Here is a 49775-nt window from a genome sequence, read left to right on the forward strand (position 1 = left end):
GCCGCAGGAAAGAAAGACGGGCGGGTGATCAACGAAGGCATGAAGTAGATCCACGCCATGCGTGGATTGAACCTTCCCGTGCACCATCCACGCACGGCGTGGATCTACTGCAGCGCGTCCAGGAACAGTTCTGCCTCCTCCGTGCCACCCAGCAGCGCCGAAACAGGCGCCGCAGGAAAGAAAGATGGGCGGGTATCAGCGAAGGCATGAAGTAGATCCACGCCATGCGTGGATTGAACCTTCCCGTGCACCATCCACGCACGGCGTGGATCTACTGCATCGCGTCCAGGAACAGTTCTGCCTCGTCCGTGCCGCTCAGCAGCGCCGAAGCAGGCGCCGCTGGAAAGAGAGACGGGCGGGTGATCAGCGAAGGCATGAAGTAGATCCACGCCATGCGTGGATTGAACCTTCCCGTGCACCATCCACGCATGGCGTGGATCTACTGCATCGCGTCCAGGAACAGTTCTGCCTCGTCCGTGTCGCCCAGCACCGCAGCGACAGCGCGCAGCGCCGCTTCGCGATGTTCGGGGCGGATCCCACCATCATCGTCATCGCTGTACAGGTCCTCATCGGCCTCGAGGTAAACGCTGCCCGCCGCCGCCAGTGCGGCCATCAAGGTCGGTACGTCGGCGACGAACTCGTCGGCGTCCCAGTGGCCCGCGCCATGACGGGCGAACAGCACGCGGCCATCGTTGATGTCGAGGATGAGGGGATCGGCGCCGCGGTCGGCGATCACCAGCCAGTGCGCCGGCCAGTCGCTGATCGGCTCGCCATCAATGCCATTCCAGCGGTAGCCCGCCTGATACGCCCACAGGCGCTGCAACGGCGGCAGCCACACCTCCAGCCCCGGTACGGTGATGCCGCTGGGGCCTTTGGCAGGATTGAACACCTCACCGAACGGGCCGACGCGTGCATAGAATCCGGCCAGCGCGTCCGGCAACGGGAACGGCCCTTGCCACGCGTCGGCGGATTGCGGTTGCAGGGTGCCGAAGCGGGCAAACGTTGCGCGAAGATCATCCATGACGAGGGCAGGGCGGAAGCAGGACAGCACGCAGCGTAGCAGAGCCGGTCGCACGCATCGCCTTCACCGCCACTGGCTATCATGGCCGCCCAGGACAGAGAGGCAGTGCACGTGTCGGTAGCGTTGGTATGGTTCCGTCGGGACCTGCGGTTGCAGGACAACCCGGCGCTGCAGGCGGCGCTGGAAGCGGGCCACGATGTGGTGCCGGTCTACATCCACGCCCCGCACGAGGAGGGCGATTGGGCGCCGGGTGCCGCGTCGAACGCCTGGCGCCACCGCTCGCTGGCAGCGCTGGATGGCGACCTGCGTGCACGCGGCTGCTCGCTGGTGCTGCGCACCGGCGACAGCCTGCCGACCCTGCAGGCGCTGATTGATCAGACCGGCGCCGAGGCGGTGTACTGGAACCGCAAGTACGAACCGGCGACGCAACCCCGCGATGCCGCCGTCAAACGCACGCTGCGCGAGCAGGGCATCGATGCGCAGAGCTGCAACGGCAGCCTGCTGTTCGAGCCCTGGGACATCGCCACCCAGCAGGGTCAGCCTTACAAGGTATTCACCCCGTACTGGCGCAACGTGCTCAGCCATTGGCGATTGACGGCCCTGCAGGAGGCGCCGCGCAGATTGACCGCGCACACGGTCGAAGGCCTGGCGCTGGACGCGCTGCAGCTGGCGCCGTCGTTGCAGTGGGACGCCGGCTTCTGGGAGCACTGGCAGCCGGGTGAGGCCGGTGCGCTCGAGGCGCTGTCCGTGTTCGAGGAGGGTGCGCTGCGCGGCTATCGCGAGCAGCGCGATCTGCCGGACCGGGTCGGTACATCGCGGCTGTCGCCGCACCTGCATTTCGGCGAAATTGCCCCGTGGCGCATTGCCCACGCGCTGGAAGGCCTGCGCAGCGCCGGGACCGATGCCGACATCGACGGCTACCTGCGCCAGCTCGGCTGGCGTGATTTCGCCTACCACCTGCTGCACCACTTCCCGAAAACGCCCACGGACAATCTCAACCCGCGTTTCGACCGTTTCCCCTGGGCCAACCCCAGTGCCGCCGAGCTGCAGGACTGGCAGCGCGGCAACACCGGCGTGCCCATCGTCGATGCTGGCCTGCGCGAACTCTGGCATACCGGTTACATGCACAACCGGGTGCGGATGATCGTCGCCAGCTACCTGTGCAAGCACCTGCGTGCGCATTGGCTGCACGGCGCGCAGTGGTTCTGGGACACGCTGGTGGATGCGGACCTGGCCAACAATACGATGGGGTGGCAGTGGGTGGCCGGTACCGGTGCCGACGCGGCTCCCTATTTCCGGGTATTCAATCCCGTTACCCAGGCCGAGAAGTTCGATCCACAAGCGAGTTACATCAGTCGTTGGGTGCCGGAGCTGGCGGCGCTGCCGGTGAAGGCGCGGTTCGCTCCCTGGCAGCACCCGCAGCTGTTGGCCGAACGCGCGCCCGGGTATCCGCGCACGCCGCTGGTGGACCTGGCGGCAGGCCGTGATGCGGCGCTGGCCGCCTACCGTCAGTCGGCGGCGGGGTAAAGCGCTGGCTGAGCGGTCCAGACAGCTAGCTGAACACGTCCCTGTCGGCCGCTGCGATCATCATGCCGACATCGCGTCCGGCTGTTTATCCTCGTTGCCGCCCGCAAGCCGCCGGCCCGACCGGAAACCAAGGAGAAAACCATGATCCGCAATACCACCCGCAACGTCGCACTGGCCCTGATGAGTGCGGCCGTCCTGTCGGCCTGCGCCACCGGCGGCTCCTATGTGCAGAGTGATCCGTACGGCAACCCGACCGAGCAGCAGAACCGCACCGGCCGCAATGCCCTGATCGGTACCGCCATCGGCGTGGCCGCGGGCCTGCTGACCGGCGACAGCGCGACCGAGCGTCGCCAGCATGCGCTGATCGGCGCGGGTATCGGTGCACTCAGCGGCGCCGCCGTGGGTCAGTACCAGGATCGCCAGGAGCGCGCGCTGCGCGAGCGCACCGCCAACACCGGCATCGATGTGCAGCGTCAGGGCGACAACATCACGCTGAACCTGCCGGACGGCATCACCTTCGACTTTGGCAAGTCGGCGTTGAAGCCGCAGTTCTACGGCTCGCTCAATGGCGTTGCCGGCACCCTGCGCGACTACAACCAGACCATGATCGAAGTGGTCGGCCACACCGACAGCATCGGCAGCGACGCGGTCAACAACCGCCTGTCCAAGGAGCGTGCTGATTCGGTGGCGCAGTACCTGATCGGTCAGGGCGTGCAGAGCGTGCGCATCGAGACCCTGGGCGCCGGCAAGTCCTACCCGATTGCCGACAACAGCACCGATGCCGGCCGTGCCAAGAACCGCCGCGTCGAGATCCGAGTGATTCCCCTCAAACAATAATGCCTAGCGTTGTTGCTTGAGCCGGTCAGGTCATCGGCCGGAACGAAAATGCCGCCCTTGAAGGCGGCATTTTTGTGGGTGCCGGTCTTGCCCGGCACGCCGATAGCGCATGTGGAGACCCGTGCCGACCAAGGTCGGCGACTACCAGGAGATTGGAGGCGGCATTGTTGTGGATTACGCCGCCGACGCAGCCACCTTCTCCAGGATCCGCTTGCCGCTGCTCGCCAGTGCCGCTTCTTCCTGTTCCTGCTGCTGCCGCGCCAGCTTCGCACCGGGGCACTGCGCCAGCATGTAGTTGGCGTCGAAGTTGAGCTTCTCCACCAGGAAGTCGACGAACGCGCGCACCTTCGGCGAGACCAGGCGGCCGCCGGCGAACACAGCATTGAAATCCACTTCCGGACCGGTCCAGCCGGCCAGCACGCGGCGCACCATGCCCGACTCGACGAACGGCTTGGCCATCACGTCGCCGGTCAGCAGCAGGCCTTCGCCGCACACCAGCGCACCATTCAGCGCCGACATGTCGTTGGCCGTCATCAGCGGCGTCACCGGGAAGTCGCGCAGCTCGCCGCCGTTCTCGCCCAGCTGCCAGGTAAAGCGTGGCGAATTGCCGGTGTGGTACGGCTTGCGCATGGCCAGGATGCGGTGGAACTGCAGCTCTTCCGGATGCAGCGGCTCGCCGTAGCGCTCGATGTAGGCCGGGCTGGCGAACACCTGCGTGCGCAGGCTGCCGAGCTTGCGCGCCACCAGGTTGGAATCGGGCAGGGCACCCACGCGCAGGGCGAGATCGGCCTCGCCGGCGATCAGGTCCAGCTTCTCGTTGCCCATGTGCATGTCCAGGCGGATTTCCGGGTACTGCGCATGGAACTGGCCCAGCAGCGGTGCGATCCAGGTGATGCCGATCGAATAGGGCACGGTGAAGCGCAGCCAGCCGCGCGGGCCGGACTGCAGCTGGCTGACCGCGCTTTCGGCTTCTTCAAGCTCGCGCGCGATGCGCTGGCAATGCTCGTGATAGATCGAGCCGGCCTCGGTGAGGCCGAGGCGGCGCGTGGTCCGGTGCAGCAGGCGCGCACCGAGGCGCGTTTCCAGTTCCTGCACCTTGCGGCTGACCGTGGTCTTGGGCAGGCCGAGCGATTTGGCAGCCGCGATGAAGCTGCCTTGCTCGACCACTTTGACGAAGATCAGCGTCTCGTTGAGATCGTGGGACATGGTCAGGAATCCTGGACGTCGGGGATGGGGCAATCGTGACAGAACGATTGGACCGGGGACGGGATGATTATTCCCCTTAATCAGGACTAATCAAGTAGGGGTTTGAGGTCTATCGTGGCGCCATTCGCTAATTGGAGCCCGTCCGCCATGAGCCTGCGCAACATTCTTGCCCGCTTCCGGATTGCCGGCCAGAACGCTCTGGACCTGGCAATGACCGTCGAATCCCGTCCCAGCTCCTTGGTTAACAAGGATTTTCGGGAGTTTACCGCACCCATGCGTCAGCAGCGTGGCGGTGCCTTGCACCTTGCTTCGCACAAGAGTGACCGACTGCGTCGAATCGGGACTATCCCGGATTTGGGAGGAAATGTCCCGTGAATGGGATTCTGACGCCCGAAGTCCTGGTTCTCGGCGGCACCGGCGCCGTCGGCCAGGGTGTGGTCGGCGCCCTGCTGGAGGCCGGCAGCCCCGTGCTGGTGGTCGGCCGCGATCCGCGCCGCCTGGCTGCGTTGCACGAGCAGTTCGCCGATGAGCCGGGCCTGCAGACGATGCTGGGTTCGCTCAGCGACGACGGCTCGGCACGCGCGCTGGCCGAACGCGTGGCGCAGCGCCCGCGTCCGCTAGCAGCGGTGATCGCGGCAATGGGCGGTCCGTACAACCGCGGTCGTGTGGTCGAGCGTGGTGGCGACGCACTGTCGGCGGCATTGCAGGCTGACCTGATGCCGCATGTGCACGCGGTGCGTCATCTGTTGCCGCTGCTGCAGGACAACGTGCATGCCCGTCGCTACGTGATGATCGGCAGCCCGGCCGGGCTGAAGCCCTGGGCCGGTTATGGCGAGACCTCGATCACCACGGCCGCGCTGCGCATGTATGCGCAGGTGGTGCACCAGGAAGCGCAGGCCGTCGGCGTTCGCGCGCAGATGCTGGAAGTGTGCAGCCCGGTCTGCACGCCGGCCAACGCCGCCAACGCCTGCATCGAATGGCCGAGTTCACTGCTGGTCGGTCGCCGCGTGGTGTCCCTGCTCGATGGTTGCCGCGACAACCGCGCAATCGTCCGTTGCGACAGCAGTGATGCCGAACTGCCACGCGGCCTGCTGCACCTGGAAATACCGCCGCTGTGGCGCGACACCGCGGGCGTTGCTTGACCTCAGCCTTGGTTGAGGTCGCAGGATACGCCGCCAAAAGTTGATAGCAATTCTCAAATAGCTGTACCACCCCTCCGTACGGATGCATGCCATGACTTCCCCCAACACCACTCCACATCGTTTCCGTCATCGCCTGGCGATGGCTGGCGTGTCGATCCTCGCTGCCGCCGTTCTGGCTGCCTGCAGCGGTGGCCATGCCGAAGAAGCTGGCGCACCGCCCCCGCCGCAGGTCAGCGCTGCCCCTGTACTGCTCAAGCAGATCAGCCAGTGGGATGAATTCAGCGGTCGCGTCGAGGCCGTACAGAGCGTCGAACTGCGCCCGCGCGTGTCCGGCTACATCGACAAGGTCAATTATGTGGAAGGCGAAGAGGTGAAGAAGGGCGCCGTCCTGTTCACCATCGATGCCCGCAGCTACCAGGCCGAGTACGATCGCGCCAACGCCGAACTGGCCCGTGCCCGCACCCAGGCGGTGCTTGCCCGCAGCGAGTCCGAGCGTGCCAAGCGCCTGGCCGAGCAGCAGGCGATCTCCACCGAAACGGCCGAACAGCGTCGCGCGGCCGCCGACCAGTCCGGTGCGGCAGTGCAGGCTGCGCAGGCCGCGCTGGATGCAGCGCGCCTCAACCTTGAGTTCACCAAGGTGCGTGCGCCGATCGACGGCCGTGCCGGTCGCGCGATGGTCACCGCCGGCAACCTGGTCACCGCCGGTGACAGTGCCAGCGTGCTGACCACGCTGGTCTCGCTGGATACGGTGTTCGTCTATTTCGATGCCGACGAAAGCACCTTCCTGCGGTACGCGCAGATGGCACGCAAGGGCGAGCGCCCGAGCGAGCGCGACAGCGAGCTGCCGGTGAAGGTCGGCCTGTCCGGTGAAGATGGCTACCCGCACACGGGCAAGGTCGACTTCCTCGACAACCAGGTGACCCGCAGCACCGGCACCATCCGCGTGCGCGCGCTGCTGGACAACGCCGATCGCCAGTTCACTCCGGGCCTGTTCGCCCGCGTGCAGCTGCTCGGCAGCGGCCAGTTCCAGGCCATGCTGATCGACGACAAGGCCGTGCTGACCGACCAGGACCGCAAGTACGTCTACGTGGTCGACAAGGATGGCAAGGCCCAGCGCCGCGACATCCAGCTTGGCCGCACCGCCGAAGGCCTGCGCATTGTCGAGAAGGGTCTGGCCGCCGGTGACAAGGTGATCATCGATGGCGTGCAGAAGGTCTTCATGCCCGGTATGCCGGTGCAGGCGAAGGCGGTGGCGATGCAGCCCACCGCTGCGCCGGCGCCGGGTCGCGATGCAACTGCCGCACTGAACCACTGATCCGCGTCCCCGCTTAGCTGCCGGTGCCAGCGGCAGCCGTCACTGCCTTCGCCAGATTGGCGAGGGGCAGGGCGGCTGTTGCCCGCCGACGGCCTTTTCCAGGAATTCTTCCATGGACTTTTCCCGTTTCTTCATCGACAGGCCGATCTTCGCGGCGGTGCTGTCGATCGTGATCTTCGCCGCCGGCCTGATCTCGATTCCGATGCTGCCCATCGGTGAGTACCCCGAAGTGGTGCCGCCGTCGGTCGTGGTGCGTACCGTGTATCCGGGCGCCAACCCCAAGGTGATCGCCGAAACCGTGGCCACCCCGCTGGAGGAGGCCATCAACGGCGTTGAGGGCATGATCTACCTCAAGTCGGTGGCCGGCTCTGACGGCGTGCTGCAGATGACCATCACCTTCCGCCCGGGCACCGACCCGGACGAAGCGGCGGTGAAGGTGCAGAACCGCGTCGCCCAGGCCCAGGCGCGACTGCCCGAGGACGTGCGCCGGCAAGGCGTGACCACCCAGAAGCAGTCGCCCACCTTCCTGATGGTGGTGCACCTGACCTCGCCCAACGGCAAGTACGACACCCTGTACCTGCGCAACTACGCCCGCCTGCACGTCAAGGACGCGCTGGCACGTATCCAGGGCGTGGGCGATGCGCAGATCTTCGGCGGTGGCGACTACGCCATGCGCGCCTGGCTGGACCCGGACAAGGTTGCCGCGCGCGGCCTGACCGCCAGCGATGTGGTGCGTGCCATGCGCGAGCAGAACGTGCAGGTCTCGGCCGGCCAGCTCGGCGCCGAGCCGATGCCCAACAGCCAGTTCCTGACCCTGATCAACGCCCAGGGCCGCCTGCGCAGCGAGCAGGAGTTCGGCGACATCGTGCTCAAGAGCGGCGTAGACGGTGAAGTGGTGCGGTTGTCGGACGTGGCCCGGGTTGAACTGGGCGCTGGCGACTACACCCTGCGCTCGCAGCTGGACGGCAAGAACGCGGTGGGTATCGGTATCTTCCAGGCCCCCGGCGCCAACGCGCTGGAGATCCGCGATGCGGTGATGGCCAGCATGGACGAGATGCAGAAGACCATGCCGGCCGACGTGAAGTACGAGGCGGTGTATGACACCACCATCTTCGTGCGCGACTCGATCAAGGCGGTGGTCTCGACCCTGCTGGAAGCCATCGCGCTGGTGGTGCTGGTGGTGATCCTGTTCCTGCAGACCTGGCGTGCCTCGATCATCCCGCTCATCGCAGTGCCGGTGTCGATCGTCGGTACGTTCGGCGCGCTGTACCTGCTGGGCTTCTCGATCAACACGCTGAGCCTGTTCGGCCTGGTGCTGGCGATCGGCATCGTGGTCGATGACGCGATCGTGGTGGTGGAAAACGTTGAACGCAACATCGAGGAAGGCCTGACCCCGCTGGCCGCTGCGCATCAGGCGATGCGCGAAGTGTCCGGGCCGATCATCGCCATCGCGCTGGTGTTGTGTGCGGTGTTCGTGCCGATGGCGTTCCTGTCGGGCGTCACCGGTCAGTTCTACAAGCAGTTCGCGGTCACCATCGCCATTTCCACGGTGATCTCGGCGATCAACTCGCTGACCCTGTCGCCGGCCCTGGCCGCCCGCCTGCTGAAGCCGCATGGCGCGCCGAAGGATGCCCCGACCCGCATCATCGACCGTCTGTTCGGCTGGGTGTTCCGTCCGTTCAACCGCTTCTTCAAGTCCAGCTCGGAAAAGTACGAGCGTGGCGTGTCGAAGATCCTCGGCCGTCGTGGTGCGGTGTTCGTGGTGTACGCGGTGCTGCTGGTCGGTACCGGCTTCATCTTCAAGCTGGTGCCGCCGGGCTTCATTCCGACCCAGGACAAGCTGTACCTGATTGCCGGTGTGAAGCTGCCGGAGGGTTCGTCGATCGCGCGCACCGATGAAATGCTGCGCAAGGTCGCCAAGATCGCCCAGGAAACCGACGGTGTGGCCCACACCATCTCGTTCCCGGGCCTGAATGCCCTGCAGTTCACCAACACGCCCAACACCGGTGTCGCGTTCATTCCGCTCAAGCCGTTCAGCGAGCGCCATGGCCGTACCGCCGCGCAGATCAATGCCGAGATCAACCAGAAGATCGCAGGCCTGCAGGAAGGGTTTGCCTTCGCCATGATGCCGCCGCCGATCCTTGGCCTCGGTAACGGCAACGGCTACCAGATGTTCATCCAGGACCGTGGCAACCTCGGCTATGGCGCGTTGCAGAACGCGGTGCAGTCGATGCAGGGTGCGGTTGCGCAGACCCCGGGCATGGCCTTCCCGATCACCAGCTACCAGGCCAACGTGCCGCAGCTGGATGCCGAGGTGGACCGTGTAAAGGCAAAGGCCCAGGGCGTACAGCTGACCGAGTTGTTCGACACGCTGCAGACCTACCTGGGTTCGGCGTACGTCAACGACTTCAACCAGTTCGGGCGTACCTGGCAGGTGATCGCACAGGCCGATGGTCAGTTCCGTGACAGCGTCGAGGACATCGGCAAGCTGCGCACCCGCAATGACCGTGGCGAGATGGTGCCGATCGGCTCGATGGTCACCGTCAAGGAAACCTACGGTCCGGACCCGGTGCTGCGCTTCAACGGCTACCCGGCCGCTGACCTGGCCGGTGAAGCCGACCCGCGTGTGCTGTCCTCGGCCGAAGCGATGAACAACCTCACCGCCATCGCCGCCAAGGTGCTGCCGGTGGGCATGGCGACCGAATGGACCGACCTGAGCTACCAGCAGGCGACCCAGGGCAAGGCGGCCTTCATCGTGTTCCCGGTGGCGATCATGCTGGCGTTCCTGGTGCTGGCCGCGTTGTACGAAAGCTGGTCGCTGCCGCTGGCGGTGATCCTGATCGTGCCGATGACCCTGCTGTCCGCGCTGTTCGGCGTGTGGATGACCGGCGGCGACAACAACGTGTTCGTGCAGGTCGGCCTGGTGGTGCTGATGGGCCTGGCGTGCAAGAACGCGATCCTGATCGTCGAGTTCGCCAGAGAGCTGGAGATGGGCGGCAAGGGCATCGTCGAAGCGGCACTGGAAGCCTGCCGCCTGCGTCTGCGCCCGATCGTGATGACCTCCATCGCCTTCATCGCCGGCACCGTGCCGCTGGTGCTGTCGCATGGTGCTGGCGCCGAAGTGCGCTCGGTGACCGGTATCACCGTGTTCGCCGGCATGCTGGGCGTGACCCTGTTCGGCCTGTTCCTGACCCCGGTGTTCTACGTGGCACTGCGCAAGTTCGTCACCCGCAATGGTGGTGGCCAGCTGGTGCAGCACGGCGAGCCGACCATCCACCACTGACATGGAAAACAGCGGCGCCGGCAACCACCGGCGCCCGCTTCCCCCTACCAAGGCAATGAATCCATGAACACCCATCAGAACAAGATCGCGCTGGTCACCGGCGCAACCCGCGGCATCGGCCTGGAAACCGTGCGCCAGCTGGCGCAGGCCGGCGTGCATACGCTGCTGGCCGGGCGCAAGCGCGAGACCGCCGTCGAACTGGCACTGAAGCTGCAGGCAGAAGGCCTGCCGGTGGAGGCACTGCAGCTGGACGTCAACGATGGCGCCAGCATCGCCGAGGCGGTCGAGCAGGTGCGCCAGCGCCATGGCCGTCTGGACATCCTGGTCAACAACGCCGGCATCATGATCGAGAACCCGGCACAGCTGCCGTCGGAACAGTCGCTGGACACCTGGCGTCGCACCTTCGACACCAACGTGTACGCGCTGGTGGCAGTGACCCAGGCCTTCCTGCCGCTGATCAAGCAGGCCAAGTCCGGCCGCATCGTCAACGTCTCCAGCATGCTCGGCTCGCAGACCCTGCATGCCGACCCGACCTCGGGCATCTACGACTTCAAGATCCCTGCGTACAACGCGTCCAAGGCCGCAGTGAACAGCTGGACCCTGGCCCTGGCCCATGAGCTGCGCAGTACGCCGATCAAGGTCAACACCGTGCACCCCGGCTACGTGAAAACCGATATGAACGGTGGCAACGGCGAGATCGAGATCGCCGAGGGCGCGCGCTCCAGCGTGCAGATGTCGCTGATCGGCGAGTCCGGCGCCAGCGGCAGCTTCACCTACCTGGGCGAGGTGCTGCCATGGTGATCCGCACCCTGGCGATGGCCGTCTCCAGCCTGGTGCTGGCGGGCTGTGTCAGCGTCGGCCCCAACTACAAGGCACCGGTGCAGGAGCCCGTCGTCCTGCAGGGCGCGCAGCAGCCGGTGTTCAGCACCACCTCGCCGGTGGCCAGCTGGTGGGCGCAGTTCGATGATCCGGTGCTTGAAGAACTGGTGCACGGCGCCTTGTCGGACAACCTGGACCTGCGCGTGGCTGTGGCCCGCGTCAGCCAGGCCCGTGCCGTGTTCGTCGAGAGCCGCTTCGACCAGGCACCGCACGTTACCGCCGGCGGCAGCTACGATCGCCGCAAGCAACCGGATCCGCAGCTGGGTGGGCAGCGGGTGTTCAGTGAAAGCTACCAGCTCGGCTTCGATGCGGGCTGGGAGCTGGATCTGTTCGGCCGCAAGCGCCGCGCGGCAGAGGCTGCGCGTGCCGACCTGGACGCCGAGCAGGCCAACCTTGCCGACGCGCAGGTGCTGATCGCTGCCGAAGTGGCACGCAACTACTTCGAGTTGCGTGGCACCCAGAAGCGCATCGCGGTCGCCCAGCGCACCTTGGTCAACCTGCGCGATACGCAGCGGCTGACCGAGGCACGCTGGGAACTGGGTGCCGGCAGCGAGCTGGACGTGCAGAGCAGCCGCGCACGCTTGAAGGCCATCGAAGCCGACATCCCGCTGCTGGAAGTGGCCGAGACGCAGTCGCGCAACCGGCTTGCCGTCCTGCTTGGGCAGCGCCCGGAAGTGCTGACGGCCATGCTGGCACCGCACGAAGTACCGGCGTTTGCCAAGGCATTGCCGCTGGGCGATACCCGCGAACTGCTGCGTCAGCGTGCCGACGTGCGGGTGGCCGAGCGTCGCCTGGCTGCCGCCACCGCGCGTGTCGGTGTTGCCACCGCCGATCTGTTCCCGCGGCTGTCGCTGTCTGGTTTCGTCGGCTTCCTCGGTGGCGATGCCAGTGGCCTGGTCAACGGCAACAACAAGGCCTGGTCGCTGACCCCGTCGCTGAGCTGGGCGGCATTCGATTTCGGCACGGTCAAGGCACGCCTGCGTGCGAGCAAGGCCGAGGCCGAGGGCGTGGCCGCACAGTACGAGCAGGCGGTGCTGCTGGCGCTGGAAGACACCGAGAACGCGTTGACCCGCTACTCCAAGCAGCAGGCACGGCTGGCCATCGTGGTCGAGCAGGCGCAGGCAGCACGACGGGCCGAATCGCTGGCGCAGATCCGCTACCGCGAGGGCTCGGAAGACTTCCTGACCCTGCTTGACGCGCAGCGCACGCAGCTGGTGGCCGATGATGCACTGGCCGCCGCCGAATCGGAGGTCAACGTCAGCGTGGTGGGCGTGTACAAGGCACTGGGTGGCTGGGGCCAGTCACCGCAGGCGCCGAGCGTGGCCCAGGCGCGCTGATCGGCAGGGGACGGGAGCATCAGCTTCCGTCCCTTTTTTCGCTACGGCCAGAGGTTGGCCGGGGCATCGGGGTCGCGCATGCGCACGATGCAGAAACGATGACCGGTGGGCGCTTCCATCACCCACCAGCGTTTGACGAAACCGACCCGGCGCGCACCGAGCTTTTCCAGCCGTTCGGCTTCGGCGTCGATGTCGTCACTTTCGATATCCAGGTGCACCCGCGACGGGTGATCGACCCGCTGCACCTCCACGTTCAAGCCTGCCGGCGCACCTGTCAGGTCGGCGTACTCGGCGTCGCCTTCGCCACGGGCGGGCCCAGCCTGCAGGCCCAGCGCTGCGGCCCAGAAGCGGGCACTGTCTGCGGCAGGGGTGTCCTGGCAATCGATGATGAATCCGGCCAGTCGGCTGCGATGGGTCATGTGCCGTCTCCGCTCAATGAGGGTGCTGGCAGGGTAGCGCGTGTGCCGCCGCGCGCGTTCTCGCCGCCATGACGTTTCTGACTCTGCCGGAAGTGCCGCCCACCGTGTAACTAGTGGGGAAACACGGGAGGACAGGACATGAGCGAACAGAAGCAATCGGCCCAACGGACGCTGCTCGGCGATCCCGGCTTGCCGGGAGCCGGGCTGTCGGTGGCGGTGGTGGTGGTGCTGGTACTGGCGGCGATGGCTGCGGTGATCGGCTTCCTGCGCCTGCCCGATTCAATGCTGGGGGTCGGCCTTGTCGGCATTGCGGTGTTCCTCGCCGTCGGCGCACGCATCTGCCAGGCGCGCGACCAGCACCAGGCGTTGTACCGCCTGCTGGGCAAGCGCCCCCCGCCGTAGCGAGGGCCGCTACAGTGCTCAGGGCTTCGGCCAGTCCAGCTCAACCACCAGCGGGAAGTGGTCGGAGGGCAGCACGCCGTCGATGCGGCGGTCATCGGTGAGGAAGCTGCGCGCGTGGAAGCCGCGCACCAGCACCCAGTCCAGCTCGGCGGTCGCCGTGCCGGTGAAGTTGTGGAAGGTCAGGCGCGGACCCTGCGGCGACTTGACCTGGGTGCGCGTGTCCTGCAGCACCCGGGTGAAGGCCTGGTAGGTGCCGCCGCCGGGCTCGCTGTTGAAATCGCCGGTCAGCACCACCGGCAGATCGGAAGGCAGTGCGGCCACGCGCGTGGCGATCAGTTCGGCGCCCTTGATCCGCCGCGGTTCGTCTTCGTCGCGGTAGGGCAGGTGGGTGTTCATGAAGTAGAAGCGACGGCCATCATCCAGGCGGCGGAACACCGCCCAGGTGACCATGCGCGGGAACAGGTTGCCCCAGCTGATGCTGCCCGCAACGTCAGGTGTATCGGACAGCCAGAAGTTGCCGGACTGCTCCACCGCCAGCACCTTGCTGTCGTAGAACACGCCCATGTGCTCGTCGCCGCTGCCCCCGCGGCGGCCTTCGCCGAACCAGCGATAGTCGGGCAGCTGCTCGGCCAGGTAGTTGGCCTGTTCCAGCACCAGTTCCTGGGTACCGATCACGGCCGGGTGTGCCTGCTGGATCACCTTGACCATGGCATCGCGGCGATCTTCCCAGCGCTTGCCAGGGTCGGTATCGGCCGGCGTACGCACGTTGAAGGACATCACCTTCAGCGGCGCGGGCGAGGCTGCCCAGGTGACGGCAGGCAGTGCAAACGCCAGGAGTGCGCAGAGCGCGGACGTGCGGAAGCGTGACAACATCGTGGAATCCCTCCATTCCATGAAAGCGGTTTCATGGAGGATGCCATGGAAGGCAAGGGCAGCGGTATGCCGGGACAGGCGGCTGCAAGGGCCGGGCGGACGGCGAGCGACCGCCCGGCAGATGCCACTGGGCGATCAGGGGTCGTACATCATCCCGTTCTCGTCGCGGTTGTAGTGGTCGCTGGCCACGCGGGTGCCATCGTCATAGACCACATACAGCGTGCAACGCTGGTGGATGCCGAAGCCGGCACGGAAGGGCACGCACTCTTCCTGCAGGCCGACCTCTTCGGCGGCAGTTGCCGGCGCTGAAGGCACCAGCCCGGCAAGCGCCAGCACGGCACCGAATGAACACGCGAACAGTTTCTTGTGCAGCATCATTGATCACTCTCCTTGTAGTCGAGGTGCTGTGCAGATCAGTCTGCCGGGAGGTACCACTGACCGTTCTGGTCGATCCAGTACACCGACGTGAAAACGGTGCCATCTGCCAGAGTGCGGGTAACTGTGCAGCGCTGATGCACGAGGTTTGGCCCCAGTCTTACGGGCACGCAATCGGTCGTCGATCCGGGAGACCCGGCCGCGTGGCTGCTTGCCGGTACCATACTGCCCACTGCCAACATCAATGCGGCCATCGAGGCCAGTTGCAGTTTCATCAGCATCATCCTTGCTTCTGCAATCGCGCACATGCGCCTGGCCTGTTTAGCATGCGACCGCAGCAGCCGGAAGTGTCGCGCCTCGTTCAGTCGCCGATCTCACCGCGCCGGCCGGCGGCCCGCACTGCCTGTGCGGTGGTCGCCACGCCCAGCCGCTGGCGTGCCCTGCGCAGGTGGTTTTCCACGGTGCGCGCGGACAGACCAAGGGTGGCAGCGATGTCGGCCTGGCGACGACCGGCGGCAACCCAGCGCAGGACCTCACGCTCGCGCGCGCTGAGTGTGCCGGCAGGCACAACCGCCGGGGCGACAGAAAGCCGATGCGCCGCACGGAAGGCGGCGGTGCCGATCAGCTCCAGCAGCAACCGTGCCGATGGAGATGCGTCGATCGTGCGCCCGCCCCAGCTGACCGCCCCTTCCAGGCCGGTTGCACCGAACACCGGCACCTGCAGGCCGTGCAGTCCTTCGCCCCGCGGTTGCCGCACGACCTGGTAGCGCTCGCCGCGCACGCCTTGCTGCTTGCTCCAGAAGAAGGGCGCATCGCTGTCCAGCACATGGCGATTGACCGGGCACGCATGCAGGTAGTGCGCCATGTCAGTGCTGGCGGCCTCACCGAACCAATCGCCATCGATCCAGTACAGGCGCTGCGCGCCGCGTTCCAGATCGGTGCCGGTGGCGAACATCAGCGTGCGGTCATAGCCCAGCGGCGCGCCGGTGCTGCGCAGCAACGCGCCGACCGCCGCCAGCGAACGCGCGCGCTCCAGCACCAGCAATGACGGCACCACGCTGTCCATGTCGATCAGCGCGTGGCCAGCGCATCCAGCAGGGTGCGCGCGGCCAGCTTGCCCAGCGCATTGCCCGCCAGCGGGCTGTCGCCGGTCAGCAGCAGACGGTCCTGCATCACGCTGCCGTCGATGCCCTCGTTGACGATCTGCACGCCCTGCTGGGCCAGACGCTCACCGAAGAACCAGGGCAGTTGACCGGGCATGTAGCCGATATCCGGGGTCTGCCGGTCCATCGCATCGGGGAAGGCGCAGATCCGATGGCCACGGAACAATGAACCGCCATCGGCTTCATCCACGCCCGCCGCCAGCAACGCGGCAGGACCGTGGCAGAGGGTGATGATGTGGCGCTGATGGTCCATCGCCCACTGCAGGGTGGCCTTCACTGCGCGACTTTCCGGCAGGCCGATCAACGCACCGTGACCACCGGGAATGAACACTGCGGCATAGTCCGAGCCGGCATCCAGCGCGGCCGCCACGTCATCCAGGTGCAGAGGCTGGCGGAAGCGTGATTCGTAGCGCTCGTACAGTCCGCCGATCTCGCGGTCCTCGCCTGGGAACGCCCACCACTCGAACTTCACCGGGTTGCCCGACAGCGTGGCCACGTCGATCCCGAAACCGGCCTTGTCCAGGTGATACATCGGCAGCAGCGTCTCCACCGGATGGTTGCCGGTGGAGAACAGATGGCCGTTGGCGGTAGGCAGGTAACGTTCGTCGGCGGCGATCATCAGCACCTTCCAGCGCCCGTCACGGCGGGCGTCCGGATAGTCCGCACCGGACAGATCGGTGGTTGCCGAAGTGAACTGGGACAGCGAGTACGGCGACGGGAAAAACGCATCGCGCTCGGCCGGATCGGGGCTGGGCTGGCGGCTGGGCTCTGAGGTGTTCATGTGGACCTCCTGCGGAAGAGAGTGGTCAGCTTAGCCAGAGCGATGCGTACGCACGATGAGGGTTTTCCCCCAATGCGATCAGGCAGGCTGCGCTTGCTGAACCCGCTGATAGGCGTCGTCCAGCAGTGCCAGGAAGGCCTGTCGCTGTGCGGCATCAAGCACCACCGCGCGCTCGAATGCATCCACGCTCGCACTCCAGTCCACCAGTGTGTCGTCGTTGTAGAGGGTCTGATGCCGTTCCCATGCCCCGCCCGCCTTCAGGTACAGCCACTTGTCGAACAGGTGCAGCGAGCTGCCGTTGTCCAGTTGCAGGGGACGGGTGGTCCTGGTGTGGGCCAGCAGGCTGCGCAGTGCAGGTGAATCGTGAAGCTGGCCTGCCCAGACGTGGTTGCCGAGATGTTGATCGGCAAAGCGCAGGATCGCCTGGTGATCGTCCTCCAGCCCGGCCTCGTAGAGTGCCTGCGGCACCCGCAGGTGTCGGCGATCGAACAACCACTTCAGTACCAGCGTTGCCGCCTGCGGGGTGGTGTTGTGTTCATTGCCAGGGTCGAAATCATGATGGCCGATGAACTCGCGGTCCTCGCGCAGATTGAGCTGGATGGTGTCCACGCGCTGCCTGCGCTTGCAGAACCAGAGCTTGATTTCCACGTCCCCGGTCAGCGGCTTTTCAAAGTAGACCGTATCGCCGAATTCTTCCATCAGGCCGTTGAAATACGCCAGGCAGTCCTGGAGTGTGGCTGCAGGCTGCACGTATCCGTCCCAGAAGCCTTCGGGCTTTGGCGGATTGCCCTTGGGCCGGCGACTGAACAGGGTGGCGGACTTGAAGTGGCTCAGCAGGCTGCCACGCGCTCCGCTGGTGGGCGGATAGAAGCGATCGTTGATGATGTCGAAGGCGAAGTAGAACTCCATGTCGTGGAGCTTGTCCTTGACTGACTTCTGCCCCTGGTTCGCGCTGATCGTGGCCGGCGGCTTGCCGATACCGTGCTGTGCGAACCATGCCTGCAGATGAGCGTCTGAGCCTTTGCTGCCGAGCAGTTCGACCAGTGTTGAGATATGCATTCCATTGCCTCGTTGTTGGTGGCCCGGTCGGAAAAGCGCGGGCCAGGGTTGCTGGATTTCGTGTGCTACTTCGCCGGCAGAGGATGGACCTCCATGTCCTCATGCAGGATGCGGCGAAGTTCGACGATGGCCGGCGTAGCTTCCTGCACGCTGTGACCGGACACGATCACCTTTTCCGAAACGGCATGTGGCAGGTGCGAACTCCAGTACGGCACCAGTCCATCGTCGGTCTTTTCCAGCGGACCTTCGGCCTGGGTGCGCGCGATGATCGAGTGGTAACGCACCTTCGGCGATATCGGTAGATCGGCCACGGCCTTGACGAAGGCATCGTCCTTGTCCAGGTTCTGGATGCTGTTCATCTGGTAGCCGTGCTTGTCGTCGTTGCGCTCGACCTTGCCGTCGTTTGCCAACGTCGCGACATCCTCCAGCACGGTCAGCGGCAGGCGCACGAAGCGGCCCAGCCAGCGTCCCAAGCGCGTGCCTGCGACATCGGTGCCGCGATGCGGGGTAGCGATGAACACCACCCGCGAGATTTCCGGCTCCGGCTGGAATGTCAGCACCGGTGCGCCCTTCGTACGCAGCAGTTCGCGCTGCGCCGGAGTCATCTGCGCGGTCGCCAACAGGGTATCGACCAGATGGTCGCCGGAGGAGGACACCATCAGCCGCGAAATCACCCCGCCCATGCTGTGGGCGACCACCACCATGTCGTGCGAGGCGAGCGCCTGGCCGCTCGGGTCGAAGTGCCGCAGCGTGTCGTGCAGGATCCGCCGGATCTCATCGTGGCTGAGCGCGATCGGCATGTTGGTCGGGTAGTAGAACTGCCAGATCTGGAAATCGCCGCGGATCTCATCGTCGCGCATCAGTTCGTTGGCCACGTTCACCCACGCTTCCGGGCTGCTGGCCAGGCCATGGATCATCAGCAGCACGCGGCGGTTCGGATCGTACGGCTGCATCATGAACAGGTGCGGTTTTTCGATGCCGCCCTTGCCACCGAACAATGTACGCAGCGATTGCCGGCTGAAGTTGGAGCGGGCCAGCCACAGCGCGTAGCCGGCGGTGAAGTTCGCCGCCAGCGGCACCTGCTCGCCATGCAGTTCCACCACCGCCACCTGGTAGGGGTCGTGGATCTCCAGTTCCGGCTCGTCGTCGTGCAGCACTTCCCACAGGTTCTTGCCCGAGAAGCGCAGCAGCACAGTCATCGACGGCGACGGCATCTCGCTCCAGTCGCGCTCGGTCGCCGGTGCCGTGCCTGCAGCGGCCGCCGCCAGTCCTGTGCTGGCCGGGTCGGCCATCACCGCCACCAGCTCGGCACCGAAGCCATCGCGTCGATGCACGCTGCGCAGGGTGCCGGTGAAGGACATCGATGCAGCCGGTACCAGTTCGATCGGTTCGCGCGTGTCCGCTGCCGCGCCGTCATCGGCAGGCGCCAGCACGAAGGTCCAGCGGCCCAGCTGGAACCGCCCGTTGTGGTTGCGCACCTGCTTGCTCGAGTAGGCCTCGAACAGCAGCACGGCGGATTCCTGCACGGCCAGATTGTAGTAGTCGCGCACCTGGGTCTGGCGGTCTTCGAAGCCACGCTGGTTGGCGGTGCGTTCGGTGAAGAACAGATACGCATAGGACTGCCGTGCGATCTGCATCCACGCATCCAGGCGCGGTTGCAATGTCGGGTCGGGCTGGGCAGTCGCGGCCTTGCTGCGCGCCACCGACGCCGATTCGCGCTTCGGCGCCGGCATCGTCATCGCGTACTGCACCCACAGCTCGGCCAGCGACGAGCGCTTGTCTTCCTCGCGGACGACGATGCTGGCCTCCATCGCCTCGATGCACGGCAGACCCGGCTTGGCGCAGGCGCCTTCGTCCAGGCCTGCCACGCGCAGGGTCTCGGTGGTGGCCGCGCTGAGCTTGCCGCTGGTGAGGATGTCACCGCGCTTGAGCGCGATGTATTGGCCCGGCGTGACCGTGCCCACCTGCACCGATGGGCCGAACTGGCGCAGCGTCGCGCACCCGCTCAGCGTGAGCAGGGCAATGAGGATGAAGGTGGTGTGGCCGATGAAGCCGATGCCTGTTCTTGCCATGTGGACTCCCTGCGCTGGCGCCACTCTAGCGGCAGACGTGTCAACGCGGAAGCAGGGCTCAGCTGGGTCATTGCGGGCCGACGTGTGGGGCCAGCGTCGGCGTGTGACACTGGTTCGGACATCCGACGCCGGGACGGCCGATGCGATTGCTGGAAACCCGTATTCCCCCACCTCTTGTAATGCTGCTGTGCGGTCTGCTCGGTCTCGGCATCAGCGGCTGGCTGCCCGCAGCGGAATTGCCAACGCCGTGGTGGGTCGCGGTGGCAGTCATGATCGTTGGGCTGCTGATGAACCTGTTGCCCAAGTTGGCCTTCCAGCGCGCGGGTACCACGGTCAATCCGATGCGGCCGGCGTCATCCACGGCTCTGATCACCAGAGGGGTCTATCGTTATACGCGCAACCCCATGTATCTGGGGCAAGCCGCGTTCCTGCTCGGAGGCATGCTGTATCTGCAGAACCTCTTGGCACTCGCAGTGGTGCCGTTGTTTGTCCTGTACATCACGCGCTTTCAGATCCATCCGGAAGAGCGCGTTCTTGGCGAGCGTTTCGGCGCCCAGTACAAAGCGTTCCGGCAGCAGGTCCGGCGCTGGCTGTAGCGCCCGGGCCGGCTCTTCAGTTGATCATCGGTCCGGTCACGGATGGATCTGGCAGGTCACCGAGGCCGAATAGCCCTCGTAGTCGTCAGCGGCCCCCACATGCAAGGTGTGCGTGGCATCAACCTTCTTGAGGTAGGAGGGCGCTTCGGTCTCGGCCTCCTCGTTGACCGTCGTCACACCCCAGGATCGGGCCAAACGCTGGTGATCGACACCCTTCAGATACACATGCAGGCTCTTGTAGGGCTTGGAAATGCTCACGTCCGCGCTGGCCACGGTGCCTCCGAACAACGCCACCGGCTTGTCCTTCGGCTCGAACACGCTGCCGGGATCGCGGGTCAGTCCGGCGGCATGGAATGCCTGCTCCACCTGTGCTTCGGTGAAATCGGAGCCGGCCTTGCAGGCCAGCAGAGCTTCCAGTGCAGCGGTGCTGGAAGCAGGAGGTGCGGCAACAGCGGCGGTCGATACGGCCAGGCCCAGCAGCAGGGCGATCAGCGGGGTGTTCATTGCAGGTCCTTCTGGAATTCGCGGGGAGGCGAGGGGGGCGTGCTGTCAGCCCCTCGCATGCCCGGAGTGTGGGGGAGGGCGGCTTGGCCGGGCAAGCCCCGGCGGCGGCCACTGTCCGCGCGAGGCTTACACCATGCGTACACCGGCCGCGTCGGTATCGACAGTGATGATCTCGATCAGCGCCCACAGCCCGGTGATGACCACGCCGATGATCAGCCAGCCCAGCAGCAGGGTGATCAGCAATTGGGCGATGCCGCGACCGTGGTAGCCGGCATAGAAGTTGTGAATGCCCAAACCGCCCAGGAACAGGCCCAGGAGAATGTAGGCAACGCGGGTACGGGCGACAGGCTGCGGTTGTGCGTGCGGAGCGGCGTAGACCTGTCCCGCACGCAGCGGTGGCGGTGACGGCAATTTCGATCCGACCGGGGCGCCGCAGCCCACACAGGCGGTTGCCTTGTCACTGACCTCGCGGTCGCACTCCACACAATTCACCAACGCCATCGTTCTGCTCCGTGTCCTGGGCAGGTTGTCCGCCGGTCCAACGGGCAGTATCGGCGCTGCCCGGAAAATCTGGAACGGCCGGAGAGCGGCCAACAAAAAAGCCAGACCCCAATCGACGGGAGATCTGGCTTTTCGTGCCCCGAAGGGCGGTACAAATGGTGGAGGTGGGCGGAATTGAACCGCCGTCCGAAGGCACTCCATCCCCAGCACTACATGCTTAGCTCACCGTTGAATCTCATCCCGGGACAGCACGGCGTGCAAAGCGCATCCAAGGACCAGCCTGTTGTGTTCTTGTGCCGGACTGACAGGCAGCCGCCCAGCGCGATTCCATGATAATGACTCTACGCTGCGAGCATGGACACAAGCAGTTTCGAGGCTCCGCCTAAGTCGGCAGAAGGTCACGCACCGCAGTTTTTAGGCTGCGAGGGCGACCGGAGCGTAGTTGTCGTCGTTGGCAACTAGAGTTTTGCAGCTGGATTTACGAGGAAAGCTACCCCCTCGGCATGCGCCAGGCGACTTCACAACCCCCGTCGAAACCAATGCACCCCCGGTTTCTTCAAGTATTGCAAGGCTTTCAGGCCCTTGGTTGACCAAATGTTGACCAAGAACCCGCCTAACGATGTGGATGGTACGGCAATCTTCCTGAACAGTCACGCGCCCAGGGACGAGGCCGGGACCGTTCAGTCGCCGCTGCCGTCCAGCAGCAGGCTCCGGGGCAGGGGGGCAGTCAGCGGATTCCAGACCGCCGCGGCCTTGGCGCCGGCATCGGGGACCATCGAAGGAATCCACCGGCCGTACTTCTTGGCGGTGATCGTCCAGTCGCGGTGCCCCATCTGCCTCGCCACCCACATGACGTTCTCGCCCGCGCTGAGCGCCTGAGAGGCGAAGGTGTGGCGCATCTGATACGGGTACCGGTACCGGACGCCGGCCTTGCGCAGCGCGCGCTGCCATTCGCCGGCACGGATGCTCTGGTCGGACCCCCATCGGGCATGTGTCCTGGGATCGTGGAAGACGAACTCGCCGGCGGTGGCGGTGTGGGCCCGCTGAGCCTTCAGGGCGTCGATCGCCGGCTGCAGTAGCTGCACCTCGCGAACGCCAGATTCGGTCTTGGGGGCTTTCATCTTGCCCATGACCCAGGCGCGCCGGATCTTGACCGTGCCCTTGCGCCAGTCGATGTCCGACCAGCAGAGACCGATCATTTCGGAGGTGCGCAGGCCCGTGGCGAAGTTGAACTGGCAGTAGTTGCGGACCTGGTCTTCGCGGCAGGCGGCCAGGATCGCCTGGACTTCCTCCGGTGTGAAGGGATCGACCTCTTCCCGAGCGTTGGCCTTGGCACGCCGCTTCACCCTGAAACCGTCCAGAGGGTTGCTCGGGATCAAGTCATCGGCCACGGCCTCATCGAGGGCACCGCGGAGCGGGCCCAGGACGTTGTTGATGCGCTTGGCCGAGGTCGACTCGTCGAAGGTGGCCACCAGCTCCTTCAGCGCGATTCGGTCGAAGTCACGCAGCGCGATCGTTCCGCATCGCGGCACCAGGATGTTGTCGACGATGCGGCGGTACCCAATCAGGCTGCTGTGCTCGAGCTCAGGCTCCTTCTGTGCCAGCCACCGTGTCAGCACCTGCTCCAGGGTGTCCAGGGCCGCCGGCTTCGCCGCCACCTGCACCGCGCGCTTGCTGCCGGGGAAGTGGGTGGCATAGTCGAACGTGCCCTTCTCGATCTCGACCTTGATCTGCCCCAGCAGGTTCTCGCAGTACCGAAGGTTCCGTGCGGTAGGAGGGAGTTTGATCCGCTCACGGCACCGCTTGCCCCGGTAGTAGAAGTCTATTGCGATGCTGCTCTGTGTAGCTGGCCTGACGCCGCCTTGCCGTGCATTACCCACTCTTCGTACCCCTCCAGGTCGATCAGGTTTCTTCCATCTGGCGCCTTGAAGAACACGGCGCCCTCCAGCCAATCGCCACGCTTGATCTTCGAGTTGATGGCATCGACCGTGTAGCCGGTCAGTGCCTCGAACTGCTTGAGCGTGACGAATCGGACCGGCCGCAGGTTCGCGGGGGATCCGGTCCTCGACAATCCTCGTGACGAGGGTCCGTGGTTACTCATGGGGCACCACCTGCAGGCTCCACAGGACCGATGGGCGCTCGTCAGGGCCATGGAAGGGCGCGCGCTGCACCCGGCCGGTCTTGGCCAGCTGGTGCAGGTAGCTGCTGACGCGGTTCGAAGGCAGCTGCAGTTCGGCGGCCAGCTCGCCGGCCAAGCCCGGCCCCTCCTGCAGCAGCTGCAGAATCCGGGTGGCAGTGCCATCAGCAATGCCTGCATCAGCCATGGTCTGCCTCAGCCGCTGCCAGGTGGCCCGGGCAACCGGTGCCGGTGTAGTCGAAGCCCTCACAGGGAGCGAGCGGGATGACCCTGCGGCCATTGGCCAGGTGGTCGGTCAGCACCCGCCGAGCTTCGGCTGCAGTCACCGGCTCACCGGGCGGATTCCGCTGGAAGAGCCCGTCAAGATCCTGATCGGTCATGTTCGCCAGTGCGCCGGCGACGTCCAGGTGCACGTGGTAGTGCACGGGCAGGCGGTCAGAAGTATTCATGCGGCGGGCTCCTGGTGTTCGGTGCTGCGCTCGGCAGCATTCAAGGCGGCGCGCCGCTGGGCGAAGCCGCGGCAGGCGCTGATGGCGTTGCCGTGCTCGTCGACGGCCTCGTGGCAGAGGAAGGGGCGTTCGCCCGGGGTGGAGCAGTAATCGGCGTCTTCCGTGGTCGGGAGGCACTGGTTGGCCACGGTGCCGGCGCGGAACGCACAGCCGCCGCAGAGCGGGCCAGGGTCGATGCCGGCGGCCAGCACGATGCCGTTGAGGGCGCCCAAGATGCAGGGCATGTTGATGCGCTCGGCCTCATGCGGCCACACGTGGCCCTGCAGCACCAGTAGGTCCTTGGCCTGCTCGCCAGCGTTGTAGGCGACCTGGTTGGCCAGGCCAATGAACTCGCCGAATAGATCGACCATGGCGACGTTGCCGATCTGTTCCGCCAGGCGTCGCAGCGCCGGCCGGCGGAGATCCATGGGAACCGCGGCGATCGCTCGCAGCTCCCTGGCTATGTCGGGGTGAATGTTGTGGTCGGTGGCGTTGGCGCGCGCTGCTGGGTCAGCCATTGGGCTTTTCCTTCGCGACGGCGATCATGTGCGTGGAACCCATGATCTGAACGCTCTTGACGTACCGATCGCCGGCGCAGACCACCGCATAGTCGTTCACGAGGATCCGCTCCTGCAGGACTTCACCAGTACTGGGGTTGGAGACGGTCACCTTGATCGGCTCAGCCATGATCGGCCTCCTGCGGCAGCAGCTTCTGCTGCTGCACGTGCTCGATCACCGTCTGGCCGCTGGACAGCAGGATGTGCGACAGGAACGCAGCCTCGAACGTCAGCATGCCGATCTCGATTGCGGTGACCTGACCCTTCACCCAGTCGCGCAGGATCGAGTAGACGGCGATGCCGCCGATCTTCAGGGCCTTGGCCTCATGGTCGGCCCGCGTTGCGCGGATCCGGGGGCCGTAGGGGTGTTCCCGCAGCCACGCGGCGGCGTAGCCGCGGGCGCTGGCCTTGAGCTGCACCTGCCGCCCGCGGTGCTCAAACTGGATGAACAGCTCGCCGGTCTCGTAGTCTTCACCCGTGGCGAAGCGCTGGCAGCCGAAGCTGCGCAGCATCTTCTGGATGTCATTGATCGCATTGTTGCCGCTGGTGGCATTCTCGTAGGGGAGGCTCATTTGCCCACCGCCTGGCTGTAGATCGGCGGCAGCAGCGCCTCAACCCGATCGAGCGCTTCGCACAGGTGAGCGTCGCGACCAGTGGTGCCGCCCGAGGTGCGAGCGCTTACAACCAGCATGCGCACGGCCGGGAGGAACTGCCCCAGGTTCACGGCCAGCGCGGTCGGGGTGGCGTAGAGCGACCAGTGCGTCGGGCCATACTCGGTGTCGACCGCGTGGTTGAGGAAGGCGGACCCGCCGTTGATATCGATGAAGGCCCAAGGGAATCCACCCGTATCGGACGGCCAGGTTCCATCGTCGTTCTGTACCGGCGACACCGGGGCAGACCACCAGCCCGGCGATACATGATCTTCGCCCCAATGGAGAAGAACCACAGTACCGTCGCGCGGACAGGTTGCGATCGACTGGCGTGCCACCGGCAGGGTATCAAAGGCTAGATCTCCGGATTTTCCGGACAGCTGACTTGATGCCATACGATAGACGGCTCGGTCCCAGGCAACGCCCGACATGCCGCCGTTGTGCTGGCCGCTGGCCACCATGGAGCGGTACAGGGTGTTGAGGCGCGCGTCGATCTCGGTGTCGGTGAGCTGCCCCACGGGCTGGCGGGCGGCTGGGAAGCGCTGGAGCGCCCAAGCCTCAGCGCGAGAAAAGGCGTCGAAGTCGTGGGCCACGTCGGGTTGTCCGCGCTCCATCCAGTAGTCAGCCCATGAGAGTCCAGCCAGCGGCTGGCGGGCGGCGAGGGCGGATTCCAGTCCTGCGCGCGTGGCAAAGAACGTGCCCAGTTCCTTGGTGCCCTCTGGTGCGTGCCTCTGTGCTTCCCAGTTTTTGCAGTAGGCGTCCTCGAAGGCATGGACCATCGCCTCCGTCACCCCCATAGCTGAGGAGGACGGCATAGAAGCGAGGGCGGCCTCCAGTTCGTCGGCGCAGTCTTTCAGCTTCAACTGGTGGGTAAGCCCAATCGCGTCATGTACGCTCAGCTCTTCCGCGCGCGCTCGCCACTCGGCAGGAAGCGCCCGCACTGCGTCCCCCTGACCACCCGGGAAGGGCTGGGCGGAGAGGGCGACGACTGCAGTTGGGGTCGCGGTGGTGTTCATGCGTCGATCCTCTTGAAGGTGATGGCCCACACCCACGGGTTGCTATTCCAGTCGCCGCCGGTGCTGTCCCAGAGGTCGGCGAAGATCTCCCGGCTGTCCTCGTAGACCATCGGTTTTGCGGCGCGTGGGTGGGAGCGGCGCAGTCGGATTTCCTGTAGCACGGCCGGGCTGGCGCCCTCGGCGATAGCATCGGCCTCGCTGATGGCCTGCAGTCGCTCGACCCGCACCTCGGTGATTTCAAGGAACAGGCGGCACATGGACCGCGGCATGTGGATGGACGGCCGCAGCGTGATTTCATGCGGCTCAACTTCGGTCATGTCCTCTGGTGCGGGTGCCAGCCCGCCCTGCAGCGTGGCGTAGCCTTCTTCGGACTCCAGATGGACGGGGCCGCGGTACCCATGCTTTTCCACGTTCACTGTCGTTTCGCGGACCCACAGCCGGTCGCCAGGCTCGCCGAGGGGGCAGCGCAGTTTCTCGATGGGCGCCTGGGCACCGATCAGGAAGTGATGGGGCACGCCGTCAACATGCCGCACCTCTCGGCAGCTTTGGTCTACCCAGGCGTTCATGTCCTTGCATAGGCGGCGTGTCTGCGTCTTCTCGCCGGCGAGGATGGCTCGGACCATGGCGCCGTTGAACAGGATCGGATGCTCACGCATGGGCGGCCTCCGCGAGCGGCGCGGGCGCTGCAATGTCATTGGGCAAGCCTGTCGGTTCGGCAGCGGCATCGTCGTAGGCACGGACCGCGTGCGCGATCGCGTAGAGACGCCAGAGGAAGTGGAACGTGTACTGCTGCAGGGACGATGCGTATTCCCAGGCGTCGGTGATGCGGAAGTTGCTGTAGTCGGGGTCGTCCGGCTCGAAGTCCGACATGGCGCTGATCGCGTTGCTCAGGGCATCGTGGTCTTCCGAGTCGTTCAGCACCTCTCGCTCGAGCTCCTGCCACAGCCTGGCCACCCATTCCGGGGTCGAGTCGTCCGGATTCGCGAGGTCCTCCGGATCCACGCGTTCCTCGACGTATTCCTTGAACAGGCGGGTCACCAGCGCACGGAAGAGGTCTGCGCTGAATTCCTTCTTCTCGCCGTCGTTGGCCACGCACTTTTCGGCCCAGTAGCCGTCGTTCACGAACAGGCCGCCGGCCTTTCCATGCTCGGCAGGCTTGGCGCGGAAGAACTCGAACATGTCGTGGAGGCGGTTGAAAACGGCAGTGCCCATGTCGCCGGAGATCGCCAAGTGCCCGGGCCAGGTCACGATGTCGAAGCCGTAGCAGTAGGTGCTGGGGCGCCGGAACTGCAGGTGGCGGTGCACACCGTCGTCAACCACGATCCGCAACTCGTGGGTGGCCGTATCGGCGAGGAAGCGGGGCAGAACGTCACTGCGGTTCATGGGTATCTCCGGACTGTGCGGGCGAGAGCTGGGCGGCCTTCAGGGCGGTTTGCCAGGCGGGCACTGGGCTGTCCTCGGCGTCGAGCAGTTGCAACAGCCCTGGGCGCTGGCCCGTGACGATGCGGCCGCCAACCTTCAGCACCAGCAGCACCTGGGACTTTTTTGTGAGCGGATTCTGGGGAGCGGTGGTGCTCATACCTTCCAGCCCTCGTGCTTCGCGGCGAGGCGGTGCAGGGCGGCTTCCTCAAGGCCCAGCGCATGGGCCAACTTGGTGACCTGCCACGGTTGAAGGGCGCGTTTGCCGCGCGCCTTCGACAGCCGCTGTCGCAATGAATCGGGCCTCATTCCCACCTGCGGTGCAAGGCGAGTAAGGGTTACTCCAATGTCCCAGGCGCGCAGCTTGATCGCCCCTGCCAGAGTCCCAGGGTCATACCGGTGCTGGCGCGGCACCCGTGATGGCACACCGATCGCATTTCGCTGGACAGGCATGGTCAGCGCCCCGGGCTTGCCGGCAGCATGGGAACCTGCTGCGGCTCGGAAACCGCACCAGTCAGGTTCCCGGTCTCGTGTGCCAGGCGGATTGCGTCGAGCTCGACCTTCACCGCGCCGATGTAGGTGGTGGCCACGATGGTGGTGGCCTTGGCGCGCTCGATGACCTGGCCCATCTGTTCGACGCTGAGGTCGTCGTCGCCCAGGCGTTCGAGCATGGCGACCAGATGGTCGCGGACATCACTGACCTTGTTCTTCATCTTCTTGCTCCTTGATTCGCCTCCTGACGCGGCGAGTAATTCGCGCCTTCAGGTGGACAAGTTCTTTCAGTTCCGGCGGGAACCGGTTGTGGTAGCTGTTGCGCCGCATGTTCTCGGCGAGGGTCACGGTCTCGAGGCGGTCAGCAGTGATCTCGGCGGCGATCAGCGTCTTCAGGCCGGGCCGGAACACCACGATGTGTCCCTCCGGCACCGGGCCGTTCGCCGCCTCCCAGACCATCACGTGCACCGGGCGCCAACGATTGACCGGGAAGAGGGCGGGGTCGTCTGTGACCTTGCGCATCAGCACCTTGCGCTTCGGATCCACCTTCTCGGTCCCGATCGGCACGTAGTTGCGGGACTCGCTGGCCGGCCGCCCCTTCTTGAACTGGGTCTCCCGCATCCGACCGGCATACCAGCCAGGTCGGCGCAGCCCCTTGTTCGCGGGGGTGGCCCCGGGCTTGATTCGTGACGCGATCGATCCCGGTTCCTGCGTGCCGTTCCAAAGCGCGGCCAGCGGCTGCGTGTGGAAGTCCTCGGCCTTTTGCAGGCCCAGCGCCGCTGCGCGCCGGTAAACCGCGGCCTTGGGCCGCTCGAGGACGTACGCGATCAGGAAGGCGGGGAACCGCGGCCAGTTGAGCCGCAGCGTCTCGTCCTCGTCGGCTGTCCAGGACCGGCGCGCGTTGGGGTGTGACTTGCGCGTCATGACTCACGGGATCCAGTCCGAGCGCTTCGGTGCGTGGATCTGCTGCCGCGCACGCTGCCGAACGGCTTCCTTCCGGAAGTACTCGCGGTGCTCGATCTTCTGGCCGCGGATACGAAAGCCCCAGCTGCAGGCGCGCGGCGGCAGGGTCAGCACCAGTGTCCAGGTGCCCTCGTCCTGCAGGCCTTCGGCTAGCGCGATGCGATGCCAGCCCTCAGCGCGGCGGAACAGCAGCTGGCCAGCGCCGTACCAGGTCGACGAATACGGTTCCTCGGCGATCGCCGACGGCACCGCGTCAGGTACTGCCGGCAGCGGCCCGTCGAAGGGCCGGTGTTCGAAGTAGCCGCCGCGCAGGATCAGGCTGAAAAACGACCAGGGGTGATCATGGAAGACGCCGCCGTGGTCGCTGCTGCGGATGTGGTGCAGCCGTAGGGCCAACCATGGGCGGGGTTGGCCACGGTCGTCGACGCCGGCGCGGCCGATGCGCAGCAGCCAGAAGCGATCCATGTACGGCGTGCCGTCGGCGTTGACCAGGTGGAAGTAGGGCGTGCGGGCGCCGCGTCGAATCAGTGCGGTGGCAAGGCGGTCCAGCACGCGGCGTCCCATCGTGCGCGGCGGCGCCTGCAGATCCAGGTAACTGCCGCAGCGGCCGCACGACTCCATATCCGGCCAGTCGCGCGCACAGCCGAACAGGGCGCACAGGAAGGCGCGCACGCGGCTCATGGGTGATCACCCGTGTAGGTGGGGGTCAGTCCATTGGCAGCGGTCAGCGAGCCGGCCTGGATCTGGCGCACGCGGCGCGCGCGCTCGGCGTGGCCACCACCGGCCGGCGCCCAGGTAGTGCGGTGGCGTGGCGCAATGCGGCGCAGGTGCCTTGCCAGCTCTGGGCTGGCCGCGCGTGCCTGAGCCAGCGCATGAGGCAGCAGCATGTTGAGAGGGAAACGGCCGGTGATCAGGGAAGTCGGGTGCATGGCAACCTCATGCGTAGGTGGTGAGGCGGAACTGCTCGCGGATCAGGTCGTGCAGCCGGCCCACCTCGGCGATCTGCAGGGCGAAGCGGGCGTCGAGCTCGGCGCGCCGGCCGTCTTCGTCCCCGTACTGCAGCTGCTCGACGGCGCCGTCCAGGAAGCGGAGCTTTCGAACGATCAGGTCGTCGCCGAGGACGAAGGACAGGTGGTCCTCCAGCACCAGGGCGAGCTTGGTGACCTGCTTGCCCGTCTCCAGGTGCAGGTCGACCTCGTCGCATCGCAGTTCGTGGTGCTGGCAGCGGACGATTGCACCGCCTTCGACCGGGTCGCGCAGTTCGCATTCCTCGCCCAGGGTTAGGCCATCCGGAAGGGACTCGCCGGCAACCCAACTGGTCAGGATCGCCCTCGGCGACACCTCTGCGTTCAAGGGCAGGGCAGGGAAGCTGCCGACCACGTTGCGCAGTTGGCTGATGGCGTTCTCGCCCGTCCTGCGGCTGCTGGTGTCGACGAACACAACGCCACGCTGGTGGTCCAGATAGAGGTCGGTGCGAGTGGGGCGTACGAAGGCGCGGGGCAGCAGTTCGTGCAGCAGGTCGTCCTTGATGCGCTTGCGCTCGCGACCGCCGGGGCGGCGTCCCTCCTGCTCCTCGATGTCTTGCAGCTTGAGCTCGAGCAGGTTGTTCACCACCGCGGGAGGCAGGATCTTCTCTTCGGTGCCGATGGTCATCCACATGCAGCGGCCGATCTCGTGCGACAGCTGCTCCTTCTCTTCGCGGCCGAAGGGCGAAATGAAGCCGGCCGAGCACATTTCCAGCGGACCAACAGGCTTCAGCGCGCTCGTCTGCAGGCCGTCCTGCCAGTCGAACATCTGCAGCTGCGGATAGGTGAACATCGTGAGGTTGCGGAAGAACATCAGGTGTCTCCGGTCTGTTCAGAAGTGACGCTGCTGCCTTCGGGCAGCTCGGAAAGGCCCAGGGTGTAGAGCGCGTCGTCGATCGCGGCCTGTTCGGCTTCTGCGATGACGCTGTGCGGTCCAGCCACGCCCGAGATATGGACGTGGAAGAGCCTCATGGCTTGCACGCCTCAGCGATGCGTTTGAACTTGCGGGCCCAGGTGGCCAGGTCCGGCTTCATCCCCGCGCTCCAGGCGATCTGGAAGATCGAGCCGAAACGGATCCGCAGCGCGCGCCACTGGTCCGGTGGCGCGACGCACACCGCGCGCTGGTAGCGCTGCACGCGCGCTGCAGGGGTGATCGCCGGCGGCATGCGGTCCAGGTCGTGCTGCACGATGGCATCGACGCCATGGCCAAGCAGGTGCAGGTCGGCGGTCATGACATGGCCCTCCCGTGCACCACCCAGAACAGGTCGGCCAGTGCCGGCGGCACCGTGGGCAAGGCGCGCGCGTCGTAGAAGGCGGCCTCGATGATTTGCTCGAATGTGCGGCCGTCCGGAGCGCGAGCGGTCTCGCCGTCGACCTTCAGCAGGCGCGTGAGGTATTCCTTGCTGTTTGGCCCAAGGCTCTCGACCAACTCGTCGAGGTCGATCTCCGCATCGACATTCATGGTCACGATGCTCATGACAGCACCGCCCGGCAGCCGAGGCCGGCCACGACACCGAGCACGAAGCCTGCAGTGCTGCCGATGGCCAGGACCCGCCAGAACAGCGCTGCGTTGGCCTCGGCGATGATCTCTTCAGTGGTCATGCGGCACCGCCTTTGACGCGGGCGAGGGCGGCGCGGAGGTCGGACAGATCGCCGGTGCCAGCACAGCATCGGCGCGCTTCGTCCATCAGTTCATCGATGGCTGCACCAGTCTCCTGCAGGGCGTCGGCGTAGCGGCGGGTGTCTGCACCATTGTCGGCGGTGCCGTGCAGTGCGCTCACCGCGTGGCGAATAGCCGCGATCTTGGACGGGGCGCTCATGCAGCACCGCCTTGGGGCATTACGAAACGGTAGCCGCGCAGGCGGATGGTCTCGATGGCGTGCTTGTGCCCAGCGGCAGCCAGTTTGCGGCGCAGGCGCGACACCAGCACCTGCAGCACGTTGGACTCCCGCGACGGCGGCTTGCTGCCCGGGTACATCGCGGCATGCAGCGCGTCGATTTCCACCAGGCGATCAGGGGCCGCGACCAGGACCTGCATCACCACGGCCTCGGTGCGGCTGAGCTTGATGCTGCTGCCGGCGATCAGCAGGCGCTGGCGCACGACGACCGCCATGGTGCTTTCGGCTGCGGAGCCTGCAGCGGTGGCACAGCTGCTGCAGAGGTCGGCGGCGGCCCAGGAGCAACCGCCAGGGCAAGCCTGCTGCTCGGTGCAGCCGCAGACGCGGCAGCGCCGTTCGTTGGAGGTCATCAGTGCACCTCCACGAAAGCCAGGTCATAGATGACGCACCGCGCCCGGGCCACCACAGGGGAGGTGGTTTCTTCCGTCGACAGGGGGACGACGGTATTGGCCCGGGCGCAGGCGTCAGGGGAAACGGAATAGCTGCCGCTGGCCACGGCGTCGACGGCGTCGAGCGCAAGCTGCCAGCGGTAGGAGGAGAAGTCGTTGGCCAGCGCCGCGGAGACGCCGGCGGCGCAATCCGGCACGCGGCCGGTCTCGTCGTAGCCGTTGAGGACCGCCTGGGCGATCGTGGCCCGCAGGCCCCAGTCGTTCTCTGCGGCCAAGGTGTAGACCTCTAGCGCCGCGCAGATGCGCGGGCTGGTGATCACCAATGCAGCTGGTGCCCGGACGGCCTGGCCGGGTTCGTCTGTGGAAGGGGACGATGGGGAGAAGAAGGCGCCAAGGCCGGTGGCTCCGAGAGCCCCCAGTGCCAGGTACAGCGACGAAGACAGTGCAGACATGTGCTCAACCATCCGTGCTTGGGATGTTGAGCAAAGTATTGCGCAATAATTAACGTGTCAAGCAAAAGTTTGCTTAGGGGCGCGTCTAAAGCCTCAGCCGATCCCTTGCGGCCTCCATAACCTGGTAGTCGTCGAGCTGTTGCCCGCGAGCGGAGGCCTCGTTGACTACTGTCTGCATCGTCGTCTGCCACGTGGTCAAAGCTGCATTGCTACTTGCGAGCCGTTGATTCTCCGGAAGGGCCAGGAACATATCGACCCGTGCCGCCCAAACTTGCTCGGGTGAGGCTGACGCGGGCAAGGGACGGCCAACGCGGCTTGCCAGATCTCTGTCCGTAGCGCCGAAATCCGCAGCAGGGACATCACGATCAAATGGGTTTCCGACCACTGGGGTGAGGGTCGGGCCAGCGGGTGTCGCACGTGGGCTTACCGTCGCGGAGCTGGCCTCGCGATTGCATTGGCCCAGCGCCACCCGGACGCCGGTGTCCGACCCTGCCGTGCTCGAGGCCGGGATGGCGCACTCCAGGAAGCGCTTTCGAGTCGGGGTGGGGGTGCCTTCGAAGAGTTCCCGGCAGAACCCGGCATTAGCGCGGGCCCCCAGATCGCTCTTCGCTCCGATGGAGTGCTGCGTGACGCAGTCAGCAGCAGAAGACCCTAGAGATGGTGAACAGGAGCTCAGTGCGAGCGGTATGGCAACCGCGAATAAGGTGGCACGCACGGGTCTCCTCCATGTTGACTACCCGGTCTTTCGAGAAGGGGCGCCAGGGATCTCTGCATACCTGACTTCAGCATCCGCGACCCGATCAATGTTCGCACGCGCCGAGGCAGGCGCCTTGACGTAGTTGTCGATGAGGCGGGCCAGTTCAGGCGACTGTAGGACCTCAAGGGGAACCTGATCGATCAGCAGCATCCAAACTGGGACCCCGTAGGCACGGGCTATTCCGTCAACGGTCCGCAAAGTTGGGCTGGTCTCGTGGGTTGTGCCGTAGGTCACTACGTTCCCGACGCTTCGCTGGGCAAGTCCCGCCCGCTTGGCCACCTTCGCCTGCGTGTCCCCCGCCGCTTCCATCAAGCGGCGGACATTGTCAGCAAGGGTTCGGGAGGAATCATTGGTCACCTGAGCAGGATATTGATCGGGCTCGGCAAAGTATTGCTTTCCATCTGAGCAAAAGTTTGCTACAAAACTGGCCATGGACGCCGATACCCTCTTGCATCAAACCGTGGTGCGCCTGCGTGCGCATGAAGGGAAGTACGCCGAGATCGCCCGGCAGAACCCGGACATCGGCTATTCGTGGCTGACAAAGCTGGCGCACGGGCAGATCACGAACCCGACCATCGCCAGCCTGCAGCAGCTGATTGAGGCTCTGGACGCCTTCGAGGGCGTGGAGCGGGGCGGCGAGGATGACCTTGCCGTCCAAGCAGAACCGGTTATGGATCCGGTTATGGAACAGCGCGGGGAACTGAGCGGCGACATGGACGCCGACCGCATAGTGCCGCTGGAGACAGCCTGATGGCCCGCCGACACCTCAGCAACCCTCGCGAAGGGGAGGGCAAAGGCCACGGGCGTGAAGTTCGGGAGCTGCGCGCGCTGCGCAACCAGATCCGTGACCTGCAGCACCAGGTCGATGACCTCAGCGCGTGGCGCATCCAGCAAGTAGAAGCGTCAATGGGCAAGGCGGCGCCGGGGCCGGCGCCTGCTGTCGGAATCTGGGCTCGCCTTGTGGCGGTGTTTGGCCGGAGGCGCAATGAATAGCGGACGCAAGGCCGCAGGCCGGCCGAACTCGTTGCCGCAGAACACGCCGACCGTGATGGTCGCGGTACTGAAGCGCCTCGGTGCTCTGGAACGGGAGGTCCGTGCACTGGAGAAGCGGCAGGCGTCTCTTACCGCTCCTGCTCTGAATCCTGCTCCGCAGCCCGCCGCGCAGGTGAAGCAGCACGCTGCTTCTCTTCTTCCGCCCTCCGACGTGCCAGAACCCGTTCACGGGAAGCGATCGCCTGCAGAACCGTTTTCTCGGTCTGAAGGAGTTGCCGCAGGATCCGCTCGTAGGAAGGGTCGTGGTCTTCGCTGGCGGTTCTGTCGCGCATTGCTTGGATGGCGCGACCAATCAGTCCCAACAGCATCTTCAAGTTGGGATGACTGCCAATGAGTGCCGTGATGGTCCAGCTGTCCGCCTCGTGGGCGTCTTCCAAGGATGCGATGCGCTCGTCGTACTTGGCGAAGCGGGCTTCGATTTCGGATGGGGTCATGGGGGAAAACAATCGTTCAGGGAACCCCGATTCTGCCAGCGGACCGGCGCAGATGCCCACCCAGCACCGACGGAGCGCTGAATGACTGACGAATCTGAAAAGCCGAGCTTCGCCGCCGGCATAGATCACCCGGCCGCCGCTGGGCGACCGGGCTTCAGCTTCACTGGGGAGATTGAGCCTTGCGCGCCAGAACGTTCTTCCGGTTCTCGATCGTCTGCTGAAGAGCGACAAACGTCTGGTCGAACGCGGCGGCAGCCTCCGCTGAAGATGCTGGTGCTGCGGTCGCTGCGAAATTTTGCCGCACGGATACGAGGGCTTTCGCGGCCAGATCCAGGTCGGGGAGGGCAGCAATAAGCCCGTGCAGAGCGACGTTGGTCGCAATGGTGGTACCGCTGGCGACTTCCAGGTCATTGCGCAACGTTGCGATCTGAATCTGGCATCCAGCGATTAGGCCGCGCAGTTCCTGTTCCAAGAACGTGTTCATGGGTCTCTCCGGTTGGTGGGTCGGTTGGTTCGCACCCCCATTCTGCCAGCCGGAGGACCCGCCCTTACTACCGAGGACTCCCATGCCCTGGATCGATGAAACCTGGCTGCAGGACGCACTGGCGGCCCTGAAGGCCACGTGCGATGTCGACGCACACACCCGCAACGCGATGATTCAGTTCCTGCTGGACAATGGCTTCTGGGATCAGGAGAAGCTGAAGGACTGGACCAGCGCTGTTGCCAAGTTCAACAGCTGCCTCAACCCGAACAAGGCCGAGTTCTTCAAGATCGGCGAGCTGTGGGCGCTGATGCGACGCTTCGGCCGCCACCAGCTCTTCCTGGCCATGGCCGCTGATCTCGGCTACGAGGTCCGCTTGATCCCCACCGAACACCGCCGGCAGGAACTGATGCAGCAGCTGCTCGACGTGCAGGCGCAGTGTGCAGCCGCCACGGAGCGCGTCGCCAGCCAGCTGGACCGCCTCAACACGCCCGCGCCGGAGCCGCGCCAAGGTGCCGTCCATGGACAGGGTCGCGCGCAGTTCTGCAGCCCCAACGAATGGAGCGCGCCTGGCAAGGCAAACGCCGTCGTCATGGTGGGCTGCCCGTAAGGGGATAGGCCTGCGCAATGAGTAACGAAATCACGAAGCTCTGCTGGCCACTGCAGATGCCGCCGCCCGCAAAGGCGGTGCTGATGGCGATCGCGTGGCACGCAGACGACTTCGGCATGGCGTTCCCGGGCTTCACCACGCTGATCGAGAAGACCTGCCTTAGCAAGACAGCGCTGCTCAGCGCGATCGCGTGGCTGGAAGACAACCAGGTGCTGACCATTCGCCGCGGCGGAAGTGATGCCGGCGGGACGAAGTACAGCAACCGGTACAGCCTCAACCTTGGTCGTCTGGACAAGAACGCGTTCGCGTCGAAGCCGCGGCGCGCATCTAAACCGGTTCGCGAGACGCACCGGTCCGAGAGCGGCGAAGGTGCTGACCGGTCCGCCACACACACCGGTACGGATGCCGGACCGGTCCGCGATACGGACGGGTCAGGAGAGTCTGGAGGCGCCGACCGGTACGCGGGAAATACCGGTACGCCAGAACGACCGGTACGCCTCGCGAACTCGACCGGTACGTCTGGCGAACCTGACCGGTCCGTCTCGCGTACTCAACCGGTACGCGAGACGGACCCTAAAGGTCATGAAAGATCAGTAAAGGTCATTGAATCGTCAAACGCGCAAGCGCGCGACGAAGAAGCGATGGTGCCGCAGCTCAGCGCCGACGAGGTCAATCGCGAGCTGATGGGCATCCCCCGTTTGCCGCCGGGTCTGGACCCGCAAGTCCTGGCCCGGTTCGTGCGGCACCGCCGCGTGCTGGGCAAGCCGATGACGATCAGCAGCTGGTTGGAGCTGCAGCCGCGCTTCCGCCAGCTCACGGCCGACGGCCACGACCTCAACCGCTCCCTGCGCCAGACGATGGCTGCAGGCCTGGCACTGCCCGTAACACCGAAACCCGAGGGGACCGATCATGCCAACAATTCAGGCTCTGCTGCCGAACGAGTCCGACGTCGAGCAGAAGAGGACGAGCTCCGTGACGCCGCTGCAGAGGCAGACGCAGCCGCCGGCGCAGCAGGTGCCCTTGACGGCCCGGGCTACGCGAACGCTGTGGGTGCGCATGGCTGAGATCTACGGGTACCGCTGGACCAGTGCCTACGGCGAGGATCCGAGCGGCGGCGCTGCCGCGACCTGGGCGAAGGGGCTTGCCGGGCTCACCGGTGAGCAGCTGGCTGCGGGCCTGGGCTCGAGCATCGCCTCGGCTGACCCGTGGCCACCGACCTTGCCGGAATTCCGTCTGCGCTGCCTGGGTGTGCCCAGCTTCGCCGCTGTCCGCAACGACACCGGCCGTCGGGATGGCTTCACGCGCCTGGTGTGGCAGTACCTGGACGGCCACCGGTACCGCACCTCGAGCGCCGACAAGAGCGACCGCCTGCTGCGCGAGGCCTACGACCAGGCACGCGAATACGTGATGCGCGGCGGGAGGCTACCGGAAGAGCCAGTGGCGGTGCTCGGCCAAGCCGCTGCGTCGCCGCCGGTACCGGCCAGTCCTGAAGCCCTACGTCGTGCTGAGCGGGAGATCGCGGAGATCTTCGGCAAGGGATCCGCAGAGCCCGGCAACGACGACCATCCGCCGGCGACGGGCAAGATGGCTGCTGCAGGGCTGGACCGATGATCGACCAGGACCAGCTGCGCAACTATCACCGCCAGCAGGTGCTGTACGCCCTGCAACAAGGCGGTGAGCCGATGACAGCCTCGGAAGTGCATGAGGGCATGACCACCCTGGCCCTGGCCATGGGCCATCCCAGGGAGTGTGCCGCGATCACGCCTGCGGCGGTGGCCGGCATTTTGCGCGGCATGCTCGGCGAGGTCCTTGTCGTCCAGGGCGAGGATAGACAGAACCCGAGGTACGGCCGTGGGGAACCGACGTGGACTGCTGTCGCGGGCCTGGCGCGCGTGGAGCGACCACTGGCACCTTGCACGCGAGCCGTTGGGGCTGGCGACTCTGTCGCGGTGCAGGCCTTGCCGGCGCAACACCAGTTCCGTCAGATCACCCTGGACCAGCGGCTGGCATTCCTGCAGGCCGAGTGCAACATCCTGCTCGCCGATATCGCACGCGACTACACCGCGTTTGAGCAGCGTGTCCGCGTTCAGATCTCCGCGTTCGAGCAGCGTGCCGCGCGACTATTGAACCAGGGCGAGGACGCTGGCGCATGAGCAACCGCGGGTTGAGATACAGCCGTGTCGAGGACATGCCTGCAGGAATGCAGCAGCTGCTGCAGAAGGCGCGCGCTGTCGAGAGCAGGCCGGCGCCGGCGCTGCAACCGGAAGAGGTTGCTGCAGCACCGAAGCGATCGAAGTACGGCAACGTGGTCACGATGGTCGATGGGATCCGGTTCGACTCTAAGCGGGAGGCGCGCTACTTCGAACAGCTGAAACTGCGGCAACAGGCCGGTGAGGTGCACTTCTGGTTGCGCCAGGTGCCGATGCACCTTCCGGGCGGTACGAAGTACGTCCTGGATTTCCTGGTGTTCTTGCGGACCGGTGACGTCGAGTTTGTCGACGTGAAAGGGAAACAGACCAAGGAATTCCGGATCAAGAAGCGCGAGGTCGAGCACCACTACCCGATCAAGGTGCTACTGGCATGACCGACTGGAGATCCTCCCCCCGTGCTGCAGGCCGGGATCTGACCAAGGTGCCGACAGATGATCTCCTGCGAGAGATTGGTCGACGTTGTGCTGCAGGGGCAGGCTCTGCTCAGAAAGCGCCTGCTCGGGAAAGGCAGTTCGCCACCAAGGCGCTATGGGCGAAGGACAAGGCCAACCAAGCTCGCACCAAGCTCGCAGAGGTTCATGCGCTGCCGCCGGCCGGGATGGCGGAGCAGTGGGAGCGGGATCAGATACTCGGGGATCTGGAAGCCGAGGTCGTGAAGTTCGATGGCATGGCAGCAGTGTTTGAGAGGAAGGGCCAATGAAGGCAGCAGAGATGAAGGCGCAGTTTCCGACCGAAGCTGCCCTGTGCACGCGCCTGATCGACTGCCTGACCGCGGCTGGCGGCTGGGAGATCTACCCCGAGACGGCCGGCTTCGACATCCTCGCTGTGTGGAAGGCGACCGGGCACCAGCTCGGCATCGAGGCGAAGCTGCAGCTCAACGCCAAGGTGGCCGACCAGATCCTGCCGGCGCACTGGAGCAACGCCGACCAGCGAGGCCCGGACTTCAGAGCGGTGCTGGTTCCCTGTACGACGGCAGCAAACTACGGCATTGCACGCATGCTCGATGCGCTGGGCGTACAGGTCCTGGTCCCGGACAGCTGCATCGGCCGGTGGAAGACGGAGCCCGGGCAGCAGGTCCAGCGCGAGGTGCATCGGCATGGCCTGCACCAGGCCGCCCCATGGGACCGCGCATCCGGCGATCTCCGCGAGTGGGGGCCCACAGCATGGTTCGACTGGAACCCCACCAAGCGCTGTGAGCTGCCTGAGTTTGTGCCGGAAGTGCCTGCAGGTGTACCGGCGCCGCTGCAGTTGACGCCCTGGAAGGTGGGCGCTCTCAAGGTGCTGGCCGATCTCGAGCTCGATGGTTTCACGACGGCCAAGGGTGTCCGGGCCCATGGCGTGGATCCGCGCCGCTTCTGTGCGACCGACGGATGGCTGAAGCAACTGGGCGGAGGGAAATGGGCCCGCGGAACCCTCCCTGCTTTCGAGGACCAGCACCCCGAGGCCTATGCCCAGGTGTTGGCCCAGGCGCGCGCCGCGCGCGCTGCAGAGGATGCAAAGAAGACCCAGGAACAGACGCCATGAACGAAGCTACAGTCGGTACCACCGCGCTCGCTGCCGCGCGCGAGCTCGAAGTGGCGTTCCTCAAGGGGAAGAAGATCCCGTCCTGCGCCAACTGCAACGGCAAGGCGAGGGTGTGCTGGCCTGGCCGCGAGTCGCAGCTCGTGCAGCTCCAATGCCGACACTGTGGGCCGCGTGGAGCCATCTTCGACAGCAGCGCGCCAGTCCAGTGCGGCCGCTGTGGTGCCGCCCCGACCGGCCTGTTCCCGCGCGGCGCGCAGATTCAGTGCTGCAGCTGCGGGGCGTCCTCAGCCGTGTTCGTCGGCCCCGATCCCGCCGGTGCTCTCGCCGCTGCGTTGGACGCCTGGTGCCGGCGCGCACCCATCCTGCCGGCTCTGGACGATGGTGCCGCACAGCGGCGTCGGGGCGCAGCGCCGGATGGCTTCGACGACGATGGCAAGGGAGACGTCCTGGAGCTGCTGTCGCGCCTGCTGGTCGGCGGGAGCTACCGCATGCCAGTCGAGGGCCGCAGCACCCTGGCGCCACTGGGCAGTAGCGACATCGCCGGCGCAGTTGGCTACATGCGTAACCCGCTGGAGAAACACACCGCGCTGGCTGTAGCGACGCGCATGGGGCCCGCGGCGATCGCAAGGCTCTCCCTCGCTGCCTACCGCCAGGTGGCCAAGGACGTGCGCGCAATGCGACCGAGGCCGCTGGATCTCGGCAAGCCGGCAGATCGGTGGCGCCTTCGCCTGGTGATCTACGACGCCGCCCACGAACTGGTGTGGCCGGAGCGGCGGCAGCCGTTCGCCGGGCTGGCCAAGTCAGCGAAGATGCGCAAGGGCAACTACATCAAGGCCCACAAGTGTGCCAGCGCCGTCCTGCAGGAGGCGCTGCACGGAGGCAGGCAGGGTTTTCGGCACGCATTGTGGTAGGCGACCTGCGGAGGCGCCTCACTCCTGCAGAGTTAGCTCCGCAGCGCATGTTTCATGCAGCTTCAGCAGGTCCTTACCTAGAGCGTCGTTGAGTTGGCGGAACCGAATGACCAATGATTGGCGAAGATCTCCATCCATAGTGCTTTCCAGAAGCTGAGGCGCGATGATCGCAAGTTGAGAAGCAACTTGACCGATAGCGTTGGCTGCCTGATAGGCCGGATCTGAGAAAAGGTATCTGAACTTTCGCGCCCCGCGTTGGATCCTAAGGGCCCGCTCATGGGTCACTTTGTCGCTGAGCATTTCAATGACAGCATCCTCGACTTCGGCCAGTGCTCCCATGCGCTTGTCAAACAAGTCGGCTTTCAGCTTCTTCTTTGCTGTAGCAGCCTGCTGACGTGCAGTAAGCCATTGCCGAAGGGCTATGTAGGCTACCCCAGCAGCCAGAGCCAATTGACCCATCGCTGTGAACAGGCGCAGCTCCAAGTCTGTCATTCCCCAGATGGTCTCAACCATTGCGACACCCTCCCTGTATTGGCCGGGATTATCACATTTGTTAAGGTTTGTTAGGGGGGCGAGCCGCTTCCCCACAATCCTTCAAATGGGGCGCTGGATGGATCCTCTGTGCGAAAACATTCTGATCGGCCTCGGGACTGGGCTGGTCACAGGGCTGTTGTCCGGCTACTACTCCGGCATGGTGATAAGTAGGACCTCTCGGTTTCACTCGCTGCTTAGAGACGCGCAACGCGTGCTGAAGCAGATTGAGTTTGAGCAACAGGAGAATCGTGTCGTAATACAACATTGGGAACCAAAAATGCTGAGCGCCGTGGGCGACGACTTAGCGACGGATGGCCAATCAAAGGCGGCTTCAGTCGTACAAGAGCAGTCGATTCAGGTGAACAGGGCTTTCTATGCAGCGTGTGCGGGGGATCTGGATGCGCCAGGGTTTGAAGTCGCGGTGACACGTGCTCGCAATGAAATCGCCAGACTCCGACCTTCTAAGCGTGTCCTGATTCCGTGGGGGCAGCTATGAGCAGTTGTACATTGGTCATCGATTGGCCGGTAGTCACGCACGGGTTCGGTGCGTATGAAGATTGACTGGGTTCTGATCTTGGGAAATCGGCTTGCCATTGCGTGGGCCATTGCTGCCGTGAGCGCGTACCTGTGCGACAGGTTCTCTGGAAGCGCTGGCGCGACCCTCTACTCGCTGGTGATAGTGGGCTTCGCCATTATTGTCCTCGTGCAAGGCTTGATTGAAGTGTCTGAGGCCCAGAGTGCCGAAGGGGTGCCATGGGGAACGATGGTTTCTGCCGTCATTGTTGTCCTCAGCGTGCTGGCGATGAGCTGTCTGTGGTTCGACACTTACTGCAAGGGGGCGGGGGAGAAATCTGCTTGGGTGTGTTCACATACCTGACCTCAGTTGTTCCTCATGAGGAAGAAATCTTCCTCATGAGGAACCGCAGTTGCCTCGGGAACCGAAAGTAGGTTTGAATTCCTACAGTGGGCGTTCTTGTGGGCGCCTCAATTCAAAGGCCGTTGATTGACCAGGACGTGGGAGTCCACTGGTCGATCAGCGGCCTTCTTGTTTGCGGGGTAGAGCAGTCCGGCAGCTCGCGTGGCTCATAACCACGAGGTCGGTGGTTCGAATCCACCTCCCGCTACCAAACGGCCGGTAGTCATGGCCACCACTCAAGCCAGCACATAGGCCGTCGTGAGACGCGCTGCTGGTGTCCGCGCGACCTTGCAACCGCGGTAGTGGTGGGCCATGCCGGCCTCCTTTCATTGGGGGAACCGCGGTGGGCATCAAAGAGCAGATCACTACGGACCTGGCGGTCGCGGGTTCGAAGATCGGGGCGGCAGCCAGCGTCACCGCAGCGACGTACTCGCCGGGCTACACCCTGAGCGACTGGGCGCTGATCGGAACGATCGTGTTCACCGTCGTCCAGACGTTCACCGTCATGGTGAAGAACTGGGGCGACTGGTCGGCCTGGTGGACGGCGCGCATGGGCAACGCTAGGCGTTTATGGGCGTGGATCCGCGGCCGTGGCTGACACCAAGCTCAGCACCAAGCAGCGTGTGGGCTTCGCTGCCGCACCGCTGGCGCTGATCGGGGCGCTGGTTGCCGCCCTGGGCACGAATGATTCGGCCCACGAAGGCCGCCGCTACGTCCCGTACTACGACTCCGCCGGCATCCTGACTGTCTGCGCCGGCATCACGGGCGCGGCAGTGGTGAAGGGCAAGCGCTACACCGACGAAGAGTGCACCCGGTTGGAGACGGCCTACGTGCGCACCATGCTTGGCCACATGGGGCAGTGCGTCCGCGGCGAGTTCGAATTCCACGAGATCAAGGCCTGGGGCCACTTCGCCTACAACATCGGCACACCGGCCTTCTGCGCCAGCACCGCGGCGAAACGGCTCAACGCCGGCGAGCGCCAGCCTGCTTGCGCCGAAATGTGGAAGTGGAGGTACGTCACCATCGGCGGCGCGAAACGTGACTGCGCGCTGCCGCAGTGGAACTCGAAGTGCGGCGGAATCATCGATCGCCGGCAGTGGGAAATGGCCACCTGCCAGGGCCGCCTGCAGTGATCACCAGGGCGGCGGTCAGTGCCTGGTGGGCAGCCTGGAAGTGGGTGGCCATCTTGGCCGGCCTGCTGGTCCTGTCGCTGTGGCTCAACGTCAGGCAGTACGGCGATCGCCGCGAGACTGCAGCTGCAGCGCGCGCCGCCACCCTCCAAGACACGCTCGGGGTGACGGCGGAGATCGCGCGCCTGGCTCAGACCGACAACGCCCAGCTGCTGCAGCGGCTCGAGACGATCGCCGCACGCGGCGAGCGAACCAGAACGATTTACCGAGCAGCAGCTGCAGCGCAGCCGCTGCCAGCCAACTGCGCCCCGGGTCAGGTCCGGGTCGATGCCATCAACCAGGCCCTCGGGCCGACCAGCGGGACCGCGAAGTGACCCAGCAACCATCGACCGGGCGGATCGTCCACTACACCCTGAGCGATACCGACGCGCTCCGCATCAATGCGCGGCGTACCGATGGCCCGGCCATCCAGGAACGCCTGCTCGACAACACCTGGCCAGTGGGTGCCCAGGCGCACATTGGTAACAAGGCCGCGGCCGGCGACGTGCTGCCCGCAATGGTTGTGGCGGTCCAGCCGAACGGCCAGATCAACGCTCAGGTGTTCCTGGATGGCAATGACGTGCTGTGGGTCACCAGCCGGGACGAGGCCAGCGAAGAATCCGGCAGCCACCCCGGTCGCTGGCAATGGCCGCAGCGCTGACGTCATGCAGCTGCGCCACGCCCTCGCGATCGCGGCACTGATGGTGCTAGCCGGCTGCACACAGCACCTGCAGCGCGTGCCGGCCCAGTGCGACGCGATGTGCTTCCGCCCGTGCGTCGATGCAGGTGAAGACACCGGCGTGCGCGTGACCGCAGATCCAGCAGCCGCTGACGCCTGGGACAACATCGGCGGGGACGTGGTCGGCCAGCTGGCCGACAAGCTCCGCACCTGCGACGTGCGGCGCAAGGCTTGCGAACAGTGCCTGCGTCGGCTCGACGCCAAGAACGTAATCCAGCTTTGAGCGCCATCCCGGCACCATAGGAGAGCAGCATGTTGAACCAGCAAGCCGGTACGACCCCCTTGGCGGAGCCCCAGACCCCGATCGAATCCGCGATGAAGGACCTGGCGCGCATCCACCAGGACCTGCATATCGCTGTCGAGCAGCTGGCGCGTCGCCTCGCGCCGGTGCTGGCAGAGGCGAAGCCAGATGCGTCGGCGTCCACGGGGCGCGCCATCGGCGCGTCTCCGTTGCTCGAACACCTGTTCCAGCAGCGGGACGCAGCGGCGGTGACCCTTGACCTCATCAACGCGCTGCACGCCCATCTGACCCTGTGAGCAGGACGCCCGCCAGCTTCAGCCTCACGGTCGTGCGCGGCGCGACCTGGGAGGACGACTTCACCTACACCAACCCGGATGGGAGCCCGTTCGACCTGACCGGCTACCAGGCGCGGATGCAGGTGCGGACGCTGGCGGGCCAGTTCGGGTTGACCCAGGCGGACACCCTGGTCATGGAGCTCAGTACCGCAGCCGGTTCGCTGCTCATCGCTGATCCGCTCGACGGCGTGGTTTCGATCACCGTGGCCGCCGTGGCCACCGAGGTCCTGAATCCAGCCAACGAGCGCAAGGTGAAGCACTGCTACAGCCTGGAGCTGTTCAAGCCGGAAGGTGCGGATCCGGAATACGTGATCCCGCTGGTGGCCGGCAAGGTCACAGTCCAGGGCGAGACCACCCGCTGATGCCTGTTATCCGAGCCACTGAAGGCGCGGCGCGCGTGATCGTGGTTGAGCGCCGCGGCGCCGTCGGCATCCGGGATCCTCGCACCCCGATCGTCGCAGCAGCAAAGCCCACCCAGGTCGAGGCGATCCAGGCCGATACACGAACGGTTGAGGTCGCAGCGCGCGGTGCCCAGGGCCCAGCAGGCCCGGCCGGCCGTGATGGAACCTCACCGGAAGCGACGTATCCGGTAGGTCAGCAGATCCATGGCCACCGCGTGGTCCGTCTGGACAGCGGCAGGGCCTACCACCCGGACACGGCAGTGCTGGGGCACGCCCAGGCATGCGTCGGCATCGCCTTGCAGTCAGCGAACACCGGTGACGTCACGGTGCGCCTGGCCGGCACGATCGAGGAAGCCAGCTGGGCCTGGCACGACGGCGCGGTGTGGTGCGGCGCCGACGGCACGCTGACGCAGAACCCAGGCACAACCGGATGGCTGCTGTGCGTCGGCCGCGCGCTCAACGCCACCACCCTGATGATCGACTTCGACTCACCCATCGCGCGGATCTGAACCCATGGCCGACAAGACCCTGCAGCTCAAGAACAACATCACCACCGAGGTCGAGGGCGTCACCGCGTCGGCGGGCGCTTCCGACGCCGGCAAGATTGCGGCCCTCGGCCCGGATGGCCGCTTCGACGACTCGCTGCTGCCGGCAGGCATTGGCGCGGACACCAAGATCTACCCGGCCAGCGAAGTGCTGGCGGCGGGCGACTACGTGAACATCTGGGAAGACGCCGGCACGGCCAAGGTGCGCAAGGCTGATGCCAGCGCCGCCAACGCCGGCAAGCGCGCCCACGGCTTCGTGCGCGCCGGCGTGGGCGCCATCGGCAGCGACGCTACCGTGTACTTCGAAGGGCCGAACAGCTCGCTTTCGGGCCTGACCCCGGGCACGACCTATGTGCTGAGCCATACCACCCCGGGCGGTGTCGTGCCGCTGGCGTCGGGCACAGCCACGGCCGGCCACATCCTGCAGGTCCTGGGCGTGGCCACCGACGTGGGCGAGATCAACGCCGAGATCGGCAATCCGGTCGTCCGAGCCTGATATGGCAGCGCGCCGTCCGCTTGTCCTCGACGAGAGCAACCGCACGAGGGAGCTACCTACTGGTGACACGCTGGCAGGTGTGCCGCTCTATCTGCCTGTCGGTCTGCGCACCGGCGTCACGGTGTTCCTGCCTCTGTCCACGGCCTACATGCTCACCATTGGGCTCAGGGCGGGCGGCACCTTCGACGTACAGGCGACGACCTGATGACAACCCGCACTCCACTGATCCTCAACCAGGCCACGGCCCGTATCGAGGAGCTTGCCTCTACCGATAGGCTGCCAGGGGCGGCGATTTCTGGGCTCCTCGGGAAGAATCGCCTGATCAACGGCAACATCATGTTCACTCAGCGGGGTAATAGCGGCACCGTGCAGAACGCAGCGGTATACACCGCCGACCGTTGGCGATGCTCTGCTGTGGGCAGCCCCGCGAGCAATTGGGGGGTTGGTGGCCACGCGCCAGGGGAAATCCCTGACGCTACTCGATACCTTGGGTTCAACATTGTTTCTGGCACAACGTCTGCTTGGATCGGCCAGCACATCGAAGGTGTCGAAACCCTCGCGGGCAGGGAAGTTACAGTTTCTTTCTACATGCGAAGTAATGTGGCTGGGAAGAAAGTGGGGGTTACCTGCCAGCAGATTTTTGGTTCCGGCGGCTCTGCACTTACGAATGTTGATGGAGGGGTTATCACCCTCAGTACCGCGTTTCAAAGGTTCTCAGTGACGCTTACTCTCCCGTCTATTGCTGGCAAGACTGTTGGAGCCAACAACAACGTACTGCTGGTATTTTGGCTTTGCGACACTACTGCCCATGGTGGGCAGCTGGCGAGTCAGGTTGGTCTTTTCGAGATTTCGAGCATGCAGCTCGAAGAGGGCACGACGGCTACTGCCTTTGAGATACGCTCTCAGGCTTTGGAACTCCTGCTGTGCCAGCGCTACTACCAAAAATCGTTCCCTGTAGAAGAAGCTCCGGCCGACAACAGCCTCACCTGCATCCACCGCCCCGGTGTTAGTTTTGCTGCTACTGCTATGCGCATCGGAATTCCGTTCACATCACCAATGCGGGCTTCCCCGTCGATGAAGTTTTTCATGGGCGCAGAAGTGTCTGGAGGCACAGCAGGCCGATGGGGGTATTACGATCCCGGCGCTGGCGCTTGGCGATCCTCTACCACCGCGCCAAACGTCGTACAGCTTACGAGCAGCGGTTTCACCGTGGACATTGAAGGCACGGGGCTGGCATTCCCCAGCAGCTACCTCATTACCGGGCAGTACACGGCAAACGCGGAGATTTGACGGTGTATCAACTCACCAAAAACACCGATCTGATCCTCTGCGTCGAAACTGGCGATTTCATCCCGCGCGGCCACTACTTGTGGCCGACCGCGTGGCTGGAGTCGAACACACCGCTGCCGGTCCTTCCGCCCTATGAGCCGAACACACCAGCCCACCATCGCGCCATCCGCGACGCAGCGTGGGCGTGGATGACAGGCGTGGTTGTTGAGCGCGGTTACGACAGCATCGAGAGCTGCGTTGGCTACTTCAACAGTGGGGTGGAGCGGTACCGGTTGGAGGCGCGGGCCATGGTGGCGTGGCGCGACGCGGTGAACGAGAAGCTGGTGGCCCTGATGCTGGATCCGCCCGCCGGGATCGTGACCTGGGATCAGGTGCGCGCGTTGCTGCCGCAACCCTCTCTGTTCAATTGGCCGTCCAGCGTAGAGCTCCCGCTTGGGGTAGGCGATTGCCCTGCAGTTGAACTTTGATCCAACCTGAGAGGAACCCAGCCAGTGGCCGGAAAGATTGACCCGGCGACGGGGCTGCAGGACCAGCAACGGCGGTTCGCGGACGAATACCTGGTCGACTTCAACGGCACCGCGGCCTACATGCGCGCCGGCTACAAGGCCACCGGCGCCGCGGCCAGCGCCGCCGCCGCGAGGCTGTTGGCCAACGCCAAGGTGCAGGCCTATCTGGCCAGCAGGAAGGAAGAGTTGCTGCTGTCGCAGCGGGTCGACCAAGAAGCGGTGCTGGCTCGCTTGGCATTCATGGCCCTGGGCGACATCCGGACGCTGTTCGACCAGCACGGCAACCTGAAGCCAATGAGCGAGCTCACGGTCGAAGAGGCCAGCCTGGTCCAGGGCGTGGAGGTGTTCGAAGAGTGGGAGGGGCGGGGCGACGAGCGTCGCGCGGTCGGGCTGACCAAGAAGATCAAGCTGGTCAGCCGCCTTGATGCGGTGAAGACCCTCGGCACGCACTTCGGCATGTTCGCCAAGAAGGTCGAGCACACCGGCAAGAATGGCGGGCCAATCGAGAGCCAGACGCGGATCCTCGGCGATGTGATGGATCTCATCGATGGATCCGACACCGGCCCCGGGCCTTCGAGCTCGCGGAGCAAATAAGCCGTGGAGGAACTAAGCGACCAGGACGCCAGCCGAATCATCGAGAAGCTGGGCGATCGGTGGTGGCGGCTGAACAACCTGTACTACATCACCGACAAGTTCGGTCGACGGGTGCAGTTCAAGCTGAACGAGGTGCAGGCCGATCTCGACGACAATCTGCACACGTTGAACCTTGCGCTGAAGTCGCGCCAGCACGGCATCACGACCTGGGCCTGCATCCGTGCCTTGGACATGGCGCTGTTCAAGAAGAACACGAAGGCCGGTGTGGTCGCACACACCGCCGGCGATGCCGCCAAGTTCTTCCGTAGCAAGGTGCTGTACGCCTATGACAACCTGCCGGACTGGCTGAAGAAGATCCGGCCGGCAGTCAGGCGCGACATGCGCGATGGCGTCCTGGAGCTGGCGAACGGCTCCAGCATCGAGGTCTCCGTGTCCCATCGCGGTGGCACGCTGACCTTCCTGCACATCTCCGAGTACGGGCCGATGTGCGCCATGTATCCGGAGCGGGCAGGGGAGGTGGCGTCCGGTGCACTGAATGCGATCGCCTCCGGCAACATCGTGGTGATCGAGTCGACCGCCTATGGCGCCGCCGGCGACTTCTACGAGCGCTGCCAGACGGCGATCGAGCTGGACCGACAGATCCGGGCCGGCACCGCCAAGCTGACCACGATGGACTACCGCTTCCACTTCTATCCGTGGTTCCGGGATCCCATCAACGAGCTCGACCCGGACGGTGTCACGCTCACGGCCGAAGACGAGGCCTACTTCGCCAAGGTCGAGGCGGAGATGAACTACACGCTGCGGCCTGAGCAGAAGGCCTGGTACGTCAAGAAGGCGGCCGAGCAACGCGACAAGATGAAGCGGGAGCACCCCAGCACGCCGGAAGAGGCCTTCCAGGCGAGTACCGAGGGCGCGTACTACGGCAAGGAAATGGCCGCCGCCGACAGCAGCGGACGGATCACCGACCTCCCGATCAACCCGCAGGTGCCCATCCACACCTTCTGGGACATTGGCCGCAGCGATGCGACGAGCATCTGGTTCATGCAGGAGAACGGGCCCTGGCTGGACTTCGTCGACTTCTACGAGAACTCGGGCTTTGGCGTGGCGCACTACGCCAAGGTGCTGAAGGAGCGCGGCTACCTGTACGGCAAGCACTACTGGCCGCATGACGGCGCCAACGAGGACTGGTCGGCGAACGAAAACCGGGTGCAGGTCGCCGGCAAGCTGGGAGTCAAGCCAGTTGTCGTCGTG

Annotated in this window: 75 protein-coding genes, 1 tRNA gene and 1 other RNA gene (1 of these 77 running past the window's edge); 36 read left to right on the forward strand and 41 right to left on the reverse strand. The window is 65.4% G+C overall.

From position 1 onward, the window contains the following. Positions 1-271: 271 nt before the first annotated feature. Positions 272-394: a hypothetical protein gene (locus ACFX4F_RS03435; RefSeq protein ID WP_380652295.1), complete on the reverse strand. Its 123-nt coding sequence runs from the start codon at positions 392-394 to the stop codon at positions 272-274. Between the two features lie 45 nt (positions 395-439). Then, positions 440-1021: a hypothetical protein gene (locus ACFX4F_RS03440; protein ID WP_380652298.1), complete on the reverse strand. Its 582-nt coding sequence runs from the start codon at positions 1019-1021 to the stop codon at positions 440-442. Between the two features lie 111 nt (positions 1022-1132). Here ACFX4F_RS03440 and ACFX4F_RS03445 point away from each other — a divergent pair, with 111 nt between their 5' ends. Together ACFX4F_RS03445 and ACFX4F_RS03450 are read left to right on the forward strand one after the other, a co-directional pair. After that, positions 1133-2548, forward strand: a complete 1416-nt coding sequence (locus ACFX4F_RS03445) for a cryptochrome/photolyase family protein (RefSeq protein WP_380652300.1) — start codon at positions 1133-1135, stop codon at positions 2546-2548. A gap of 141 nt (positions 2549-2689) precedes the next feature. Next, a complete protein-coding gene (locus tag ACFX4F_RS03450) occupies positions 2690-3385 on the forward strand; it encodes an OmpA family protein (RefSeq protein WP_100464910.1) in 696 nt (231 codons plus the stop codon). A 174-nt stretch (positions 3386-3559) separates the two neighbouring features. Here the strand turns inward: ACFX4F_RS03450 and ACFX4F_RS03455 are convergent, their stop codons facing one another. Continuing rightward, entirely contained in the window at positions 3560-4591 is a 1032-nt protein-coding gene (locus ACFX4F_RS03455) for a LysR family transcriptional regulator (RefSeq protein WP_025878839.1), read from the reverse strand. Between the two features lie 147 nt (positions 4592-4738). Between ACFX4F_RS03455 and ACFX4F_RS03460 the strand changes: the two genes are divergently transcribed. From ACFX4F_RS03460 to ACFX4F_RS03485, 6 genes are all read left to right on the forward strand, one after another. Next, on the forward strand, positions 4739-4966 hold the full coding sequence (locus tag ACFX4F_RS03460) for a hypothetical protein (protein ID WP_380652304.1): 228 nt from the start codon (positions 4739-4741) through the stop codon (positions 4964-4966). Continuing rightward, on the forward strand, positions 4963-5733 hold the full coding sequence (locus ACFX4F_RS03465) for an SDR family NAD(P)-dependent oxidoreductase (protein ID WP_380652307.1): 771 nt from the start codon (positions 4963-4965) through the stop codon (positions 5731-5733). The genes ACFX4F_RS03460 and ACFX4F_RS03465 overlap by 4 nt, the downstream gene beginning before the upstream one ends. A 91-nt stretch (positions 5734-5824) precedes the next feature. Further along, the gene (locus ACFX4F_RS03470) at positions 5825-7048 is read left to right on the forward strand and encodes an efflux RND transporter periplasmic adaptor subunit (RefSeq protein WP_380652310.1); all 1224 of its coding nucleotides are present in this window, start codon (positions 5825-5827) and stop codon (positions 7046-7048) included. A 112-nt stretch (positions 7049-7160) separates the two neighbouring features. Continuing rightward, positions 7161-10331: an efflux RND transporter permease subunit gene (locus tag ACFX4F_RS03475; RefSeq protein WP_251476485.1), complete on the forward strand. Its 3171-nt coding sequence runs from the start codon at positions 7161-7163 to the stop codon at positions 10329-10331. Positions 10332-10394: 63 nt separating this feature from the next. Then, positions 10395-11132 (forward strand): SDR family oxidoreductase, encoded by a 738-nt coding sequence (locus ACFX4F_RS03480; protein ID WP_089240412.1) that lies wholly within the window; start codon positions 10395-10397, stop codon positions 11130-11132. After that, positions 11126-12547, forward strand: a complete 1422-nt coding sequence (locus tag ACFX4F_RS03485) for an efflux transporter outer membrane subunit (RefSeq protein ID WP_025878845.1) — start codon at positions 11126-11128, stop codon at positions 12545-12547. The genes ACFX4F_RS03480 and ACFX4F_RS03485 overlap by 7 nt, the downstream gene beginning before the upstream one ends. 41 nt (positions 12548-12588) lie before the next feature. On the opposite strand, the gene ACFX4F_RS03490 is transcribed toward ACFX4F_RS03485, so the two are convergent. After that, positions 12589-12966 (reverse strand): VOC family protein, encoded by a 378-nt coding sequence (locus ACFX4F_RS03490; RefSeq protein ID WP_099820166.1) that lies wholly within the window; start codon positions 12964-12966, stop codon positions 12589-12591. A gap of 138 nt (positions 12967-13104) precedes the next feature. On the opposite strand from ACFX4F_RS03490, the gene ACFX4F_RS03495 reads away from it, so the two are divergent. Further along, the gene (locus ACFX4F_RS03495; protein WP_099820167.1) at positions 13105-13368 is read left to right on the forward strand and encodes a hypothetical protein; all 264 of its coding nucleotides are present in this window, start codon (positions 13105-13107) and stop codon (positions 13366-13368) included. 18 nt (positions 13369-13386) lie between these two features. Here ACFX4F_RS03495 and ACFX4F_RS03500 read toward each other — a convergent pair whose 3' ends face one another. The 7 genes from ACFX4F_RS03500 to ACFX4F_RS03530 form a co-directional block, all read right to left on the reverse strand. Continuing rightward, a complete protein-coding gene (locus ACFX4F_RS03500; RefSeq protein ID WP_380652317.1) occupies positions 13387-14241 on the reverse strand; it encodes an endonuclease/exonuclease/phosphatase family protein in 855 nt (284 codons plus the stop codon). Between the two features lie 135 nt (positions 14242-14376). Next, positions 14377-14616 carry a hypothetical protein gene (locus tag ACFX4F_RS03505; RefSeq protein ID WP_240196786.1) on the reverse strand — a complete coding sequence of 80 codons (240 nt, stop codon included), beginning with the start codon at positions 14614-14616 and terminating at the stop codon, positions 14377-14379. A gap of 38 nt (positions 14617-14654) precedes the next feature. Further along, complete coding sequence (locus ACFX4F_RS03510) at positions 14655-14891, reverse strand: hypothetical protein (protein ID WP_099820216.1); 237 nt, start codon at positions 14889-14891, stop codon at positions 14655-14657. A gap of 86 nt (positions 14892-14977) precedes the next feature. Next, the gene (locus tag ACFX4F_RS03515; protein ID WP_380652320.1) at positions 14978-15682 is read right to left on the reverse strand and encodes a PA1136 family autoinducer-binding transcriptional regulator; all 705 of its coding nucleotides are present in this window, start codon (positions 15680-15682) and stop codon (positions 14978-14980) included. Between the two features lie 5 nt (positions 15683-15687). Further along, positions 15688-16560: a glyoxalase III HchA gene (gene hchA, locus ACFX4F_RS03520; protein WP_380652323.1), complete on the reverse strand. Its 873-nt coding sequence runs from the start codon at positions 16558-16560 to the stop codon at positions 15688-15690. A gap of 78 nt (positions 16561-16638) precedes the next feature. Continuing rightward, entirely contained in the window at positions 16639-17619 is a 981-nt protein-coding gene (locus ACFX4F_RS03525) for a hypothetical protein (protein WP_380652326.1), read from the reverse strand. Between the two features lie 65 nt (positions 17620-17684). Further along, complete coding sequence (locus ACFX4F_RS03530; RefSeq protein WP_099820173.1) at positions 17685-19691, reverse strand: triacylglycerol lipase; 2007 nt, start codon at positions 19689-19691, stop codon at positions 17685-17687. 140 nt (positions 19692-19831) lie between these two features. On the opposite strand from ACFX4F_RS03530, the gene ACFX4F_RS03535 reads away from it, so the two are divergent. Beyond that, positions 19832-20287: a methyltransferase family protein gene (locus tag ACFX4F_RS03535; protein WP_380652329.1), complete on the forward strand. Its 456-nt coding sequence runs from the start codon at positions 19832-19834 to the stop codon at positions 20285-20287. A gap of 36 nt (positions 20288-20323) precedes the next feature. Here ACFX4F_RS03535 and ACFX4F_RS03540 read toward each other — a convergent pair whose 3' ends face one another. The 27 genes from ACFX4F_RS03540 to ACFX4F_RS03670 all read right to left on the reverse strand — a co-directional run bounded on the left by ACFX4F_RS03540 (position 20324) and on the right by ACFX4F_RS03670 (position 33967). Next, the gene (locus ACFX4F_RS03540) at positions 20324-20791 is read right to left on the reverse strand and encodes a hypothetical protein (protein WP_380652332.1); all 468 of its coding nucleotides are present in this window, start codon (positions 20789-20791) and stop codon (positions 20324-20326) included. Between the two features lie 126 nt (positions 20792-20917). After that, positions 20918-21292 (reverse strand): NINE protein, encoded by a 375-nt coding sequence (locus tag ACFX4F_RS03545; protein WP_380652335.1) that lies wholly within the window; start codon positions 21290-21292, stop codon positions 20918-20920. A gap of 156 nt (positions 21293-21448) precedes the next feature. Then, positions 21449-21841: a transfer-messenger RNA gene (ssrA, locus tag ACFX4F_RS03550) on the reverse strand. Positions 21842-21972: 131 nt separating this feature from the next. Beyond that, the gene (locus ACFX4F_RS03555; protein WP_380652338.1) at positions 21973-23172 is read right to left on the reverse strand and encodes an Arm DNA-binding domain-containing protein; all 1200 of its coding nucleotides are present in this window, start codon (positions 23170-23172) and stop codon (positions 21973-21975) included. Then, a complete protein-coding gene (locus tag ACFX4F_RS03560) occupies positions 23115-23393 on the reverse strand; it encodes an excisionase (RefSeq protein ID WP_095377434.1) in 279 nt (92 codons plus the stop codon). Before ACFX4F_RS03560 ends, ACFX4F_RS03555 begins: the two co-directional genes overlap by 58 nt. Next, entirely contained in the window at positions 23386-23616 is a 231-nt protein-coding gene (locus tag ACFX4F_RS03565) for a winged helix-turn-helix domain-containing protein (protein WP_380652341.1), read from the reverse strand. The genes ACFX4F_RS03560 and ACFX4F_RS03565 overlap by 8 nt, the downstream gene beginning before the upstream one ends. Then, the gene (locus ACFX4F_RS03570) at positions 23609-23878 is read right to left on the reverse strand and encodes a hypothetical protein (RefSeq protein ID WP_380652344.1); all 270 of its coding nucleotides are present in this window, start codon (positions 23876-23878) and stop codon (positions 23609-23611) included. The genes ACFX4F_RS03565 and ACFX4F_RS03570 overlap by 8 nt, the downstream gene beginning before the upstream one ends. Next, positions 23875-24345, reverse strand: coding sequence for a hypothetical protein (locus tag ACFX4F_RS03575; protein WP_380652347.1), 471 nt, complete (start codon positions 24343-24345; stop codon positions 23875-23877). Before ACFX4F_RS03575 ends, ACFX4F_RS03570 begins: the two co-directional genes overlap by 4 nt. Positions 24346-24427: 82 nt before the next feature. After that, the gene (locus ACFX4F_RS03580; protein ID WP_380652350.1) at positions 24428-24604 is read right to left on the reverse strand and encodes a hypothetical protein; all 177 of its coding nucleotides are present in this window, start codon (positions 24602-24604) and stop codon (positions 24428-24430) included. After that, complete coding sequence (locus tag ACFX4F_RS03585; protein WP_380652353.1) at positions 24597-25046, reverse strand: hypothetical protein; 450 nt, start codon at positions 25044-25046, stop codon at positions 24597-24599. The genes ACFX4F_RS03580 and ACFX4F_RS03585 overlap by 8 nt, the downstream gene beginning before the upstream one ends. After that, positions 25043-26140, reverse strand: coding sequence for a hypothetical protein (locus ACFX4F_RS03590; RefSeq protein WP_380652356.1), 1098 nt, complete (start codon positions 26138-26140; stop codon positions 25043-25045). Before ACFX4F_RS03590 ends, ACFX4F_RS03585 begins: the two co-directional genes overlap by 4 nt. Continuing rightward, positions 26137-26796 (reverse strand): hypothetical protein, encoded by a 660-nt coding sequence (locus ACFX4F_RS03595; protein WP_380652359.1) that lies wholly within the window; start codon positions 26794-26796, stop codon positions 26137-26139. The genes ACFX4F_RS03590 and ACFX4F_RS03595 overlap by 4 nt, the downstream gene beginning before the upstream one ends. Continuing rightward, on the reverse strand, positions 26789-27523 hold the full coding sequence (locus ACFX4F_RS03600) for a hypothetical protein (protein WP_380652362.1): 735 nt from the start codon (positions 27521-27523) through the stop codon (positions 26789-26791). Before ACFX4F_RS03600 ends, ACFX4F_RS03595 begins: the two co-directional genes overlap by 8 nt. Continuing rightward, entirely contained in the window at positions 27510-27719 is a 210-nt protein-coding gene (locus tag ACFX4F_RS03605; RefSeq protein WP_380652365.1) for a hypothetical protein, read from the reverse strand. The genes ACFX4F_RS03600 and ACFX4F_RS03605 overlap by 14 nt, the downstream gene beginning before the upstream one ends. Before the next feature lie 295 nt (positions 27720-28014). Then, positions 28015-28272: a hypothetical protein gene (locus ACFX4F_RS03610; RefSeq protein WP_380652368.1), complete on the reverse strand. Its 258-nt coding sequence runs from the start codon at positions 28270-28272 to the stop codon at positions 28015-28017. Next, positions 28253-28975 (reverse strand): HNH endonuclease, encoded by a 723-nt coding sequence (locus ACFX4F_RS03615; RefSeq protein WP_380652371.1) that lies wholly within the window; start codon positions 28973-28975, stop codon positions 28253-28255. The genes ACFX4F_RS03610 and ACFX4F_RS03615 overlap by 20 nt, the downstream gene beginning before the upstream one ends. Before the next feature lie 3 nt (positions 28976-28978). Continuing rightward, entirely contained in the window at positions 28979-29695 is a 717-nt protein-coding gene (locus tag ACFX4F_RS03620; protein ID WP_380652374.1) for a hypothetical protein, read from the reverse strand. Then, the gene (locus ACFX4F_RS03625) at positions 29692-29943 is read right to left on the reverse strand and encodes a hypothetical protein (protein WP_380652377.1); all 252 of its coding nucleotides are present in this window, start codon (positions 29941-29943) and stop codon (positions 29692-29694) included. Before ACFX4F_RS03625 ends, ACFX4F_RS03620 begins: the two co-directional genes overlap by 4 nt. A gap of 7 nt (positions 29944-29950) precedes the next feature. Then, a complete protein-coding gene (locus tag ACFX4F_RS03630; protein ID WP_380652380.1) occupies positions 29951-30853 on the reverse strand; it encodes a recombination-associated protein RdgC in 903 nt (300 codons plus the stop codon). Beyond that, entirely contained in the window at positions 30853-31011 is a 159-nt protein-coding gene (locus ACFX4F_RS03635; protein WP_380652383.1) for a hypothetical protein, read from the reverse strand. The genes ACFX4F_RS03630 and ACFX4F_RS03635 overlap by 1 nt, the downstream gene beginning before the upstream one ends. Next, positions 31008-31271, reverse strand: coding sequence for a hypothetical protein (locus tag ACFX4F_RS03640; RefSeq protein WP_380652386.1), 264 nt, complete (start codon positions 31269-31271; stop codon positions 31008-31010). Before ACFX4F_RS03640 ends, ACFX4F_RS03635 begins: the two co-directional genes overlap by 4 nt. Then, positions 31268-31516, reverse strand: a complete 249-nt coding sequence (locus tag ACFX4F_RS03645) for a hypothetical protein (RefSeq protein ID WP_380652389.1) — start codon at positions 31514-31516, stop codon at positions 31268-31270. Before ACFX4F_RS03645 ends, ACFX4F_RS03640 begins: the two co-directional genes overlap by 4 nt. Further along, positions 31513-31641, reverse strand: coding sequence for a hypothetical protein (locus ACFX4F_RS03650; protein WP_346558444.1), 129 nt, complete (start codon positions 31639-31641; stop codon positions 31513-31515). The genes ACFX4F_RS03645 and ACFX4F_RS03650 overlap by 4 nt, the downstream gene beginning before the upstream one ends. Then, positions 31638-31859, reverse strand: coding sequence for a hypothetical protein (locus tag ACFX4F_RS03655; RefSeq protein WP_380652392.1), 222 nt, complete (start codon positions 31857-31859; stop codon positions 31638-31640). Before ACFX4F_RS03655 ends, ACFX4F_RS03650 begins: the two co-directional genes overlap by 4 nt. Continuing rightward, complete coding sequence (locus tag ACFX4F_RS03660) at positions 31856-32287, reverse strand: helix-turn-helix domain-containing protein (RefSeq protein ID WP_380652395.1); 432 nt, start codon at positions 32285-32287, stop codon at positions 31856-31858. The genes ACFX4F_RS03655 and ACFX4F_RS03660 overlap by 4 nt, the downstream gene beginning before the upstream one ends. Next, positions 32287-32778 (reverse strand): hypothetical protein, encoded by a 492-nt coding sequence (locus ACFX4F_RS03665; RefSeq protein WP_380652398.1) that lies wholly within the window; start codon positions 32776-32778, stop codon positions 32287-32289. Before ACFX4F_RS03665 ends, ACFX4F_RS03660 begins: the two co-directional genes overlap by 1 nt. Before the next feature lie 733 nt (positions 32779-33511). Next, a complete protein-coding gene (locus tag ACFX4F_RS03670; protein ID WP_380652401.1) occupies positions 33512-33967 on the reverse strand; it encodes a helix-turn-helix domain-containing protein in 456 nt (151 codons plus the stop codon). On the opposite strand from ACFX4F_RS03670, the gene ACFX4F_RS03675 reads away from it, so the two are divergent. Both ACFX4F_RS03675 and ACFX4F_RS03680 read left to right on the forward strand, forming a co-directional pair. Next, entirely contained in the window at positions 33966-34286 is a 321-nt protein-coding gene (locus tag ACFX4F_RS03675) for a hypothetical protein (protein ID WP_380652404.1), read from the forward strand. The two genes, ACFX4F_RS03670 and ACFX4F_RS03675, sit on opposite strands and share 2 nt — an antisense overlap. Next, positions 34286-34528 (forward strand): hypothetical protein, encoded by a 243-nt coding sequence (locus ACFX4F_RS03680; protein WP_380652407.1) that lies wholly within the window; start codon positions 34286-34288, stop codon positions 34526-34528. Before ACFX4F_RS03675 ends, ACFX4F_RS03680 begins: the two co-directional genes overlap by 1 nt. Before the next feature lie 128 nt (positions 34529-34656). On the opposite strand, the gene ACFX4F_RS03685 is transcribed toward ACFX4F_RS03680, so the two are convergent. Further along, positions 34657-35022, reverse strand: coding sequence for a hypothetical protein (locus tag ACFX4F_RS03685; protein WP_380652410.1), 366 nt, complete (start codon positions 35020-35022; stop codon positions 34657-34659). A gap of 160 nt (positions 35023-35182) precedes the next feature. Continuing rightward, positions 35183-35506 carry a hypothetical protein gene (locus ACFX4F_RS03690; RefSeq protein WP_380652413.1) on the reverse strand — a complete coding sequence of 108 codons (324 nt, stop codon included), beginning with the start codon at positions 35504-35506 and terminating at the stop codon, positions 35183-35185. 82 nt (positions 35507-35588) lie between these two features. Here ACFX4F_RS03690 and ACFX4F_RS03695 point away from each other — a divergent pair, with 82 nt between their 5' ends. From ACFX4F_RS03695 to ACFX4F_RS03730, 8 genes are read left to right on the forward strand one after another with little or no spacing between them, the layout of a single operon-like run. Further along, positions 35589-36113 (forward strand): hypothetical protein, encoded by a 525-nt coding sequence (locus tag ACFX4F_RS03695; RefSeq protein ID WP_380652416.1) that lies wholly within the window; start codon positions 35589-35591, stop codon positions 36111-36113. Positions 36114-36130: 17 nt separating this feature from the next. Beyond that, entirely contained in the window at positions 36131-37177 is a 1047-nt protein-coding gene (locus ACFX4F_RS03700; protein ID WP_380652419.1) for a helix-turn-helix domain-containing protein, read from the forward strand. After that, complete coding sequence (locus ACFX4F_RS03705; RefSeq protein ID WP_032977757.1) at positions 37170-37724, forward strand: hypothetical protein; 555 nt, start codon at positions 37170-37172, stop codon at positions 37722-37724. Before ACFX4F_RS03700 ends, ACFX4F_RS03705 begins: the two co-directional genes overlap by 8 nt. Continuing rightward, on the forward strand, positions 37721-38266 hold the full coding sequence (locus tag ACFX4F_RS03710) for a hypothetical protein (RefSeq protein ID WP_380652422.1): 546 nt from the start codon (positions 37721-37723) through the stop codon (positions 38264-38266). The genes ACFX4F_RS03705 and ACFX4F_RS03710 overlap by 4 nt, the downstream gene beginning before the upstream one ends. After that, entirely contained in the window at positions 38263-38697 is a 435-nt protein-coding gene (locus ACFX4F_RS03715) for a DUF1064 domain-containing protein (RefSeq protein WP_380652425.1), read from the forward strand. Before ACFX4F_RS03710 ends, ACFX4F_RS03715 begins: the two co-directional genes overlap by 4 nt. Next, complete coding sequence (locus tag ACFX4F_RS03720) at positions 38694-39023, forward strand: hypothetical protein (protein ID WP_380652428.1); 330 nt, start codon at positions 38694-38696, stop codon at positions 39021-39023. The genes ACFX4F_RS03715 and ACFX4F_RS03720 overlap by 4 nt, the downstream gene beginning before the upstream one ends. After that, positions 39020-39847, forward strand: coding sequence for a hypothetical protein (locus tag ACFX4F_RS03725; protein ID WP_380652431.1), 828 nt, complete (start codon positions 39020-39022; stop codon positions 39845-39847). Before ACFX4F_RS03720 ends, ACFX4F_RS03725 begins: the two co-directional genes overlap by 4 nt. Beyond that, on the forward strand, positions 39844-40758 hold the full coding sequence (locus ACFX4F_RS03730) for a hypothetical protein (RefSeq protein ID WP_380652434.1): 915 nt from the start codon (positions 39844-39846) through the stop codon (positions 40756-40758). The genes ACFX4F_RS03725 and ACFX4F_RS03730 overlap by 4 nt, the downstream gene beginning before the upstream one ends. A gap of 18 nt (positions 40759-40776) precedes the next feature. On the opposite strand, the gene ACFX4F_RS03735 is transcribed toward ACFX4F_RS03730, so the two are convergent. Further along, positions 40777-41271: a hypothetical protein gene (locus ACFX4F_RS03735; protein WP_380652437.1), complete on the reverse strand. Its 495-nt coding sequence runs from the start codon at positions 41269-41271 to the stop codon at positions 40777-40779. A gap of 571 nt (positions 41272-41842) precedes the next feature. Between ACFX4F_RS03735 and ACFX4F_RS03740 the strand changes: the two genes are divergently transcribed. The 16 genes from ACFX4F_RS03740 to ACFX4F_RS03815 all read left to right on the forward strand — a co-directional run. Continuing rightward, positions 41843-42169, forward strand: coding sequence for a hypothetical protein (locus ACFX4F_RS03740; protein ID WP_380652440.1), 327 nt, complete (start codon positions 41843-41845; stop codon positions 42167-42169). Between the two features lie 173 nt (positions 42170-42342). Next, a tRNA-Met gene (locus ACFX4F_RS03745) sits at positions 42343-42419 on the forward strand. Positions 42420-42551: 132 nt separating this feature from the next. After that, positions 42552-42806: a hypothetical protein gene (locus ACFX4F_RS03750; RefSeq protein ID WP_380652443.1), complete on the forward strand. Its 255-nt coding sequence runs from the start codon at positions 42552-42554 to the stop codon at positions 42804-42806. Next, entirely contained in the window at positions 42799-43341 is a 543-nt protein-coding gene (locus tag ACFX4F_RS03755) for a lysozyme (protein WP_380652446.1), read from the forward strand. The genes ACFX4F_RS03750 and ACFX4F_RS03755 overlap by 8 nt, the downstream gene beginning before the upstream one ends. Positions 43342-43385: 44 nt before the next feature. Beyond that, positions 43386-43712, forward strand: a complete 327-nt coding sequence (locus tag ACFX4F_RS03760) for a hypothetical protein (RefSeq protein ID WP_380652449.1) — start codon at positions 43386-43388, stop codon at positions 43710-43712. Then, positions 43709-44038: a hypothetical protein gene (locus ACFX4F_RS03765; RefSeq protein ID WP_380652452.1), complete on the forward strand. Its 330-nt coding sequence runs from the start codon at positions 43709-43711 to the stop codon at positions 44036-44038. Before ACFX4F_RS03760 ends, ACFX4F_RS03765 begins: the two co-directional genes overlap by 4 nt. Positions 44039-44042: 4 nt before the next feature. After that, complete coding sequence (locus tag ACFX4F_RS03770; RefSeq protein ID WP_380652455.1) at positions 44043-44339, forward strand: hypothetical protein; 297 nt, start codon at positions 44043-44045, stop codon at positions 44337-44339. Positions 44340-44368: 29 nt separating this feature from the next. After that, positions 44369-44653, forward strand: coding sequence for a hypothetical protein (locus ACFX4F_RS03775; protein WP_380652458.1), 285 nt, complete (start codon positions 44369-44371; stop codon positions 44651-44653). After that, positions 44650-45054 carry a hypothetical protein gene (locus ACFX4F_RS03780; protein WP_380652461.1) on the forward strand — a complete coding sequence of 135 codons (405 nt, stop codon included), beginning with the start codon at positions 44650-44652 and terminating at the stop codon, positions 45052-45054. The genes ACFX4F_RS03775 and ACFX4F_RS03780 overlap by 4 nt, the downstream gene beginning before the upstream one ends. A 35-nt stretch (positions 45055-45089) precedes the next feature. Then, entirely contained in the window at positions 45090-45602 is a 513-nt protein-coding gene (locus ACFX4F_RS03785; RefSeq protein ID WP_380652464.1) for a hypothetical protein, read from the forward strand. Positions 45603-45606: 4 nt separating this feature from the next. Further along, positions 45607-46134: a hypothetical protein gene (locus tag ACFX4F_RS03790; protein ID WP_380652467.1), complete on the forward strand. Its 528-nt coding sequence runs from the start codon at positions 45607-45609 to the stop codon at positions 46132-46134. Between the two features lies 1 nt (position 46135). Further along, positions 46136-46339 (forward strand): hypothetical protein, encoded by a 204-nt coding sequence (locus tag ACFX4F_RS03795; protein WP_380652470.1) that lies wholly within the window; start codon positions 46136-46138, stop codon positions 46337-46339. Next, positions 46339-47424, forward strand: coding sequence for a hypothetical protein (locus ACFX4F_RS03800; RefSeq protein ID WP_380652473.1), 1086 nt, complete (start codon positions 46339-46341; stop codon positions 47422-47424). The genes ACFX4F_RS03795 and ACFX4F_RS03800 overlap by 1 nt, the downstream gene beginning before the upstream one ends. A 2-nt stretch (positions 47425-47426) precedes the next feature. Continuing rightward, a complete protein-coding gene (locus ACFX4F_RS03805) occupies positions 47427-47891 on the forward strand; it encodes a hypothetical protein (protein WP_380652476.1) in 465 nt (154 codons plus the stop codon). A gap of 24 nt (positions 47892-47915) precedes the next feature. Next, positions 47916-48524: a terminase small subunit gene (locus tag ACFX4F_RS03810; protein WP_100552246.1), complete on the forward strand. Its 609-nt coding sequence runs from the start codon at positions 47916-47918 to the stop codon at positions 48522-48524. Positions 48525-48635: 111 nt separating this feature from the next. Beyond that, on the forward strand, positions 48636-49775 hold the 5' portion of the coding sequence (locus ACFX4F_RS03815; protein ID WP_380652479.1) for a DNA packaging protein. The gene runs 306 nt beyond the window's last position; the window shows 1140 of its 1446 coding nt (coding positions 1-1140); the start codon lies at positions 48636-48638; its stop codon lies beyond the right edge, outside the window.

This window comes from Stenotrophomonas sp. YIM B13575 (assembly GCF_042787595.1).
Lineage (GTDB): Bacteria > Pseudomonadota > Gammaproteobacteria > Xanthomonadales > Xanthomonadaceae > Stenotrophomonas > Stenotrophomonas lactitubi_B.

Excerpts from the sequence above, each read along its gene's own strand:
- ACFX4F_RS03435 (WP_380652295.1), bottom strand. The coding sequence starts at position 394 with ATGGCGTGGATCTACTTCATGCCTTCGCTGATCACCCGCCCGTCTCTC.
- ACFX4F_RS03440 (WP_380652298.1), bottom strand. The coding sequence starts at position 1,021 with ATGGATGATCTTCGCGCAACGTTTGCCCGCTTCGGCACCCTGCAACCG.
- ACFX4F_RS03450 (WP_100464910.1), top strand. The coding sequence starts at position 2,690 with ATGATCCGCAATACCACCCGCAACGTCGCACTGGCCCTGATGAGTGCG.
- ACFX4F_RS03455 (WP_025878839.1), bottom strand. The coding sequence starts at position 4,591 with ATGTCCCACGATCTCAACGAGACGCTGATCTTCGTCAAAGTGGTCGAG.
- ACFX4F_RS03460 (WP_380652304.1), top strand. The coding sequence starts at position 4,739 with ATGAGCCTGCGCAACATTCTTGCCCGCTTCCGGATTGCCGGCCAGAAC.
- ACFX4F_RS03470 (WP_380652310.1), top strand. The coding sequence starts at position 5,825 with ATGACTTCCCCCAACACCACTCCACATCGTTTCCGTCATCGCCTGGCG.
- ACFX4F_RS03475 (WP_251476485.1), top strand. The coding sequence starts at position 7,161 with ATGGACTTTTCCCGTTTCTTCATCGACAGGCCGATCTTCGCGGCGGTG.
- ACFX4F_RS03480 (WP_089240412.1), top strand. The coding sequence starts at position 10,395 with ATGAACACCCATCAGAACAAGATCGCGCTGGTCACCGGCGCAACCCGC.
- ACFX4F_RS03485 (WP_025878845.1), top strand. The coding sequence starts at position 11,126 with ATGGTGATCCGCACCCTGGCGATGGCCGTCTCCAGCCTGGTGCTGGCG.
- ACFX4F_RS03490 (WP_099820166.1), bottom strand. The coding sequence starts at position 12,966 with ATGACCCATCGCAGCCGACTGGCCGGATTCATCATCGATTGCCAGGAC.
- ACFX4F_RS03495 (WP_099820167.1), top strand. The coding sequence starts at position 13,105 with ATGAGCGAACAGAAGCAATCGGCCCAACGGACGCTGCTCGGCGATCCC.
- ACFX4F_RS03500 (WP_380652317.1), bottom strand. The coding sequence starts at position 14,241 with ATGTTGTCACGCTTCCGCACGTCCGCGCTCTGCGCACTCCTGGCGTTT.
- ACFX4F_RS03505 (WP_240196786.1), bottom strand. The coding sequence starts at position 14,616 with ATGCTGCACAAGAAACTGTTCGCGTGTTCATTCGGTGCCGTGCTGGCG.
- ACFX4F_RS03510 (WP_099820216.1), bottom strand. The coding sequence starts at position 14,891 with ATGAAACTGCAACTGGCCTCGATGGCCGCATTGATGTTGGCAGTGGGC.
- ACFX4F_RS03515 (WP_380652320.1), bottom strand. The coding sequence starts at position 15,682 with ATGGACAGCGTGGTGCCGTCATTGCTGGTGCTGGAGCGCGCGCGTTCG.
- hchA (WP_380652323.1), bottom strand. The coding sequence starts at position 16,560 with ATGAACACCTCAGAGCCCAGCCGCCAGCCCAGCCCCGATCCGGCCGAG.
- ACFX4F_RS03525 (WP_380652326.1), bottom strand. The coding sequence starts at position 17,619 with ATGCATATCTCAACACTGGTCGAACTGCTCGGCAGCAAAGGCTCAGAC.
- ACFX4F_RS03530 (WP_099820173.1), bottom strand. The coding sequence starts at position 19,691 with ATGGCAAGAACAGGCATCGGCTTCATCGGCCACACCACCTTCATCCTC.
- ACFX4F_RS03535 (WP_380652329.1), top strand. The coding sequence starts at position 19,832 with ATGCGATTGCTGGAAACCCGTATTCCCCCACCTCTTGTAATGCTGCTG.
- ACFX4F_RS03540 (WP_380652332.1), bottom strand. The coding sequence starts at position 20,791 with ATGAACACCCCGCTGATCGCCCTGCTGCTGGGCCTGGCCGTATCGACC.
- ACFX4F_RS03545 (WP_380652335.1), bottom strand. The coding sequence starts at position 21,292 with ATGGCGTTGGTGAATTGTGTGGAGTGCGACCGCGAGGTCAGTGACAAG.
- ACFX4F_RS03560 (WP_095377434.1), bottom strand. The coding sequence starts at position 23,393 with ATGAGTAACCACGGACCCTCGTCACGAGGATTGTCGAGGACCGGATCC.
- ACFX4F_RS03565 (WP_380652341.1), bottom strand. The coding sequence starts at position 23,616 with ATGGCTGATGCAGGCATTGCTGATGGCACTGCCACCCGGATTCTGCAG.
- ACFX4F_RS03570 (WP_380652344.1), bottom strand. The coding sequence starts at position 23,878 with ATGAATACTTCTGACCGCCTGCCCGTGCACTACCACGTGCACCTGGAC.
- ACFX4F_RS03575 (WP_380652347.1), bottom strand. The coding sequence starts at position 24,345 with ATGGATCTCCGCCGGCCGGCGCTGCGACGCCTGGCGGAACAGATCGGC.
- ACFX4F_RS03580 (WP_380652350.1), bottom strand. The coding sequence starts at position 24,604 with ATGGCTGAGCCGATCAAGGTGACCGTCTCCAACCCCAGTACTGGTGAA.
- ACFX4F_RS03585 (WP_380652353.1), bottom strand. The coding sequence starts at position 25,046 with ATGAGCCTCCCCTACGAGAATGCCACCAGCGGCAACAATGCGATCAAT.
- ACFX4F_RS03590 (WP_380652356.1), bottom strand. The coding sequence starts at position 26,140 with ATGAACACCACCGCGACCCCAACTGCAGTCGTCGCCCTCTCCGCCCAG.
- ACFX4F_RS03595 (WP_380652359.1), bottom strand. The coding sequence starts at position 26,796 with ATGCGTGAGCATCCGATCCTGTTCAACGGCGCCATGGTCCGAGCCATC.
- ACFX4F_RS03600 (WP_380652362.1), bottom strand. The coding sequence starts at position 27,523 with ATGAACCGCAGTGACGTTCTGCCCCGCTTCCTCGCCGATACGGCCACC.
- ACFX4F_RS03605 (WP_380652365.1), bottom strand. The coding sequence starts at position 27,719 with ATGAGCACCACCGCTCCCCAGAATCCGCTCACAAAAAAGTCCCAGGTG.
- ACFX4F_RS03610 (WP_380652368.1), bottom strand. The coding sequence starts at position 28,272 with ATGAAGAACAAGGTCAGTGATGTCCGCGACCATCTGGTCGCCATGCTC.
- ACFX4F_RS03615 (WP_380652371.1), bottom strand. The coding sequence starts at position 28,975 with ATGACGCGCAAGTCACACCCCAACGCGCGCCGGTCCTGGACAGCCGAC.
- ACFX4F_RS03620 (WP_380652374.1), bottom strand. The coding sequence starts at position 29,695 with ATGAGCCGCGTGCGCGCCTTCCTGTGCGCCCTGTTCGGCTGTGCGCGC.
- ACFX4F_RS03625 (WP_380652377.1), bottom strand. The coding sequence starts at position 29,943 with ATGCACCCGACTTCCCTGATCACCGGCCGTTTCCCTCTCAACATGCTG.
- ACFX4F_RS03630 (WP_380652380.1), bottom strand. The coding sequence starts at position 30,853 with ATGTTCTTCCGCAACCTCACGATGTTCACCTATCCGCAGCTGCAGATG.
- ACFX4F_RS03635 (WP_380652383.1), bottom strand. The coding sequence starts at position 31,011 with ATGAGGCTCTTCCACGTCCATATCTCGGGCGTGGCTGGACCGCACAGC.
- ACFX4F_RS03640 (WP_380652386.1), bottom strand. The coding sequence starts at position 31,271 with ATGACCGCCGACCTGCACCTGCTTGGCCATGGCGTCGATGCCATCGTG.
- ACFX4F_RS03645 (WP_380652389.1), bottom strand. The coding sequence starts at position 31,516 with ATGAGCATCGTGACCATGAATGTCGATGCGGAGATCGACCTCGACGAG.
- ACFX4F_RS03650 (WP_346558444.1), bottom strand. The coding sequence starts at position 31,641 with ATGACCACTGAAGAGATCATCGCCGAGGCCAACGCAGCGCTGTTCTGG.
- ACFX4F_RS03655 (WP_380652392.1), bottom strand. The coding sequence starts at position 31,859 with ATGAGCGCCCCGTCCAAGATCGCGGCTATTCGCCACGCGGTGAGCGCA.
- ACFX4F_RS03660 (WP_380652395.1), bottom strand. The coding sequence starts at position 32,287 with ATGACCTCCAACGAACGGCGCTGCCGCGTCTGCGGCTGCACCGAGCAG.
- ACFX4F_RS03665 (WP_380652398.1), bottom strand. The coding sequence starts at position 32,778 with ATGTCTGCACTGTCTTCGTCGCTGTACCTGGCACTGGGGGCTCTCGGA.
- ACFX4F_RS03675 (WP_380652404.1), top strand. The coding sequence starts at position 33,966 with ATGGACGCCGATACCCTCTTGCATCAAACCGTGGTGCGCCTGCGTGCG.
- ACFX4F_RS03670 (WP_380652401.1), bottom strand. The coding sequence starts at position 33,967 with ATGGCCAGTTTTGTAGCAAACTTTTGCTCAGATGGAAAGCAATACTTT.
- ACFX4F_RS03680 (WP_380652407.1), top strand. The coding sequence starts at position 34,286 with ATGGCCCGCCGACACCTCAGCAACCCTCGCGAAGGGGAGGGCAAAGGC.
- ACFX4F_RS03685 (WP_380652410.1), bottom strand. The coding sequence starts at position 35,022 with ATGACCCCATCCGAAATCGAAGCCCGCTTCGCCAAGTACGACGAGCGC.
- ACFX4F_RS03690 (WP_380652413.1), bottom strand. The coding sequence starts at position 35,506 with ATGAACACGTTCTTGGAACAGGAACTGCGCGGCCTAATCGCTGGATGC.
- ACFX4F_RS03695 (WP_380652416.1), top strand. The coding sequence starts at position 35,589 with ATGCCCTGGATCGATGAAACCTGGCTGCAGGACGCACTGGCGGCCCTG.
- ACFX4F_RS03700 (WP_380652419.1), top strand. The coding sequence starts at position 36,131 with ATGAGTAACGAAATCACGAAGCTCTGCTGGCCACTGCAGATGCCGCCG.
- ACFX4F_RS03705 (WP_032977757.1), top strand. The coding sequence starts at position 37,170 with ATGGCTGAGATCTACGGGTACCGCTGGACCAGTGCCTACGGCGAGGAT.
- ACFX4F_RS03710 (WP_380652422.1), top strand. The coding sequence starts at position 37,721 with ATGATCGACCAGGACCAGCTGCGCAACTATCACCGCCAGCAGGTGCTG.
- ACFX4F_RS03715 (WP_380652425.1), top strand. The coding sequence starts at position 38,263 with ATGAGCAACCGCGGGTTGAGATACAGCCGTGTCGAGGACATGCCTGCA.
- ACFX4F_RS03720 (WP_380652428.1), top strand. The coding sequence starts at position 38,694 with ATGACCGACTGGAGATCCTCCCCCCGTGCTGCAGGCCGGGATCTGACC.
- ACFX4F_RS03725 (WP_380652431.1), top strand. The coding sequence starts at position 39,020 with ATGAAGGCAGCAGAGATGAAGGCGCAGTTTCCGACCGAAGCTGCCCTG.
- ACFX4F_RS03730 (WP_380652434.1), top strand. The coding sequence starts at position 39,844 with ATGAACGAAGCTACAGTCGGTACCACCGCGCTCGCTGCCGCGCGCGAG.
- ACFX4F_RS03735 (WP_380652437.1), bottom strand. The coding sequence starts at position 41,271 with ATGGTTGAGACCATCTGGGGAATGACAGACTTGGAGCTGCGCCTGTTC.
- ACFX4F_RS03740 (WP_380652440.1), top strand. The coding sequence starts at position 41,843 with ATGAAGATTGACTGGGTTCTGATCTTGGGAAATCGGCTTGCCATTGCG.
- ACFX4F_RS03770 (WP_380652455.1), top strand. The coding sequence starts at position 44,043 with ATGCAGCTGCGCCACGCCCTCGCGATCGCGGCACTGATGGTGCTAGCC.
- ACFX4F_RS03775 (WP_380652458.1), top strand. The coding sequence starts at position 44,369 with ATGTTGAACCAGCAAGCCGGTACGACCCCCTTGGCGGAGCCCCAGACC.
- ACFX4F_RS03790 (WP_380652467.1), top strand. The coding sequence starts at position 45,607 with ATGGCCGACAAGACCCTGCAGCTCAAGAACAACATCACCACCGAGGTC.
- ACFX4F_RS03795 (WP_380652470.1), top strand. The coding sequence starts at position 46,136 with ATGGCAGCGCGCCGTCCGCTTGTCCTCGACGAGAGCAACCGCACGAGG.
- ACFX4F_RS03800 (WP_380652473.1), top strand. The coding sequence starts at position 46,339 with ATGACAACCCGCACTCCACTGATCCTCAACCAGGCCACGGCCCGTATC.